Consider the following 56,843-nt stretch of genomic DNA (forward strand, 5'->3'; position numbering starts at 1 on the left):
CCATGCTGAGTGCGCGGATGGCGTTGGCAAGCTCTTTACGAGAGGACATGTTTTACTCCAGTGTGATTACAGTTCGGCGGCCAGCATGTCTTCCAGCTTCTGCTGGTCAACGGCGAACAGGCGGATACCTTCGGCCAGTTTTTCAACCGCCATGGCGTCCTGATTGTGCTGCCAACGGAACTCAGCCTCGGCCAGCGGAGCTGGTTGATGGAAACCTTCGGCGGATGGCGTCAATTTACGCTCGACCGGTTGCTCGCTTTGCTTGAGTTGTTCCAGCAGGTTTGGTGCGATGGTCAGGCGATCGCAACCGGCCAGGGCCAGAATTTGCTCTACCTTGCGGAAGCTGGCCCCCATGATCACCGTCTGATAACGGTGCTGTTTGTAGTATTCATAAATGTTGCGCACTGATTTCACGCCAGGATCCTGCTCGGCGTCGTAGTCAGCCGCAGGCTGTTTAGCCTGATACCAGTCATAGATACGGCCAACGAAAGGTGAAATCAGGAACACGCCGGCTTCGGCACAGGCGCGGGCCTGGGCGAAAGAGAACAGCAGCGTCAGGTTGGTATTGATGCCTTCATTTTCCAGCTCCTCAGCGGCTTTGATGCCTTCCCAGGTAGCAGCCAGCTTGATCAGAATACGTGACTTATCAATGCCCTGTTGCTGATACAGCGCGATCAGTTTGCGCGCCTTGGCTACGCACATACCGCGGTCGAAGGACAGGCGGGCATCCACTTCGGTGGAAATGCGACCCGGTACGCTTTTCAGGATTTCGACGCCGATGTTGACCGCCAGTTTGTCGCAGGCATTAATCAATTGGGTTTCTTTGCTGCCGCCTTGCTGGCGGGCATAGCTCAGGGCTTCGAGGATCAGTGGCTTATACTGAGGCAGTGCAGCGGCCTTCAGGATCAGTGAAGGGTTGGTGGTGGCGTCTTGCGGTTCGAACTGGCGGATCGATTCGATATCGCCGCTGTCGGCTACAACCGTGGTTAGCTGCTTGAGTGCATCGAGTTGATTCATTTATAAGCTCCTTGACCAAACGTCAATGTAGGGAAATGAGAACGTTTTCCATCGTAGGTTGCACACACTGCATCAGAAGCCTGCCGATTAAAATGCGCTTTTTCTGATTGTTGCAATGGATAAGAACGATGGATCCCCTCCAAAGCCAGGCAGACTGCGGCTTTGTGGCCGTTGTAGGGGGGTAAGAATGCGGGGCCTTGATGAGAAAAACCAGGTTTATAGAGACGACGGACAATAAAAAAGGGTTCAGCCCCGGCTGAACCCTGCGGTATTCCCCCTCCTTATTATTTAGTCAAATTAACGTCAATTGCCTGATAGAAGGCATTGGCCGTATCTGCCACATCCCACACGGCGAGGATCACGTGCGAACCACTACGATCTGCCGGTATGTTGCAGTGGTGGGTGACCTGCGCTGCCGGGATCGCACCATGGTCATCCTGTTGGCAGAACGGCGTCAGGTCAAACGACGCACGGGTCAGCGGCTGCGAGGCATCCCAGTTCGGCTTGGTAATGAAATAACGCCAGCTGGTGGTGCTATGGCGAGCAGTGAGCGTCCAGGTGAAGGAGTTGGCACCGGCGTGCAGGTTGATTTTGTTCCAGCGGGTCGGGGTTTGCTGATCCAGCTCGAAGAAGGTGGATTTGTCGGCGCTGGCGATATGCCCATCTGCCGGACCGGCCTGTGGGAAGCCTTTCAACCCTTCAACGCTTTGCGGTTCGTATTGCACGCTGCCGCACTGAGTATTGAGTTGCAGCTTGCATTGGTAGGAACGGCTGGCCGGGGTTTCGACATAGCCATGGGCGGCAGCCTGTTGCGAGACGCCGAACAGTGCAGCGCTCAGCAGACCAAGGGACATGAGGGTACGGGAAGTATTGTTCATAAGTCACTCCTGACTGAAGTTGTATTGTAAATCGGGTTTATTTCACCGGTGAAATGAGAGGTTATTAACGAAATTAAAAACATCACTCTTGGCGGCTTGTTTTATTTTTACTCTTAGTCTCGGTCGTCAGGATGGAATGTTTTATAGGCTATTAACTAAAATTATTATGATGATTGTCTTTCTTTTTTGGGTTGAATTTATTTAAACGCTGCTGTCTAAAAAACGGCGCCATGATGAATTTTATTTAAAGGATTGATGAATAGTCTTTCAGATGGCGCTCTCCGATATGGAGTATATTGCTTGTGGTTTTACTTACTCTTGTGTGACTTGAACGACTTTTACGCGCCAACCACTTGGGAATTTAGTGTCAATTTTTTCTTATTTTATTTCAAAGAGGAATTTGTATGACTAGATTATCCCTGGATGCGATTAAAATAATCAGCACCATAAAAAATACCGGCTCTTTCTCAATGGCGGCGGAGGCATTACATAAAACACCCTCGGCGATATCCTATCGGGTCTCCAATATTGAAAGTAAACTCTGCGTGAAACTTTTTCATCGTAATGGCCCGATGATTACCCTGACAGATGAAGGGGAATTCCTGCTGCAGGAAGGCGGCTGGATTTTAAATGCGGTGCAGGATCTGGAGAACAGGGTGAGAAACATCCCAAAATTCGATAATAATATTCGCATCGTTGTCGATAATTTCTTTCCACTGGAAACTATCACCCAGGATATCCGCGACTATATCCAACACAGCCCGAATGCCAACATTGCGGTACAGCGTGAAGCGCTGAATGGCACCTGGGATGCTCTGAAGAACAACCGGGCGGATTTGATTATCGCCATTGGCCAGATCCCGGACAGCGTGCAGGCCAAGACGCTGATGCTCGGCAAGCTGAATTTTGTGTTGTGCGTTTCACCTTCGCATCCCTTTGCGGCGCAGAAAAAGCCGGTGGACAAAAACCAGCGGCTGAACGATATCGTGGTGGTGATAGCCGACAGCAGCCACGAGTTGCCCAAGCGCAATCACGGTACCATGCCGTTGCAGCGCCAACTGGTGGTGTGCGACGTCGAAAGCAAGCTGGCGCTCCTCAAGCGCGGCATTGGGCATGGCTTTCTGCCACCGGCGCTGATAGAAAAAGAGTTGGCGAGTGGTGAACTGGTGACGGTACCGGTCGATATGCAAAAAGGTGACGAAATGATTTGGCTGGCCTGGCACCCGGCCAGCAAGGGCGCCGGATTTAGCTGGTGGCACGAACGGCTGACGCGCAAGAGCGACGTCTTTAGCCTGATGGGGCGTGAAGTGATACGTGATGGGGGTTACCCTTGGTGTAACAACTGAGGGAATTGACCACGAAGGGATGCGAAAATTAAACCTTTAATGCAGTAAAAACCCCGTTGCCATCGGCCCCGGGGTTTTTTAATGCGCCAACTTGCCGTTATGCCACGCGGCCCACTTTCAGCCAGGCGCTGTCCGAGCCGGGTACGGAAGTGATGAAGCCCCACTTGGTCTGCCAGACGTAGCCAAGATAAGACACCAGCGCTCCCTGGTTATAGGTGGTACCGGCGACATAGGCCGGGGCGCTCATGATTGGCAAATTACCCGGACCAACGCCGGTATAACGCAGGCCGGTGCCCATATCCAGTTGACTGTCATCGTAGTCCGCCGCGTTGAAATAGCGGTCCAGCGACGCCAGCAGATCACCGTTACGGTTATCTTGGCCCAGATGCCAGAACATCACGCCCCCCAGTTGCTGCTGCTTGATGTACTTCGCCTTGTACTTGAAGCTTTCGACGTCGTCATAGGTAACGAAAAGGCCGTTGGCCGCGTGATACAGGTACGGAGTTTTGGTCTTGTCGTTCCACAGGCGCTGATAGCCGTAGTTGCCGAGCAGCATTTGCTCCAGTTGGCGGTAGGAGGCGATACGCGGATCCTTGTCGCGGACACATTCTTCGCAACCCACCAGCCAGTAGTCGGTGCCCGGGAACGGATCTTCCCCCGGTGTGCTGTGGCTGCTGTACTGGCCGCCGTTGCTGCTGCTGACGCCCTTGAACGCACGACCATAAAACGGCACGCCCATGACGATCTTGTTGCTCGGCACACCTTCCAGCATCAGGTGCTGTTGCACCGCTGCATCTACCGTCAGGCTGAAGGGGCTTGGGAAGGCGCGGGTCAGTTCTTCCCAGCTCCAGCCCAGGTTGGCTTCACGTAGCGCGTTATAGAAGGTGGGTCCGGCGCTGTCGCCGAACAGTCCCGCCTGGTGGTTGGTGATTTTCTCCCATGGGCCGGCCAGATCGTAGGTCATCAGGTTGATGTAATCGAGTGAAGCGACGATCTGCGGCAGCTTGCTGTAGTAACGCGACAGGAAGAAAGCACCACCGGCACCGGCAATTGTCAACTGGTAAGGCAGCGCCTGGCGGCCGTCAGCCAGGGTTTGCTGGTTCAGCAGGGTGCGGATCTCCTGCAGCGCGGCGACAAAACCGTCCACTTCACTGCTCTGCGGATATTCCCAGTCAATATCCACGCCGTCAAAACCGTAGTCTTTCATCATGCGGACGCAGGATTGCGCGAATTTGGTCCGCGCTGCGGGGGTTTTCACCGCGTTGACATAGTTGGCATGGGAAACCCCCAAATCGTTGGAGTAATACCAACCGCCGATGGAGAACATGATCCGCAGGCTGGGGTTGTGTGCCTTCAGCGCGGTTAGCCGGCCGACCACGTCACGCGCCTTGGCGTCATTAGTGGCGGGATCCCAGGCGCATTCCAGATTGGCGTTAATGTCGAGGAACGAGAAATTAATGTGGGTCAACTGTTTGGCTTTGGCCGGTGTGATGTTGGACACCGGGAAGGGCACTATTGAAGTATCAGACTCGGTATAGTTATTAATTTGGTTGGTCGGAATGAAATAATAACCAATAACGGCTTTACGTTCGGACATGGTATTTCTCCAAGGTTGCGGTTTTTTGTTATTGAGAGCCATTCTCTCTCCGCTATTAATGTTTATTTTCCTGATAAATAGAAGTCGAAATAAATCACAGTAAAGATGAATTTTTTATCGTTCGGTACGTTATTTTCCAAGGCTTGTTGTGCCATGGCTGAGCATGAATCAATTTGAACTTAGAGGCTGTATTTATTCATTTGCTTTGTTATAGCATCCTTAACTAGATTCTGATGGTACCGATATTCCACCGGCCGTGATTGGCAGTTAATTAAAATAAAATAGGAGTTCAGCTATGTCCAGCTTAGAGCCAGACGCTGTTGGCTTAATTATCGAGCGAGCATGTGAGTATCTTCAGCCGGTGATGAATGCCATTTTGGCGGGCATCATGGCGTTATTGCACGGCGCTTACCGCAACGTAGGTATGCGGCGCCGGCTATTAAATGCCGGCATGTGCGCATTATTGGCCTGGACGGTACGGGATGCATTAGCGCTGACCGGACTGGAATTAAAGTGGGCGAATCTTGCCAGTGTACTGATTGGCTTTCTTGGGGCCGATTATATCAGCGCATTAATTAAAAAAATCATAGGAAAAAAAACGGGGCTTAAAAATGATAAATGAAATTGAAGATATTCGGTTTACCGCACGCAGTGAGGCGAATTTGGTGGGGGTTCATCCGGATCTGGTGCGGGTGATACGGCTGGCGTTGCAGTACTCGCTGGTGCCGTTTTCCATCACCGAAGGGCTGCGTACCATGGCGCGTCAACGCGATCTGGTTCGGGCTGGTCAAAGCCAGACGCTGAAAAGTCGCCATTTAACCGGCCACGCGGTGGACGTGGTGGCGATGCCGGCGGGCGTGGTGTCGTGGGAATGGGACTATTACGCGCAAATCGCGGTGGCGGTGCGCCGTGCGGCACGCGAATGCGCGGTTAACGTTGAGTGGGGGGGGGAATGGAAAACGCTGAAGGACGGGCCACACTTCCAACTTTCCTTCAGGGATTACCCGGCATGAGCGCCTGGATAAGCCGGTTGGCGCAGGGGGGATTGCTGCTGCTGCTGTTGGCAGCCATCTGCCTGGCCGCTTATAGCTCGCTGTTGTCGCATCGGCTGGATCTGGTGCGACAGCAGGCAAGCGAACAGCAAAAGACCCTGGCGCAGCAGGCGGGGTTGATTGCTACGTTGCAAACCCAGGATGCACAGAACCGGGTGCTGATGGCGGCCCAACAGCAGCAGGAACAGCTGTTGCGCCAGCAAAGCGACGTTTACCAGAGGAAATACCGTGATGCGATTAAAAATGATGCCTGTGCTGGGCAGCCTATGCCTGATGCTGTTATTGAGCTCCTGCGCCCAACCCTCGCAGACGACAGCGCCGGTGGTGCTGTTGCCCCCTGAATCGGTGTTTACTCCGTGCAAGCAGCCGCAGCTGCTGGGTAACACCTGGGGCGATGCGCTGAGTTATACGCTGGCACTACAAACCTCGTTACAAATTTGCGCAGGCCGGGTGGCGACGCTCAATGCCTGGCGTGCCCAACTGCCGTCGCACTGACGGCAGTGTTTTTCTTTTCCGTCCTGTGGTACTTCTTTTTTTACTTTTAAAAAACTATTTCGATCAAGGTTATGGCCCGGTTCAAAGTTTGTGACGTTTCTCTCACTATACTGGTCTAGCCTTACCTCAACATAAAAGCAAAAAACATAGGAACCTACAATGGACGAACAGCTCAAACAGAGTGCGCTTGATTTTCACCAATATCCGGTCCCAGGGAAGATCCAGGTATCTCCAACCAAACCGCTGGCCACCCAACGCGATCTGGCGCTGGCCTATTCGCCGGGTGTTGCAGCCCCTTGTCTGGAAATTGCTGCCGACCCGCTGGCGGCCTATAAATATACTGCGCGTGGCAACCTGGTGGCGGTCATTTCCAACGGCACGGCAGTGCTGGGACTGGGCAATATCGGTGCCTTGGCCGGTAAGCCGGTAATGGAAGGGAAAGGCGTGCTGTTCAAGAAGTTTTCCGGTATCGACGTTTTCGATATCGAAGTCGATGAGCTAAACCCTGACAAGCTGATCGACATCATCGCCGCGCTGGAGCCCACCTTTGGCGGCATCAATCTGGAAGACATCAAAGCGCCGGAGTGTTTCTACATCGAGCAGAAACTGCGTGAGCGTATGAAGATCCCGGTATTCCATGATGATCAGCACGGTACCGCCATTATTACCACCGCTGCAGTGCTGAACGGCCTGCGGGTAGTGAAAAAGAATATTTCCGACGTGCGACTGGTGGTTTCCGGTGCCGGCGCGGCGTCAATTGCCTGTTTGAACCTGTTGGTGGCGCTGGGGCTGCGTCAGCAGAACATTACCGTCTGCGACTCCAAAGGGGTGATCTTCAAAGGTCGCGATGCCAACATGGAACAAACCAAGGCGGCCTACGCCATTGAAGACAACGGCCAGCGTACTCTGGGGGATGCTATCCCGGATGCCGATATCTTCCTCGGCTGTTCCGGTCCGGGCGTGTTGACCCAGGATATGGTGAAAACCATGGCCAGGGATCCCTTGATCATGGCGCTGGCCAACCCGGAACCGGAGATCTTGCCGCCGCTGGCGAAAGCCGTGCGCCCGGACGCCATTATCTGTACCGGCCGTTCCGACTACCCGAACCAGGTGAACAACGTCTTGTGCTTCCCGTTCATCTTCCGCGGCGCGCTCGACGTGGGCGCCACTACCATCAACGAAGAGATGAAGCTGGCCTGCGTGCATGCGATTGCCGATCTGGCACTGGCGGAACAGAGCGACGTGGTGGCTTCGGCCTATGGTGACCAGGACCTGTCATTTGGTCCTGAATACATCATCCCAAAACCTTTCGATCCGCGCCTGATTGTTAAAATCGCTCCGGCGGTTGCCAAAGCGGCGATGGACTCGGGCGTGGCGACACGTCCAATCGAAGACTTTGACGCCTATGTCGAAAAACTGTCCGAGTTTGTCTACAAAACCAACCTGTTCATGAAACCTATCTTCTCCCAGGCGAAAAAAGAGATGAAGCGCGTGGTGATGGCGGAAGGGGAAGAGGAAAGAGTACTGCATGCAACTCAGGAACTGGTGTCGCAGGGGCTGGCCTATCCCATTCTGGTCGGTCGTCCGAGCGTGATTGAAATGCGGCTGAAAAAACTCGGCCTGCAACTGACACCGGGTAAAGACTTTGAAGTGGTGAACAACGAGTCCGATCCACGCTTTAACGAATACTGGGGCGAGTATTACCAGATCATGAAGCGTCGTGGCGTATCGCAGGAACAGGCTCGTCGTGCGGTGATTGGTAACCCAACGCTGATTGCGGCGATCATGCTGCATCGCGGCGAGGCGGATGCGATGATCTGCGGCACCATCGGCAGCTATCACGAGCATTACGACGTGGTCGAGAAAGTGTTTGGCTTCCGCGAAGGAGCACACGTCGCCGGGGCGATGAATGCGCTGCTGCTGCCAAGCGGCAACACCTTTATTGCCGACACCTATGTCAATGACGATCCAACCCCTGAGCAACTAGCAGAAATCACCCTGATGGCGGCGGAAACCGTGCGCCGTTTCGGGATTGAACCTAAGGTGGCGCTGCTGTCTCATTCCAGCTTTGGCTCTTCCGATAACCCGGCGGCCTGCAAGATGCGCAAAACGCTGGAACTGGTGAACAAGATGGCACCGGAACTGGTGATTGACGGTGAGATGCACGGTGATGCCGCGCTGGTGGAAAGCATCCGTAATGATCTGATGCCGGACAGCCCGCTGAAAGGGGCGGCCAACGTGCTGATCATGCCAAATATGGAAGCGGCGCGGATCAGCTACAACCTGTTGCGCGTATCTTCTTCCGAAGGCGTTACCGTGGGGCCGGTGCTGATGGGGGTATCGAAACCGGTACATATCCTGACGCCAATCGCTTCGGTACGCCGCATCGTCAACATGGTGGCGCTGGCTGTGGTAGAGGCGCAAACCACACCGCTATAAGCCTTGAGTGACAACCAGCCTCCTGCGTTTCGGCGCAGGAGGCTTTTTTATGCCTTGCAGCGTGCGGCGATCTGGCGGATATCCTGCGGTGTCGTGCGGCAACAGCCGCCAATCAGCCTGGCGCCGATGCGTTGCCATTCGCCAATTTGATCAATCAGGCTGCCGTATGCACCCCCACAGGTATGCCAGGTTTTACTTACCGCGTCGTAGTGCTCACCCGAGTTTGGATAGACCAGCAGCGGCTTGTCAGTCAGTGCGACAAACTGTTGCAGTGCCGGGGCCACATTTTCCAGCGCAATGCAGTTAATGCCTATCGCCAGCACCTGTGGATTGGCGTGCAGCAGAGCCATGACCTCGGTCAGCGGCGTCCCATCGCTGAGGTGTTGACTGTCGCGCAAGGTGAAAGCGAACCAGGCACCCAAGGTGGGGAACTCTTCCAACAACGTCAGCAACGCCTGCAGTTCACTGAAGGATGGCAGAGTTTCACAGGCCAGTAAATCCACCCCAGCTTCAGCCAACGCCTGGATACGCGGGCGGTGGAAGGCGATCATCTCCTCTTGCGGCAGTGAGTAATCACCGCGATATTCAGACCCGTCGGCCAGATAAGCACCATACGGCCCTACCGAACCGGCAACCAATAAGGGGGAAGCCTGCGGGTGCTGCGCCAGATAGTCGCGGCGTGCCTGCTGCGCCAGTTGCACGCTTTTGGCAATCAACGCCAGTGACTGCGCTTGATCCAGCCCCCGGCGTAAAAAGCCTTGTGGCGTGGCCTGATAGCTGGCGGTGATGGCGCACTGCGCCCCGGCGTTGAAATAGTCGAGGTGTACCTGATAAATCAGCTCAGGGTTTTCAATCAGCACTTTTGCCGACCACAGCGGGTCGCCCAAATCACAGCCGCGGGCTTCCAGTTCGGTAGCCAACGCACCGTCTAAAATCAGCGTAGGGTGGGCACCCAAGAGTGTGGCGACAGGATTGTTAACCGACATGATTCTCTCCCAGAGACGTTTTTTGCCCGGCACGGCGGGTCAGATAATAGGTGATGTAACACAGGGCGACAAAGGGCAACCCGCAGTAAAGCGCAATGCGCTGCTCCGGATCGAACGCCAGCCCGACACAGGCCAGCAGGCACAGGGTGAAACCGACGATCGGTGTTAACGGGTAACCCGGCGCGCGGTATTTCAGACCGGAAATGGGTTGGCCGCTGCGGACATAATGACGGCGGAAAGCGAAGTGCGAGGCACAGATGCTCAACCAGACCACCACCACCGCAAAGCCGGAAATCGCTGACAGCGCCACGAACACCGTGTCCGGGGCGATCACGCTGGTCAGCAATGCCAGTACGCCGCCGAGCATGCTGAAGGTCAGTGCGTTAATCGGGATGCCGCGTTTATTCACGCGGGAGAAATAGGCTGGCAGGGTGCGCTGGTTGGCCAGCGACCACAGCATGCGCCCCGAAGCGTACAGGCCCGAGTTGGCAGCCGACAAAATGGCGGTCAGGATCACGAAATTAAAGATATCGGCGGCATAGGGCACCCCGATACGTTCAAACACCAATACAAACGGGCTTTTGACAATCCCGGCCTGATCCATTGGGATCAACGCGGCCAGAATAAATACCGTACCGATAAAGAACAGCATCAGGCGGATCACTGTGGTACGTATCGCCCAGGGCACCACCTTTTCCGGGTTCTCGGTTTCACCGGCGGCAATGCCGATAAGCTCAGTGCCGGAGAACGCGAAATTCACTGCCACCATGGTCATCAGGATTGGCAGTGTGCCGTTCGGCAGCCAGCCGGAAGCAGTCAGGTTATGCAGGAAGGGCGCTGGCGTGCCGTCTTTCATCGGCAGCAGGCCGAACATGGCCGCACCGCCGAGGATGATAAACGCCAGAATGGTGACGACCTTGATCAGTGAGAACCAGAATTCGCTCTCGGCAAAGAAGCGGGTCGTGACCACGTTAAGCAGGAAAATCGCCGCGCAGAATATCAAACACCACAGCCACACCGGTGATTGCGGGAACCAATACTGCATGCAGAAACCGGCGGCGGTCAGGCTGGAGCCCAGTGCTACCGTCCAGGTCAGCCAGTACAGCCAGGCGACGGTGTAACCGGTGGCCGGGCCAAGATAGCGCGATGCATAGACGTGGAAGGCGCCGGTTTCCGGCATCGCCACCGACAGTTCACCCAGGCACAACATCACCAGATAGACCACCAATGCGCCGATCAGATAGGCCAGCAGGGTGCCAAGAGCACCGGTAGTGGAAATGATATAGCCGGTGTTGAAGAACAGCCCGGTACCAATCACGCCGCCCAACGACAGCATCACCAGATGTCGGGCCTTCATGGTGCGTTTGAACTGCCCATCGGCAGGAACGGCTGAGTGCATAATATTCTATCCGTGTAGACGTCTAAACAGCTAAATGGCTATCGGTTATACCCGCAATACTTCACGAAATCAATGTGTGAGCGGAAACCATAAAGCAAAAACCGTTATCAGCGTCTCAGGAAAGGGGGGTTATATATGCAAATGATAATTATTATCTATAATGTCGCCACTTTTATTACAAGGGCAGCATGATGAGATTTTTGATTTTATTGGCCGCGCTGGCACTGGGTGCCTGCAGTCAGGCCCCGGTTTCCTCGCCGAAAAATAGCCTTGATAATCTGGGGGAGATTACCGACTTGCGCAGTGGCGAAAGTTTGTCACCAGAGCAATTGCTGAGCCGATTGGCCGCTCAGCCACGGGTTATCGTCGGGGAAAAACATGACAACCCGTACCACCACCGGATAGAACTGTGGCTGGTGGAAAACTTACCGCAACAGCGGCCGCAGGGCAGCGTACTGATGGAGATGATTAACCCGAGTCAACAGGCCAAGGTGAGTCAGGTGAAGCAGTGGCTACAGGGTAATCCGGCGGTGCGTGACAGTCGGGTGGCGGAGTTGATTGACTGGCAACCCGGCTGGAAATGGTCGCTGTATGGCGATTTGACGATGGCGGCGATGCGCGCGCCGTACCCACTCTGGGCGGCCAACCTTGATCGTGATGAAATCATAGCGTTTTATCAGCAGCCGGTTTTTCCAGATGGCCAACTGTCGGTGCGCCCAGCGGTGCAGAAGGCGCTGGAGGAAACGATTCGCACGTCGCACGGTGGGAAAATTGAACCTCAACAGCTGCACGCCATGCTGGCGATCCAACAGCAACGCGATCGGCGTATGGCTGAACGTCTGCTGGCCGCGCCGATGCCGACGCTACTGATTGCCGGCGGCTATCATGCTTCAAAATCGGTGGGGGTGCCGTTGCACGTGCAGGATCTGCAGCCGACCGCCTTGCCGGCGGTGTTGATGCTGGTTGAGCCCGGTGTACAGGTCGATAAGCAGGTAGCGGATTACCTGTGGGTTACCCCAGCGGTTAAATGATTAGGTTAATAGGGTGAAAAGAACTGTTAATACAAATTATAAATGATTATCATTAGCAAATGAGATCTAAAATCATTCGTAATTAAGTAATCTAATATCCCTATGTTAAGTCAGTCTTTATCTTATCCGGTCGCCTCAATGCCACAGCCGCGCTGGGCGCGCGGATTTTTATGTGCCCTAGCGGCACATCTGGCGCTGGTGCTGCTGTTTTATTGGCCGTCCACATCGTTGCCGCCGATGCAGTTACCACCACCGGCGGTGATGATGAGTTGGGCGGCGCAGATTGAAGCACCGGAAAGCCCCAAGCCGCTGCCGTTGGGCGTGCAACAGGCCGAGTCTGCTGCGGCGCAACCTGCCGAACAGCAGGATCAACCTGATTTGCCTAAGCTGGCGCGGGCCGAAAAGACCAAGATTAGCGTGGCTGAGAAAAAGCGGACCGAACACCGACCCCCGCAAAAAGCCCAGCCAAAACCGGAACAGCAGGTGAAAGAGGTTAAGCGTGCCGCTGCCTCTAGCGCTGCTGCACCGAAAGCCTTGAACATCGCCCGGCAGACGGCCGCACCGCTGAACAGCGATTCCGCAAGCAACGAACAGGTCAAGCTATCATGGGAAAGCAGGGTCAAGGGAATGCTAAACCGCATCAAACGCTATCCGCCGGACGCCCAGCGCCGCCGCCGCAGTGGCATGCCGCAGGTGTCTTTTTCTGTGGATGCACAGGGGCGGGTTTTCGATCTGACCTTGCATGCCCCGTCGGGCACTGCCTCGCTGGATCGTGAGGCGTTGGCCGTGGTCATGCGGGCGCAGCCATTGCCGCCACCGCCGGTCGAAATGTTGCGGCAGGGCAAGGTACAGGTGAGGATGCCCATCGATTTCAATCTGGCGGCACTGAACGCAGGCCAATAATTTATTCTATGAGCAGCGGCTTTTTATTTACCTAACCAAAGGGCGGGGCTGCTGATGCCAAACCATCGTGAGGGATTATGAAACATCCACTTCTGTCGGGCCGAACGGCCATCTATGCCATGATTTCATTGAGCTTATTGGGCCAGACCGCCAGGGCGGAGCCGCTGGCACCCAGCGCCGAGATTATCCCGCATCAATTAACTGCCCAGGGCGAAACCCGGGTGGATGATTATTATTGGCTGCGAGATGACAGCCGGCAGAATAAAAAGGTGCTGAATTACCTGACGGCGGAAAACCGTTATACCGAGCAGATGATGCAGCCGTATAAAAAACTGCGCGATACGCTGTATCAGGAAATGCTGGGCCGCATCAATCCGGAAGATCGCTCGGTGCCCTACCAACTGAATGGGTATCGCTATCAGGAAAGCTATGCGGCAGGTAAAGACTTTGCCCTGTATCAGCGCCAGGCCCTGACGGCTGATGCACCGTGGCAAACCTTGCTGGACGCCAATCAGCGTGCGGCGGGGCAGGATTATTATCGTCTGGGTGGGATGGAGATAAGCCAGGATAACCAGCAGATGGCGATCGCTGAAGATCTGCAGGGGCGCAGGCAGTACCGTATTTCGCTGCGTGAGATAGATAGCGGAAAATGGGCGCCGGAAGTGATTGAAAACACCTCCGGTGACATGGCGTGGGCCAATGACGGCAAGACGCTATTTTATATTCGCAACCACCCGCAAACCCTGTTGCCCTATCAGGTTTATCGCCACCAGTCCGGCACGCCGGTAGCGGACGACAAGCTGGTATATCAGGAAAATGATGGCGGGTTCTATTTGAGCCTGGGTCGCTCTTCTTCGCGCGACTACGTCATTATTACCGTCAGCGGCAATACCACTTCCGAGGCGCGGCTGATTGACGCCAATCAACCCCTGAGCACTCCGGTGCTGTTCGCCGCACGTAAGAACGGCCTCGAGTATTATTTAGATCACTATCGTGGTGAGTTTTATCTACGTTCCAACTACCAAAGCCCGCATTTTGGCCTGTACCAGACCGCGACAGTCGGCAAGCCATGGCAGACGCTGATAGCACCGCAGGAAAAACGCGAGGTGGAAGGTTTCACGGTGTTTCGCGACTGGCTGGTAGTGAAGGAGCGTGCTGATGGTCTGGTGCAACTACGGCAAATCAGTTGGGACGGTAAAACCCAGCGCAGTATTCCGTTCGATGACGCCAGTTATATGGCCTGGCTGGGCTATAACCCGGATCCGGACAACCAGCAGCTACGCTATGGCTATTCGGCGATGACGACGCCAACCCGCACCTACCAATGGGAGCTCAACAAAGGCGAGCGCACCCTGCTGAAACAGCAGGAAGTGAAGGGGGTGGATCCCAGTCAGTACTACAGCGAGCGGGTGTGGATTAACGCGCGTGACGGTGTGAAGGTGCCGGTCTCGCTGGTCTACAACAAAGCCATGTTCAAACCGGGACACAGCCCGCTGCTGGTGTACGGTTATGGTGCCTATGGCATGAGTATGGATCCGGCCTTTAGCGCCAACCGCATTAGTTTGCTGGATCGCGGTTTCGTTTATGCGCTGATCCACGTGCGCGGTGGCGGCGAGTTGGGGCAGAACTGGTATCAGCAGGGCAAGTTGACTCATAAGCCAAACACCTTTAGTGACTTTATCGACGCTACCCAGGTACTAATCCAACAGGGTTATGGCCAGCCGGGTCGCATTTATGCCATGGGCGGCAGTGCTGGCGGGCTGCTGATGGGGGCGGTGATCAATCAGGCACCGCAGTTGTATAACGCGGTGGTGGCACAGGTGCCTTTCGTGGATGTGCTGACTACCATGCTGGACGACAGCATTCCGCTAACGGTCGGTGAATACGAAGAGTGGGGCAATCCCAATCAGCCGCAGGCTTATGAGTTGATCAAGTCCTATAGCCCGTATGACAACGTAGATAAACACGCCTATCCGAACCTGCTGGTCACCAGCGGCCTGTATGACTCGCAGGTGCAATATTGGGAACCGGCCAAATGGGTCGCCAAACTGCGTCGTTTTAAACAGGGCGATTCAGTGTTGCTGCTGGCGACCGATATGACGGCCGGCCATGGCGGAAAATCGGGCCGCCTGACGCGGCTGGAAAATAGCGCGCTGGAATACAGCTTTATTATGGCGATGGATCAGAAAACACAGAAATAACCACTATCACCGTCGGGTAATAAACTCGACGGTTTATTAAAACTATAAAAAATCAATTTACCGTCTATTTCGGCGGCTTTTTGCTGGGCATTGTCGGCCACCAAATCTTTTTGGCAATTTCTGGGGATATATGAAAATCAAATTAATAGTAAGCCTGATCGGCGCGGGAATAGCACTGAGCGGGGTGGCGACGGCAGCGCAGAACGGGGTTGAAGAGGGAAAGGGCAAGGTCGTTTTCAGCCCATTGAATGTTTCGGCGGCAGAGAGCAGTAACAGTAGCAGTGAAAAAGAAGCGCTGGAAAAGCCCGGTGCTTTCAGCTCACGCGGGGAAAATAAAAATCTGGAGTCGGTGGACAGCATTCTGCGCAGCATGCCGGGTACCTATACCCAGATAGACCCAGGCCAGGGGGCGGTCAGCGTTAATATCCGTGGCATGAGCGGCTTTGGCCGCGTTAATACCATGATCGATGGCATCACTCAGAACTACTATGGCAGTTCACCCAGCGACGCGGCGCATGGCGGTTTGCCCACGAGCCAGTTTGGTGCGCTGATCGATCCTAACTTTATCGTCGGCGTTGATGTGGCACGCGGTAATGCGACAGGGGCCGCCGGTGTCAATGCACTGGCGGGCAGTGCCAACTTCCGCACGATTGGCGTTGATGACGTGGTGTTTTCGGATAACCCCTTTGGCGTGCGCACCAAGTTTTCTGTAGGCAATAACGGTATTGGCCGCAGCGGTATGATCGCTGTGGGTGGAAAAACCGACGCATTCGGCGACGGCGGTAGTCTGGGAGTCATGGCGGCTATCAGCGGCAGTTCGATCACCTCTAATTATAAGAACGGTTCAGGGTTTGACAGTGAAGAGTTTAATGTCGATAAAACTTATCGTCAGAATCCCAAATCTCAGTTATTTAAAGTGGATATTAAACCCGACGCTTTCAATAGCATTGAACTGTCGGCCCGAACTTACCAGAACAAGATCACCCGCCGCCATATCGACAGCAATGACTTTTATATTAAATATCATTACGCCCCGTTTTCAGAGCTGATTGATTTTAATCTGACCGCCAGTACCAGCCGGGGCGAACAGCAGTTTATGTCCGATAATATGGCGGGATTCAGCGACAGCACCGCAAGGAATATCTCTGACGCACTGGACGTAAATAATACCAGTCGTTTCAGCCTGCAGAAGGTCGATTTTGCCTTCAGTTACGGCGGCAAGCTGATCCGCAATGAATACAAGAAGCGCGCCTCCGGGCTGGTGACAGACGAGAGTCAGGCGGAAAGCTCGCCGGTGGGCATTGCAGGCAAACAAAATATAGCCAGCCTTTACAGTGGACTGCAGCTTAATTACGGCATCTGGCAGGGTAACTTTGACCTGAGCTACAGCGCCTATGATATCTCCGGCTATAAACCGGCCTGTGATGATCGGGTGCAATGTTTCCCGCAGGGGGCCAGCAACATCAATTTGAAAGAGCACGGCTTTAACCCGGCGGTGATGTTGTCCGCACAGGTAACACCGTGGCTGCAGCCGTTCATCAGTTACAACAAATCGATGCGTGGGCCGAATATTCAGGAAGTGTTCTTCGCCAACAGCGGCGGGCAGTCGATGAACCCTTTCCTTAAGGGGGAAACGGCAGAAACCTATCAGGCGGGTTTTAACGCCAATGCTCATGACCTGCTGTTTAAACAGGACAGTTTCCAGCTCAAGGCAGTGTATTTTGAGTCGAAAATCAAAAATTACATTTCCAGCCAGAGCTACATGGTGTGTAGCAATCGCCAAAAATGTCATCGTGCTCAGACCAGCCAAGAGGAATGGGATAACGCCGATGTGAATGTCGCCATGACCATGTACAGCAACTCTTACGAGCCAGTCAGGTCGCGTGGGGTGGAAATAGAGGCGATGTACGACGCCGGTTTCGCCTACACCAAACTGTCTTTGAGCAAGGAGCACACCAGTCAGCCGACAAATCAGGCCAGCAATGTGTTCGGTGCCGGTGACATTAGCGAGTTACCGGAGTTGTACTTCACGCTGGATACGGGGGTGCGTTTGCTGGATGAGAAATTGACGCTGGGCGGGCTGGTGAAATACACCGGCAAGGCTGTGCGCCTTTCTCCCGATTATAACGTTGATGAGAATGAGCAGTTGTTGAAAGAGCCTGTGCCGCATATCCCGACCGTTATCGATCTGTACAGTACCTATCAATTCAACCGCAATCTGCTGTTGAAATTCAGCGTGCAGAACCTGATGGACAAAGACTATTCCGATGCATTGAACAAGATGAACGCGATGCCATCACAGTCACGGGATTTCTCACCGACCAACACTGCTCGTGGCCGAACCTATATCTTTGGCGGCGAGGTGCGATTCTAAACGGGATGCGGGCGCAATTACTGCGCCCGTTTTGCCTGCTGCAGCCACTTGTCCAGCTCGTTGGCGAACTGCTGACGGTCACGCTGGTTCAACGTATTCGGGCCGCCGGTCTGGATACCGCTGGAGCGCAGGGTGTCCATAAAGTCACGCATGTTAAGGCGCTCACGAATGGTGTCTGGGGTGTAACGTTCACCACGTGGGTTCAGTGCCACCGCTCCTTTCTCTATCACTTCCGCTGCCAGCGGGATATCGGCGGTGATCACCAGATCGCCTTTCTCGCAGCGTCGCACGATTTCGTTATCCGCCACGTCAAATCCGGCCGCCACCTGCAGGGTGTGGATGTGCCTTGACGGCGGCGTTCTCAATGGCTGGTTCGCTACCAGCGTCACCGACATCGCGGTGCGCTCTGCCGCCCGAAACAGCACTTCTTTGATTACGTTGGGACAGGCGTCCGCATCAACCCAAATCTGCATCATTTCGGCTCCTTCAGCCAATCGCGCACCGGCAGGAAATCACGGTACAGCGCCGCTTCCGGGCTGTCTTCCGCCGGTTGATAGTTGTATTCCCAGCGCACCAGCGGCGGCATCGACATCAGGATGGATTCGGTACGGCCACCGGTTTGCAGGCCGAACAGCGTGCCCCGATCCCAGACCAAATTGAATTCCACGTAACGGCCGCGACGATACAGTTGGAACTGGCGCTCGTGATCGCCCCAGCTTAGCGTTTTGCGTTTCTCTACGATTGGCAGATAGGCCTCGAGGAAGCCTTCGCCCACCGCCTGGGTAAAGGCGAAGCAGGTGGCGAAGTCCGGGGTGTTCAGGTCATCAAAGAACAGGCCACCGATGCCGCGTGCTTCGTTACGGTGTTTGATAAAGAAATAGTCGTCGCACCACTTTTTGTATTTGGGATAGACCTGTTCACCGAAGGGCGCGCACAGCTGCTCGGCGGTGCGGTGCCAGTGAACGGCGTCTTCTTCAAAGCCATAAAACGGCGTCAGATCAAAGCCACCGCCAAACCACCACACCGGTTCTTCACCCGGTTTTTCCGCAATGAAAAAGCGCACGTTGGCGTGGCTGGTAGGAATGTAGGGGCTGCGCGGATGGATCACCAGCGAGACGCCCATCGCCTGGAAGCTGCGCCCGGCCAGTTCGGGGCGATGCGCGGTAGCGGAAGCGGGCAGGGTAGCGCCGGAGACATGTGAAAAGTTGACGCCCGCCTGTTCGAACACCGCGCCGTCGGTCAACACCCGACTGCGGCCACCGCCGCCTTCTTCACGCGTCCAGCGGTCTTCGTTGAAAACGGCGCTGCCGTCGGCCTGGGCCAACTGGCTGCAGATGCGGTCCTGCAGCGCCAGCAGGAAGGATTTTACTTCTGCGATGGTCGATAAACTCATACGTGATAATTCACAGCGTCTGACTGAACAAGGCGCAGAGTATACCCTTATTCACCGCGGCTGGCAGTATCAGCCGGGTTTTCGTTGGTGCGTATCGTAATAGCTGAAGAAACTGAGCACCCCATCGGCAATGGCGCGGGCGATTTTCTCGCGGAAGGCGGTTGTACCAAGTAGGCGCTCTTCTGCCGGATTGGTAATGAATGAAGTTTCTACCAGCACTGACGGAATCGACGGGGATTTCAGCACCGCAAAGGCCGCCTGTTCTGTACTGTTGCTGTGCAGATGGTGTACCGGACGGATCTGGCCGAGCACGTGGCGACCGAGCGTCAGACTGTTGTTGATGGTATCGGTCTGCACCAGATCAAACAGTACCTGTTGCAGATAGTTGTCCTGGTTTTGGTACTTGCCACCGGCCACGTCATCGGCGGCGTTTTCACGGTTGGACAGGTAACGCGCCATGGCGCTGCTGGCACCGCGATTGGACAGGGCAAACACCGAAGCGCCTGAGGCTTCCGGGCTGGTAAAACCGTCGGCGTGAATCGAGATAAACAGGTCGGCCTGATGCTGGTGGGCAATCTCCACCCGTTGGAACAGCGGGATAAATTCGTCTTCTTCCCGCGTCAGACGAACTTCGACATGTTCCTGTTCATGCAGGATGCGGCGCACGTGGTTGGCAATTTCCAACACGACGTGCTTTTCCTGTGAGCCTTCGCTGCCGACCGCGCCGGAGTCGATACCGCCGTGACCTGGGTCGATCATCACCAGTCTTTTACTGCCGGACGGTTTAGTTGCCGGTTTGCTTGCCGGTTTGCTTGCCGGTTTGCTTGCCGGTTTGGGATGTTGGTTGCGCAGCATGCCACCGGATTCGGCTTTGGCGCTTTGGCTTTTGCTGCCAAGCAGTACCAACGCCAGGCCGGAGAGCAGTAATTGACGTCGTGTGGGGGAAACGGAGAGCGGCTTAAAATTGAGGAATTGTTTAACCTGCTTTTTCATAATGCTACGCTCCATCGACAAATTCTATTTTGCGACGTTATATCGTATTGATAATCATTAATCGACCTGATAACTATGTCCATTTATTACGCGGATGACCGGTGATTTCGGCATAATTGCTGGGGTAAATCGCAGTTTGATATTGCTTAAGTGAATAATCCCGCGATATACCCTGCGTACTTGAAGCTGCATCTGTGTTAGCTGCGCTTGCTCACCCGAATCACTGACTTAAGTCAGTGATTCGGGCTTCATTCGCTTGCTGCCTTGATGCAACTCCAATAACTTTGGGTATAATCAGATAAACATCTTAATTAACAGCGGCGAACATCGATGGAAATTCGCGTATTTCGACAAGACGACTTTGAAGAAGTCATTACCCTGTGGGAGCGATGTGATCTGCTGCGCCCGTGGAACGATCCTGAGATGGATATCGAGCGTAAACTCAATCACGATCCGGACCTGTTTCTGGTTGCCGAAGTGGGCGGCGAAGTCGTGGGCTCGGTGATGGGCGGTTACGATGGCCATCGCGGTTCGGCGTATTATCTGGGGGTGCATCCGGATTATCGCGGGCGCGGTATTGCCAATGCGTTAATTAACCGTCTGGAGAAGAAGCTGATCGCGCGCGGGTGCCCGAAGATCCAGCTGGTGGTGCGTGAAGACAACGACACGGTGATCGAGATGTACGAAAAACTCGGTTACGAGATCCAGAACGTTACCAACCTGGGTAAACGACTGATCGAAGATCAGGAATATTGAGTGGTCATTCGGGCGGTGAAACCTCACCGCCCGTTGCTGCGTGTTAAGGCAGTTTTTTGATGTTCTTCACATCTACTTCCACAGTGCTCCAGTCTTTATCCACTTTCCCTTCCAACTGCACTTTATCTTTCGGGGTGATGGTCTGGCCGTTCCAGCGTTTTCTGTCGATCTCCACCGTCAGGGTGCCGCTGGCGTCACGGAAGGTATAGGTGTCGTCACCAACGCGCTGCTCGATATTGCCCTGCAGCATCACCCAGGTGTCATCGCTCATCGACTTCACCTTGTCTACTGTGGTCAGTGCCGCGCTTGGGCCGGAGAAGCCGCCCTGCTGGATATTTTGCGTTGATGTTTGCGGTGCCGCAGGATCAAGGAACCCGCCTTGTTGGGCCAGAACCGGTGCACTGCACAGAGCGATTAATGCGGCCAGGGTATATTTTTTCATCTTAAGCTTCCTTATCTCAATCGAGAATTAAAGCCCTGCCAATCAGGACTGCTGGTTTGATGGGGTTAAGTAAAACATGAAAATCTTAAGGGGTTCTTAAGCGCGCGCATTGAAAACAATAAATCTGGCTCCCATTTGAAGGAATAATAATAATGCAATTGGCAAGGAACCGACGTTGAAGCCACTCCCACCCCGTTTTTCCCCCGACGATTACGATCATCATGGCGCGCTGCGTTTGCCGCTGTGGTTTTGGGGCGTGCTGGTTTTACAGGCCCGGACCTGGATTTTGTTCGTGATGGCCGGCGCTTCGCGCCAGCAGGGAGAAGGGCTGTTGCAGTTGTTTTACCCTGACACCCAAAGGTTCTGGTACGGCATCCTGCTGGGGCTGCCGGCGGCGCTGGCATTTCTGTTGGCTCCACGGCGTCACCAATGGCCACGATTATGGCGTGCCTGGCGTTGGGGGCTCTGTCTCTCGCTGCTGGCGGCGCTGGGCGGTTCGGTGTTCAACCTGTGGCAACAGGCCGACAATCAGCCACCGCTGGATGCTGTCCTGATACTGCTTGATGCGCTGGCACTGGCTTACCTGCTGCTGGATCAGCGCCTGAAAGCCTGCTTTACCGTGCATGACGAAGCGGGGTAATTGCCACCTGCGGCGGCACTTTTCTTATTTTCTGCACTCCAAGCTCGCAACCGATGGCGAAGCGTGGACAGTTGTGAGAGGCTGGCACGCAGCAAAATGCCGGGCCCATGCCTTTGATGTTAAGGAGCTAGAGATGAATATTCGCCCACTATTGTTAGGGCTCCCGCTGTTACTGACCGGCTGTTCGACGATGTCGAACTTCTCCTGGTCGAGCCTGTCGCCGCTTAACTGGTTTGGCAGCAGCCTTGAGGTCAGCGCCAAGGGCGTTGGCGATTTGAACGCCGGCACCCCGATGTCGGAAAGCGCCATCAACGACGGGTTGAAAGGTGATTACCGCCTGCGTGGCGGTATGGCCACCAGCCAGGGCCAGATAATTTCTTACTATCAGGCGATGGACGGTAATGATGTGAAACTGGTGATCACCGGTGAACCCAAGGGCCACGTGCAGCGTGTGGACGTGATGGACAGCAAGGTGGCGACCGAGTGGGGCAGCAAACTCGGCACACCGTTCAGTGACCTGTACAGCAAGGCGTTCGGTGCCTGTAAACCGGCCACCGGTGACGATGCCGGCAAGGTGGAGTGTGTGGCGGAGCAGAGCAAGTACGTGACCTACATTTTCAACGGCAAGTGGGCCGGCCCGCAGGACATCATCCCACCGGATGACACGCTGAAAAGCTGGACGGTCAGCAAGATCATCTGGCACGCCAAGCCTCAGTAAACCTTTCTTTTTGGGCGTCCGATCTGCGGCGCCCCAGCTTCCTTCATTTTGGCGGGTATCCTTATTTTCTTTGCGTTCGGGCAAGGCAATTATCCCTGCTTGCGGTATGATACTGCGCATTCGTAACAGGCTACTGTTACCCGATTCTGCTATTGAGGATAACGACAATGACACAGGTTCAGAGCGGCATTTTGCTGGAACACTGCCGTTTCGCCATTTTTATGGAAGCCACGGTACAGGGCGAATTTGCCGAACTCCGCCAGGGCTGCAAGCAGTTTTGCCAGACGTTGACCGAGCTGCAACAGCAGTTCCCCGATGCGCATTTGGGCGCGGTGGTTGCCTTTGGCTATGACGTTTGGCATGACCTGTCCAGCGGCCAGGGCGCCAAAGAGCTGAAGCCATTCACCCCGCTCGGCAAAGGGCTGGCACCGGCCACCCAGCGCGATCTGCTGATCCATATTCAATCCCTGCGTCATGATGTTAACTTCACGCTGGCCCAGGCTGCGCTGACCGCGTTCGGCAATGCCATCAAAATTGAAGAAGAAACCCACGGTTTCCGCTGGGTGGAAGAGCGTGACCTGAGCGGCTTTATCGACGGCACGGAAAACCCGCAGGGCGACAAGCGACCGGAAGTGGCGGTGATTGCCAAAGGCGAAGAAGACGCAGGCGGCAGCTACGTGCTGGTGCAGCGTTATGAACACAACCTGCGTCAGTGGCAGCGTTTCACCACCGAACAGCAGGAGCAGATTATCGGCCGTACCAAACATGACAGCGAAGAACTGCCGCCGGAGCAACGCCCGGACACCTCACACGTCAGCCGTGTTGATCTGAAAGAAGAGGGCAAGGGCCTGAAGATCCTGCGCCAAAGCTTGCCTTATGGCACTGCCAGCGGCAAGCACGGGCTGTATTTCATCGCCTACTGCGCACGCCTGCATAACATCGAAAAGCAGCTGCTGAGCATGTTCGGCGACCTGGATGGCAAACGCGACGCGATGCTTCGTTTCAGCCGTGCGGTGACCGGCAGTTATTACTTTGCGCCATCACTGACGCGCCTGCTGTCGTTGTAACACCTCTGCCGGGGCTGGCTATGCCTGCTCCGGTTTTACTTCCCCCCTCTGCCATGCCGCTCCGTTCCTGCCTTATAGCGTTTGATGCTTGAAAATCACTAAACGGTATATAAAAGCGTTACAGCTCCGCACCTAGTTATAAATACACTGGTCAACATCAGGGCGGAAGCCCGACGGAATGACTCAGTAATAAGGTGCACAATGAAACAAACGCGGGTTAAAAATATCGTACTGAAAGGATGGTTGGCGGCGGCGCTGTTAGCCAGCGGTCCGCTGTCGGCAACTGAATTGCTGAACAGCTCCTATGACGTTTCCCGTGAATTGTTTGCCGCGCTGAATCCAGGTTTTGAGCAGCAATGGAACCAACAGCATCCTGGCGACAAACTGGCTATCAAGCAATCCCACGCCGGCTCTTCCAAGCAGGCGTTGGCGATCCTGCAGGGCTTGCGCGCCGACGTAGTGACCTACAATCAGGTGACCGACGTGCAGATCCTGCACGATCGCGGCCAACTGCTCCCGGCTGACTGGCAGACCCGTTTACCGAACAACAGCTCACCTTTCTATTCCACCATGGCTTTCCTGGTGCGTAAGGACAATCCCAAAGGCATTCATAACTGGAATGATTTGGTGCGTGACGACGTGAAGCTGGTGTTCCCGAACCCGAAAACCTCCGGTAACGGCCGTTACACCTATCTGGCCGCCTGGGGCGCTGCCAGTCAGGCGGATGGCAATGATCAGGCCAAAACCCGCGCCTTTATGACTCGTTTCCTGAAAAACGTGCTGGTGTTTGACACCGGCGGTCGCGGCGCAACCACCACCTTCGTCGAACGTGGCCTGGGCGATGTGCTGATCAGCTTTGAGTCGGAAGTGAACAATATTCGCAAGCAGTATGGCGAAGACAAATACGAGGTGATCGTGCCGCCGGTCGATATTCTGGCGGAGTTCCCGGTGGCCTGGGTCGATAAAAACGTGGCAAGAAACGGCACCGAACAGGCGGCCAAGGACTATCTGAATTATCTCTACAGCCCGGCAGCGCAGCAGGTGATCACCAGCTACTACTACCGTGTTTACGACAAGCAGGCGATGGCCGCGGCCAAAGGCCAGTTCCCGGAGACCAAGCTGTTCCGGGTGGAAGATCAGTTTGGTGGCTGGCCGCAGGTGATGAAAACGCATTTCTCCACCGGTGGCGAGTTGGATCAGCTGTTAGCCGCAGGGCATAAGTAATGTTGTCGTTGACCAGCAAGCGGGTTCTGCCTGGGTTCGGCCTCAGTTTGGGGAGCAGCCTGTTTTACACCTGTCTGATCCTGCTGTTGCCGCTTAGCGCGTTGGTAATGCAGTTGGCGCAGATGAGCCTGGCGCAGTATTGGGAAGTGATTTCCAACCCGCAGGTGGTGGCGGCTTATAAAGTCACACTGCTGGCGGCGGGCGTTGCCAGCCTGTTTAACGCGGTGTTTGGCATGCTGATGGCCTGGATCCTGACCCGCTATCGTTTTCCCGGTCGCACGCTGCTGGACGGTCTGATCGATCTGCCGTTTGCATTGCCGACGGCGGTAGCCGGCCTGACACTGGCGGGGCTGTTTTCCACCACTGGCTGGTATGGCCAATGGTTGGCGCATTTTGACATTAAGGTGACGTTTACCTGGCTTGGCATTGCCGTGGCGATGGCCTTTACCAGCTTGCCATTCGTGGTGCGCACCGTTCAGCCGGTACTGGAGGAACTGGGGCCGGAATACGAGGAGGCAGCAGAAACCCTGGGCGCGACTCGCTGGCAGAGCTTTCGCCGCGTGGTGATACCTGAGCTGGCACCGGCGCTGTTGGCCGGTACGGCGATCTCCTTTACCCGCAGCCTGGGCGAGTTTGGTGCGGTGATCTTTATTGCCGGCAACATCGCCTGGAAGACCGAAGTAACCTCGCTGATGATTTTTGTTCGTTTGCAGGAATTTGATTATCCAGCGGCCAGTGCGATTGCTTCGGTGATCCTGGCGGCCTCGCTGCTGTTGCTGTTCAGCATTAACGTTCTGCAGAGCCGCTTTGGCCGACGTATCGGGGGGCACTGATGGCTGATATCTCTGAGTTTAACGGTGTCGAACGCCCGCGCGTCAACTGGGGCAAGTGGACGCTGATCGGTATCGGCGTGCTGTTTTCGGTATTGCTGCTGGTGGTGCCGATCATTTCGATTTTTGCCGAGGCCTTTTCCAAAGGGATTGGTGTGATGTGGGGCAACCTGGTCGATCACGACATGTTGCACGCTATCTGGCTGACGGTGCTGATTGCTTTGATTACCGTGCCGTTCAATCTGATTTTCGGCACCTTGCTGGCTTGGCTGGTGACGCGTTTCACCTTCCCTGGGCGTCAGCTGTTGCTGACGCTGATAGACATCCCGTTCGCCGTTTCGCCGGTGGTCGCGGGGCTGATTTACCTGTTGTTCTACGGCAGCAATGGGCTGCTGGGCGGTTGGCTGGATGCGCATAATATCCAGCTGATGTTCTCCTGGCCGGGCATGGTGCTGGTGACCATTTTCGTGACCTGTCCGTTCGTGGTACGTGAGCTGGTGCCGATGATGCTCAGCCAGGGCAGTCAGGAAGACGAGGCCGCCATTTTGCTGGGGGCTTCCGGTTGGCAGATGTTCCGCCGGGTGACGCTGCCCAACATTCGCTGGGCGCTGTTGTACGGCGTGGTATTGACCAACGCACGTGCCATAGGTGAGTTCGGCGCGGTATCGGTAGTGTCCGGTTCTATTCGCGGTGAGACTTTCAGCCTGCCGCTGCAGGTTGAGTTGTTGCAACAGGATTACAACACGGTAGGTTCCTTTACCGCCGCCGGTTTGCTGACCCTGATGGCGATAGTGACCCTATTTTTGAAGAGTGGCCTGCAATGGCGTCTGGAACGTCAGAATGCACGTCTCGAGCGGGAGGAAAATCATGAGCATTGAGATTAACGGTATCAATAAGTTTTTCGGTCGTACCAAGGTATTGAACGATATCTCGCTCGACATTGCCTCCGGTGAGATGGTGGCGCTGCTAGGGCCGTCCGGCTCCGGGAAAACCACGCTGCTGCGTATTATCGCCGGGCTGGAAAACCAGAGCGGCGGCAAGCTGGGCTTCCACGGCACCGACGTCAGCCATGTGCATGCCCGCGATCGTCGAGTGGGCTTCGTGTTCCAGCATTACGCGCTGTTCCGCCACATGACGGTGTTCGATAACATCGCCTTTGGCCTGACCGTGCTGCCGCGCCGCGAACGCCCAAATGCCGCGGCGATCAAACAAAAAGTGACCCAGCTGCTGGAAATGGTGCAGTTGGCCCATTTGGCCAACCGTTATCCGTCACAGCTTTCCGGTGGTCAGAAGCAGCGCGTGGCCCTGGCGCGTGCACTGGCGGTTGAACCGCAAATTCTATTGCTGGACGAACCTTTCGGCGCACTGGATGCGCAGGTGCGTAAAGAGCTGCGCCGTTGGCTGCGTCAGCTGCATGAAGAGCTGAAATTCACCAGCGTATTCGTCACCCACGATCAGGAAGAGGCAATGGAAGTCGCCGATCGTATCGTGGTGATGAGCCAGGGCAATATTGAGCAGGTCGGTTCGCCGGAAGAGATAGTGCGTGAACCGGCCAGCCGCTTCGTGCTGGAATTTATGGGCGAAGTGAACCGTCTGAGCGGCGAGATACGCGGTTCGCAGCTGTTCGTCGGTGCGCACCAGTGGCCGCTGTCGTTCCAGCCAATGCATCAGGGCCGTGTGGACTTATTCCTGCGCCCGTGGGAAATGGAAGTCGGCACCGAGAGCAGCGACCGCTGCCCACTGCCGGTGCAGGTGCTGGAAGTCAGCCCACGCGGCCATTTCTGGCAGATGACCGTACAGCCGATCGGCTGGCATCAGGAACCGATCAGCGTGGTGTTGCCGGATGGCAACGAACCGCCGGTACGCGGCGGCCGTTACTACGTTGGCAGCCTGAATGCGCGCCTGTACGCCGGTGATCAACTGCTACAACCTGTTGCGTTAGCTAAAAGCGCCTGATATACCCTTTATCTTTCAAGTTGCAGGTGTGTTGGCTGCCTTTACTCGCCCCAGTCACTTACTGATGTAAGCTCCTGGGGACTTGTGCTGTTGCCACCTTTCTGCACCTCGAAATATTTTGGGTATAGGTTTTAACTGACGTTAAAGGCGACCTTGCGGTTGCCTTGTTATTTTATGTCCAACACACAGGCAAAGATCGTGACAACGCTTGAACAATGCATCGGAAATACCCCGCTGGTAAAATTACAACGTCTGGCTACAGGTCTGGGCAGCGAGGTCTGGCTCAAACTGGAAGGCAATAACCCGGCCGGTTCGGTGAAAGATCGCGCCGCGCTGGCGATGATCCAGCAAGCGGAGCTGCGCGGTGAGATAAAGCCCGGCGATCGGTTAATCGAGGCCACCAGTGGTAACACTGGTATTGCGCTGGCGATGATAGCGGCACTGAAAGGCTATTCGATGACCTTGCTGATGCCGGAAAACATGAGCCAGGAACGTCAGGCGGCGATGCGTGCCTATGGTGCAGAGTTGATCTTGGTCAGCCGCGAACTGGGGATGGAAGGTGCACGCGATCTGGCGCTGGAAATGCAGAGTCAGGGGCAGGGCAAGGTGCTGGATCAGTTCAATAATCTGGACAACCCTTACGCCCACTTCACCACCACCGGCCCGGAAATCTGGCAGCAGAGCCATCAGCGGGTGACCCATTTTGTTTCCAGCATGGGCACCACCGGCACCATTACCGGTGTGGGCGGCTATCTGAAGAGCCAAAATCCGCAGGTGCAGATTATCGGCCTGCAACCGGCGGAAGGCAGCAGTATTCCCGGCATTCGCCGCTGGGCACCGGCTTATATGCCGGGCATATTCCGGCCGGATCTGGTGGATCAGGTATTGGACATTGAGCAAACCGACGCAGAACAGACTATGCGTCAGTTGGCGCAGCGCGAAGGCATATTTTGCGGCGTCAGTTCCGGCGGGGCAGTAGCCGGTGCGCTACGGATTGCAGCGACCAATCCGGGAAGCGTGATTGTGGCTATCATCTGCGATCGCGGCGATCGCTATCTCTCCACCGGTGTTTTTGCCTAACCGTTATTTCCTTTCCAACGCCTGTATCGAGCCTATCCCGGTGGATTATTTCGCCGGGGTGAAATTAAAACTCCCCCAATACCCTTTCTGCGTCTCTCAGAGCGTTCTGGCGGGTTAAGTCGTTATACCCGCTGCCTTTATGCTGTAAGTCGCCCAGCGCTACCTACAGGGCCTTTATCTGGCCCAATGTTGGACCACCAGGTGATATAACGATAATTCTTCGCCGCCTTGTCACCTGAAGTAGAGAAATAAGGCGATAGCGACCACAATAACCTTGGGCTTTCCTGGCATAAAAGCGTGGCAAAAATCTGTTGGCGCTAATTTAACGCGCCGTCGGCCGGGCTGCGATTAAGTGGCGTTCAGGAATATGTAAGGATTGAGTAAAACCGGCTGCGAAGCAGACAAATAGGCGTGAAAATGACGAAAATCCGCGAAGGAGCAAGGCATGAAAATTTTATTGGTCGATGATGACCTTGAACTCGGCACCATGCTGAGCGAATACCTGACCGGCGAAGGTTTTAACGCCACGCTGGTGCTGACCGGCAAGGCCGGAGTGGAAGGCGCGCTGTCGGGTGATTACACCGCGATGATCCTCGACATCATGCTGCCGGACATGAGCGGCATCGACGTGCTGCGCGACGTCCGTAAAAAGAGCCGCATGCCGATCATCATGCTGACGGCCAAGGGCGATAACATCGATCGGGTTATCGGCCTGGAAATGGGCGCCGACGACTATATGCCCAAGCCGTGCTATCCCCGCGAACTGGTGGCGCGCCTGCGTGCGGTACTGCGTCGTTTCGACGAGCGCCCGGATGAAGTTGACGACGAGATTGCGATTAATTTCGGCGAGCTGACCCTTAACCCATCAACCCGCAGCAGCGAATGGCGTGGCAAGGCGTTTGATCTGACCGCTTCCGAATTCAATCTGTTGGAGCTGCTGTTACGCGCGCCGGAGCGTGTGGTATCAAAAGACGAGCTGTCAGAAAAAGGTTTAGGCCGCCCACGGGAAGCCTATGACCGCAGCGTTGACGTGCATATCAGCAATATCCGCCAGAAGCTGGGGGCGTTGACGGACAACGCGCTCAGCATTGAGACGGTGCGTAGCATCGGCTACCGCATCCGATAATGCCTATGCGTGGAAGACTGTTCTGGAAAATCCTGCTTGGCTTCTGGTTGACCTTTATCATCATGACTCAGGCGTTGTGGGTCGCTTTTTCCTTATATGGCGATCGTTACGAACCGCCGGAAAACGCCATGGCCCGGCGGGTGATTGCGTTGCAATTGACCTCTGTCGCCACGCAATTGCGCAGCGGTGGAATGCCGTCGCTGGATGCCATGCTGAAAGACTGGTCGGATGATGACCGGCGTCTGTTGACCGTGACTCCATTGGACAAGCCGCCTGCACCGGTCGCTGAGGAACCGGTGTTTGAGAGCCGCCGGATGCCGAAAGCAGTTACCGCCTGGGTAGAGGGCGAGGGCGGTAAGGGCTATTGGCTGAGTTACGATATGCGTGGCCTGCGGGAAGAGTATTGGCCAAGAAAGCGTTCACATTTCTTCAATATTCCTGCGCCGATGCTTTGGGTGGGTGGGCTGGCAGGGCTGTTGTTCAGCGCGGTGCTGGCCTGGAACCTCACCCGACCGATGCGCAAGCTGCGTGACGGTTTTGATCGCGTGGCGCAGGGCGACCTGTCAGTGCGTCTGTTCCCGGCAATGCGCCGACGGCATGACGAGCTTTCTGAGGTGGCGCGTGACTTTGACAGCATGGCCGAACGGTTGGAGCTGCTGGTCAGCGCCCGTGAGCAGTTGCTGCATGATGTTTCGCACGAACTGCGTTCGCCGCTGGCCCGCTTGCAATTAGCCATCGGCTTGGCGCGGCAGAATGCGGGTAACGTGGAGAACTCGCTGCAGCGCATTGAGCAGGAAGCGGGGCGGCTGGATAAAATGATCGGCGAACTGTTGGCGCTGTCGCGTACCGAGAGCAGCAACCTGCCGGATGAAGAGTATTTTGACCTGTACGGGCTGGTGGATGCGGTGGTGAGTGATGCGCGTTACGAAGCGCAGCTCCCTGGCGTAGATATCGTGTTGCAGGCCTGTTCGGACATGGATTACACCGTCAAGGGCAATGCTGAACTGATGCGGCGTGCGGTGGATAATATCGTGCGTAATGCGTTGCGTTTCTCCAGCCACGGGCAACGGGTGACGGTGGTGCTGAGGCGTATCGAGCAGCTGTTCCAGATTGAGGTCAGCGATCAGGGGCCGGGTGTGGAAGAGTCGAAACTTTCCAGCATTTTTGATCCGTTTGTCAGAGTGAAATCGGCGATGTCAGGTAAGGGCTACGGGCTGGGGCTGGCGATCACTCGCAAGGTGGTATTGGCGCACGGTGGTCAGGTTGAGGCGCGTAACGGCGAACGGGAAGGGCTGGTGATTACCCTGCGAATTCCTCGCTGGAGTTAATTGCTGTTGCGACTGGCTTGAATGGCAGACATAAAAAAACGGCGCCTAGGGCGCCGTTCTTGCGTTCATTCGCTATTACTTCTTGATGCGAATGATCGGGGTCTCACCAACGGTGACGTTACCGGTCAGTTTGATCAGTTCTTTGATCTCGTCCATGTTGGAGATAACCACCGGCGTCAGGATAGACTTGGCTTTGTCTTCCAGCAGGGCCAGATTGAACTCGATTACCACATCACCTTTCTTGACGCGTTGGCCTTCTTCAGCGATGCGTTTGAAGCCTTCGCCTTTCAGTTCAACGGTGTCGATACCGAAGTGGACAAACAGCTCGATGCCGCTGTCGGATTCGATAGAGAAAGCATGGTTGGTTTCGAAAATTTTACCGATGGTGCCGTCAACCGGAGCAACCATTTTGTTGCCCGTTGGTTTGATGGCAATACCGTCGCCAACGATTTTTTCAGCGAATACTACGTCAGGTACATCTTCGATATTAACGATTTCGCCAGAAAGTGGAGCTACGATCTCGATAGTGCCCGTGTCTTTCTTGTCATCAGAAACCAGAGATTTCAATTTATCGAACAAACCCATGATCTTCTCCTAAGCATTAAATTGGGCGGCGTTCCAGTGTCGTGGAAGTTTAGCAGAGCGTCTTTTCTTCGATGAATTTATTCACGCAATTCATCAGATCTTGCGCCGTTGGCTGTGCCAAGGCTTGCGCTGCCAACGCCTTCACATCTTCGAAATTAGTATTACGTATAATTTTCTTGATGCGCGGGATTGAAATCGCACTCATGCTGAACTCATCCAGCCCCATGCCCAATAACAACAGTGTAGCACGCTCATCGCCAGCCAGTTCACCGCACATGCCGGTCCACTTGCCTTCTGCGTGAGATGCATCAATAACCTGTTTGATCAGGCCAAGCACTGATGGGGACATCGGGTTATAGAGATGAGAAATCAGCTCATTGCCGCGATCTACCGCCAGAGTATACTGGGTTAGATCGTTTGTCCCAATACTAAAGAAGTCGACTTCTTTCGCCAGGTGATGAGCAATCACCGCCGCGGCCGGTGTTTCCACCATCACGCCCACTTCAATTGTTTCATCAAACGCCTTGGCTTCTTCACGCAATTGCGCTTTCAGCGTCTCGATTTCGCCTTTCAGATCGCGAACTTCTTCTACCGAAATGATCATCGGGAACATGATGCGCAATTTGCCGAACGCGGAGGCGCGCAGGATAGCACGCAGCTGGGCGTGCAGGATTTCTCTGCGATCCATGGCGATACGGATGGCGCGCCAGCCGAGGAACGGGTTCTCTTCTTTCGGCAGGTTCATGTACGGCAGGTCTTTGTCGCCGCCGATGTCCATGGTGCGTACGATGACTGCCTGTGAGCCCACGGCTTCCGCAACGGCTTTATAGGCCTGGAACTGCTCGTCTTCGGTTGGCAGTGAGTCGCGGTCCATGAACAGGAATTCGGTACGATACAGGCCGACACCTTCAGCGCCGTTGCGCTCTGCACCTGCGACGTCGCGCACGGTGCCGATGTTGGCACAGACTTCAACCTGATGACCGTCCAGCGTAATCGCCGGCAGGTCTTTCAGCTTGGCCAGATCGTTTTTCTCGGTCACGTACTGGTTCTGTTCGGCTTTCAGCTGATCGATAACGTCAGCGGTTGGGTTAACGTAAATTTTATTGTTAACCGCGTCCAGAATCAGGTAGTCATCGTTCTTCACCTGCTTGGTGACGTCGCTGGTGCCTACGATTGCCGGCAATTCCAGGGAGCGCGCCATGATGGAGGTGTGTGAAGTACGGCCGCCGAGATCGGTGATGAAGCCCAGAACCTTGTCCAGGTTCAACTGCGCGGTCTCAGACGGGGTCAAATCGGTAGCAACCAGGATCACTTCGTCCTGAATTGAGCTCAGATCGACGATAGCCAGGCCAAGAATGTTCTGCAGCAGGCGTTTACCGATGTCACGTACGTCGGCCGCACGCTCTTTCAGGTACTCATCGTCGAGTTCTTCCAGCGCTTTCGCCTGGCCTTCGATGATGGTGTAGGCAGCCGCGTCAGCAGAAGCCAGATCGTCTTTGATTAGGGCTATGATTTCCTGCTCAAGCTCTTCGTCTTCCAACAGCATGATATGGCCTTCGAAGATAGCTTCTTTCTCTTCGCCGAAGGTTTCGCCAGCTTTGGTCTTGATCGCTTCCAACTGCACGGATGCCTTGGCGCGGCCATCAAGAAAACGTTGGACTTCCTGCTCTACAGCGTCTGCAGAGATTTTCTTCCGGTTGATGACAATTTCATCTTCTTTCAGTAGGAGAGCCTTACCAAAAGCGATACCCGGTGATACTAAAATGCCTGAAATCATAACCCTACCTTACTCTTGACTGGTGTTAACTAAGAAGACGGGCCGATTACTCAAGCTCTGCCATCAGTTTTACCAAGTGTTCAACGGCTTTCTGCTCGTCTTCACCTTCAGCGGAGATGGTCACTACGGTCCCTTGAGTCAGCCCCAGAGTTTGCAGTTTGAACAGGCTTTTGGCGCTGGCGCTTTTACCGTTAGAGGTCACGGTGATGTCAGACGTGAAACCTTTGGCTTCTTTCACGAACTGAGCGGCAGGGCGAGTGTGCAGACCATTCGGAGCGGTAATAGTAACTTCTTGCTGGAACATTGATGTTTCCCCAACTTATTGGTGTGTTGTGGAGCTAAAGGTTAACCCAAGGGTATGACTTTAGCTTGTCTGGTTAGCGCCTGACTATGGTACAGGGGCGAGCATTGATGCAACAGAAAACGACGAGTTTGGCACTTCAGATCAAAAAAAACTGGCTTCTGCCGTCGTTTAAATCCGCTCTCCATTATGCCGTGTTTACCGCATCCGCGACAAACGAGTAAATCGATTCAGCCTAAACAACGAATTGAGAGTGATTAATTTCGCGCATCGAAATAATGCACCGTTAAATACTAAAGCTGGCGGGTAAAATCAATCTTCGACTGCTATAAACTTTGATCCAGTCCACAAAAAAGCACCCCGTAGGGTGCTTTTTTAGCGATTAGTGCGCGGTTGGCACTACTGTTGCAATTCTTGTTCGGTGAACAAATCGGCGAACAGGGCGGTGCTCAAATAGCGCTCGCCGGAGGAAGGTAATATCACCACGATGGTTTTGTCGGCGAACTCTGGTTCTTCAGCCAGTTTCACCGCTGCGGCCACGGCGGCACCGGAGGAAATGCCGGCCAGAATGCCTTCTTCGTCCATCAGACGGCGCGCCATGCTGATGGCTTCGTCGTTGGTGATTTGTTCGACGCGATCAACCAGGTCGAGATCCAGGTTGCCGGGGATAAAACCTGCGCCAATGCCCTGAATTTTGTGTGGGCCCGGTTTGATTTCTTCACCAGCCAGCGCTTGGGTGATCACCGGTGAGTCGGTAGGTTCCACCGCCACGGTGGTAATCGCCTTGCCTTTGGTGTTCTTGATATAGCGGCTGACACCGGTCAGCGTACCGCCGGTACCGACGCCAGAGATGAAAACGTCAACTTCGCCATCGGTATCTTCCCAGATTTCCGGGCCGGTGGTTTGTTCGTGGATCGCCGGGTTGGCCGGGTTGCTGAACTGCTGCAGGATAAGGTAGCGGTTGGGATCGGTGGCGACAATTTCTTCTGCCTTGGCGATCGCGCCTTTCATGCCTTTAGCGCCTTCGGTCAGCACCAGGTTGGCCCCCAGCGCCTTGAGCAGTTTGCGGCGTTCGATGCTCATGGTTTCCGGCATGGTCAGCGTCAGCTTATAGCCGCGTGCGGCTGCGACGAACGCCAGTGCGATACCGGTGTTGCCGCTGGTTGGCTCCACCAGTTCTTTGCCGGCGACCAGGACACCGCGTTTTTCTGCGTCCCAAATCATATTGGCACCGATGCGGCATTTGACGCTAAAGCTCGGGTTGCGTGATTCAACCTTGGCCAGAATGCGTCCGTTGCCGATACGGTTCAGACGAACCAGCGGCGTATGGCCGATCGTTAATGAGTTGTCTTCATATATCTTGCTCATAGCCCGTCCTTTAACTCTATGAAAAATGTGGGGAACGTCGAAAGCATACGCTAACAGTACCGGCAGGGAAGTAAAGAATTGGTATATCTATATGTTATTAGGAAATAAGTTTTAAGCACAAGGAGAAGGGCGCAAATTGCGCGCCCTGTCGAAGAATTAATCGTAATGTGGCCGATAAAACGGCTCAGGAACGAACGAATTGTGGGCGGTAACGATCAACCCACATCGCCGTGGCACCGCAAACCGCGACTGGCAGGATCACCAGATTGAGAATGGGGATCATGGTGAACAGGCTGACCATGGCGCCAAACTGCAGATTGTCGGTCTTATGCTGGCGCAGTGCGCGGCGCATATCGGCGAAGCTCACCTTGTGGTTATCGAACGGGTAATCGCAATACTGGATTGCCAACATCCAGGCGCTGAACAGGAACCACAGCACCGGCGCCACCGTCTGGCCAATGCCTGGAATGAAATAGAGTATCAGCAACAACAACGCGCGTGGCAGGTAGTAGGCCAGCTTGCGCCATTCACGCGTCATAATGCGCGGCAAATCTTTCACTATGCCAAAGATACCGGTGTCGGGCAGCGGTTTGCCGGTCAGGCTGCCTTCCAACTGCTCGGCCAGCAGGCCGCAGAAGGGGGCGGCAATCAGGTTGGTGATGGTACTGAACAGATAGCTGAACACCAGCAGTACGGAAATGACCGCCAGCGGCCACAGTAAATAGCTAAGCCACTGCAGCCAGGTGGGAACATGGCTCATCATGCTGGGGATCCAGTCGCCGAGCTGACTGAACAGCCACCAGAAGGCGGACCCCATCAGCAATACGTTGACCAGCAATGGCAATACTACATAGCGTTTAATCCCCGGGCGTGAAATCAGGCGCCAGCCTTCGGCAAAATAATGCAGGCCGCTGGCGGAGTGAGAAGGTGACTGCGTATAGGACATATCTTAAGTTATCTCTTTGTCTGAACAGGCTTAGCTATCATATCGGGATGATTTTCTACTGGCTAGGGTGACATTGGCTGAAAAAACAGCAAAAAAAGGCAGTATAATCATCTTTATTGGCATAAAGTTCAGCACGGACTTGCACTTGTGTGCTCGGGCAAATAGAGTTAAAGAGTGAATGTTTGCCGCGGTGGCAATGTATTGGAACAACAGAGATAGCAATGATGCAGGATTTGCGTCTGATATTAATCGTTGTTGGCGCGATCGCCATAATAGCGTTGTTATTGCACGGTCTTTGGACCAGTCGTAAGGAACGCTCATCGCTTTTTCGCGATCGCCCAGCCAAACGTTCCAAAAAGGAACGTGAACAATCCCCGATCGACGAGCTCGATGAAGGTGTGGGGGAGGTGCGTGTACGCTCCGCTCACCCGGAAGACGAGCCGTCCTTTGGTCATTTTGATGCCGCTCGCGAAGAACCCGTGGTTGCGCCCAAGCCTGCTCCGGCGGCTGAGCCAGCACCGCGTGCCGTTCAACCGGCTGCCCATCAGACTCCACCACCGCTGTCTCAGCGGCCGGATTATGATGACATCCTGTTGGACAACTACGCGCAGGACGAAGACGATGAGCCGCAGCAGCCTGCGCCGCGCCGTGAACCGCGCGTTGACGATCTCCCGCCTGTGGCACCTGCAGCAGAGCCGGCGTTCCATGCCGAACCTGCTCATCAGCCGCAGCCGGAAGTGAAACCAGCGGTGGCGCACGAGCCTCAGCCTGCTCCAGCTGCCATCAAACCGGCAAAACTGAAAGAAACCGTACTGGTGCTGCACGTTACCGCACATCAGGGTGGCGTGATCGGCGGCGAAATTCTGCTGCAGAGCGTGCTGCAGGCGGGCTTCCAGTTTGGTGAAATGGGCATCTTCCATCGCCATATCAGCCCAGCGGGCAGCGGTCCTGTGCTGTTCAGCCTGGCGAATATGGTTAAGCCAGGGTCCTTTGATCCTGAGATGATGTCGGATTTCTCTACGCCGGGCGTGTCGATGTTCATGATGGTGCCGTCTTATGGCGACGCTAATCAGAACTTCAAGCTGATGCTGCAGTCGGCACAGCGGATCGCCGACGATGTGGGCGGTGTGGTGCTGGACGATGAGCGCCGCATGATGACCCCGCAGAAGCTGGAAACCTACAAAGCGCGCCTTCGTGAAGTGTTGGAAAACAACGCCTGATCGACGGCCACGCGCACTGAACATCCGTAACAACAAAGCCCCCGCTTGCCGGGGGTTTTTTATCTTTGATGGTGAGCTATGGAATCGATAATCCAACAAATCAATCAACTACGAACCTCACTGCGCCATCACGAATATCAATACCATGTGCTGGACGCGCCGGAAGTGCCGGATGCGGAATACGATCGCCTGATGGGTGAACTGCGTGCTCTGGAAAGCGCACATCCGGAGTTGATCACCGCAGATTCACCGACCCAACGCGTGGGTGCAGCCCCGCTGGCGGCGTTCGATCAGGTACGTCATGAAGTGCCGATGTTGTCACTGGACAACGTCTTCGACGAAGAAAGCTTCCTGGCATTTTACAAACGAGTGCAGGATCGCCTGAAGAGCAGCGATCCGCTGACCTTCTGCTGCGAGCTGAAGCTGGACGGTCTGGCGGTCAGCCTGCTGTACGAAGATGGCGAACTGGTTCGCGCGGCAACGCGCGGCGACGGCACAACCGGTGAAAACATTACTTCTAACGTGCGCACCATCCGCGCCATTCCACTGCGACTGACAGGTGACAATATCCCGCGCCGGCTGGAAGTGCGTGGTGAAGTGTTTATGCCGCAGGCCGGTTTCGAGCAGATGAACGAAGAGGCACGTCGTAAGGACGGCAAGATCTTCGCCAATCCGCGTAATGCCGCCGCCGGTTCGATTCGTCAGCTCGACCCGCGTATCACCGCCAAGCGCCCACTGACCTTTTTCTGTTATGGCGTAGGCCTGCTGGAAGGCGGCGAATTGCCTCGCAGCCACTGGCAGCGCCTGATGCAGTTCAAAGACTGGGGCTTACCGGTCAGCAATCGCGCCAAATGCTGTACCGGCAGCGACGAAGTGCTGGCGTTCTACCGTCAGGTGGAGCTGGAGCGCACGCAACTAGGGTTTGATATCGACGGTGTGGTCGTAAAAATTGACGATATCGACCTGCAGGAAACGCTGGGATTTGTGGCGCGTGCGCCGCGCTGGGCGACAGCATTCAAATTCCCGGCGCAGGAACAGATTACCCAGGTGCGCGAGGTGGAGTTCCAGGTTGGCCGTACCGGCGCGATCACGCCGGTGGCAAGACTGGAGCCAGTGCTGGTTGCCGGGGTGATCGTCAGCAATGCCACGTTGCATAATGCCGACGAAATTGAACGTTTGGGCCTGCGCATCGGCGATACGGTGATTGTGCGCCGTGCCGGCGACGTGATCCCGCAGGTGGTGGGAGTGATAGCTGATCGCCGTCCAGCGGACGCGCGTGAAATTGTATTCCCGCAGCATTGTCCGGTATGCGGTTCCGACGTTGAGAGAGTGGAAGGCGAAGCGGTAGCACGTTGTACCGGCGGGCTGATCTGCGCGGCACAACGCAAAGAAGCGCTGAAGCACTTTGTTTCCCGTCGGGCGTTGGATGTCGATGGCATGGGCGACAAAATCATCGAGCAGTTGGTGGAAAAAGAGTACGTGAAGAATCCGGCCGATTTATTCCGTCTGTCCGCCGGGATCCTGACCGGGCTGGATCGCATGGGGCCGAAATCGGCGCAGAATCTGGTCAATGCGCTGGAAAAATCTAAGCAGACCACCTTCGCCCGTTTCCTGTATGCGCTTGGCATCCGTGAAGTAGGCGAAGCCACAGCGGCCAATCTGGCTGCACACTTCGGTACGCTTGAAAAGCTGCTCGTTGCCGATATCGAAGCGTTGAAAGAAGTGCCGGAGGTCGGTGAAATCGTGGCGAAGCACACGCGGCATTTCCTTGACGAAGAGCTCAACCAACAGGTTATCCAGGAACTGGTCAGCGACGAAATCGGCATTAACTGGCCGGCACCGGTGGTGATAGTGGCGGAAGAGATAGACAGCCCGTTTGCCGGTAAAACCGTGGTGCTGACCGGCTCGTTGAGCCAGCTTTCACGCGACGAGGCCAAAGATCGTCTGACGGCGCTGGGTGCCAAGGTCAGCGGCAGCGTATCGAAGAAAACCGATCTGGTGATTGCGGGTGTTGCCGCTGGTTCCAAACTGGTGAAGGCGCAGGAACTGGGCATTGAGGTTATCGACGAAGCGGAAATGATCCGCCTGCTGGGTGCCTGATGGAAAAAGAGAATCTGTTGGAGATTGCTAATACGGTAATGCCATTCGGCAAGTATCAGGGGCGGGTGCTGATTGACCTGCCCGAAGAATACCTGTTGTGGTTTGCCCGAAAGGGAGAGTTTCCCCAGGGCAAGCTCGGCATGCTGATGGAAATGACGTTGGCGATTAAAATTGAAGGGCTCGACCACCTGGTCAAGCCACTGAAGAAAAATTGAGCTGCCGGGTGCGGTATCCGCCGCACCCATTTATTTATTCCCGCACGGCTTGCCCGTTGGGCGTTGGCTGTTGTTCCTGCTGTTTTTTCTGATAACGTCGTGCCAATACCGCACAGGTCATCAATTGTACCTGATGGAACACCATCAACGGCAGCACCATAATGCCCACGGTCGAGGCTGGAAACAGGATATTGGCCATCGGGATACCGTTCGCCAGGCTTTTCTTCGAGCCGCAGAACACGATGGTGATTTCGTCGGCTTTGATAAAGCCCAGCCAGCGCGCCATATAAGTGTTTACCACCAGCACAATCGTCAGCAGCACCAGGCTGCCCACCACAATAAATACCAGTGAACCGATGCCGACCTGATGCCAGATGCCATGTGTCACCGCCTCGCTAAAGGCGGCATACACCACCAGCAGAATTGAGGTCTGGTCGGTCTTGCCAATCAGTTTGCGGTTGCGTTCAATCCATTTGCCGATCAGCGGCCGTGACAGATGTCCGGCAACAAACGGTACCAGCAATTGCAGCACGATGGAGCCAACCTGTTGCAGACTGCCGGTTTCCCCGTGCACATTCATCAACAGCCCGACCAGCAGTGGCGAGACGAAAATCCCCAGCAGGCTTGAAGCCGATGCGCTGCACACCGCAGCGGCTACGTTACCGCCCGCCAGAGAGGTAAAGGCGATGGCCGATTGTACGGTTGCGGGCAGAATGCACAGGTAGATAAAACCGGAATAGAGTTCGGGGCTGACGTTGACCGGAGACCACCATTTAAATAGTACGCCGAGGGTCGGGAAAATAATAAAGGTGCTGAACATCACCCACAGGTGCAGCCGCCAGTTATTGCTGCCGGCCAGAATGGCTTCGCGCGACAGCTTGGCACCGTGCATAAAGAACAGCAGGGCGATAGCGGCGATGGTCAGCGCGTTCAGCCAGCCGACGAACTCGCCGCGCGCCGGTAGGAACGAAGCCAGCAGCACGGTGGCGATCAGCGTCAGGGTAAAGCGATCGGGCAAAAATCTCATGGCGGCGTACTCGAAGAAAAATCAATGCGCCCATTGTCGCGCGACCGGATATAATAATTAAATTAATTTATTTAATTCATATATGAATAAAAAACATGAATTACTCGATTAAACAACTCAAAGTCTTTGTCGCCATTGCCCGGCACCGCAGTTTCAGCCGGGCCGGTGAGGCCATTGGCCTGACACAGTCGGCGGTCAGCCACAGTGTGAAAGAGCTGGAGGCAGAGATCGGCGTTCGTCTGCTCGATCGTACCACCCGTGAAGTGCTGCTGACCGACGCCGGGCAACGGCTGGCCAACCGGGTTGAACGTTTGCTGGATGAGTTGCAGTCGTCATTGTTGGATGCGCGCAGCTTTGGTGTACAACGCAGCGGTACGGTGCGGGTGGCGTCGAGCCAGACCATCTCCGCGCACCTGATGCCGCAGTGCATTGCCGCCGGGGAAAAGCAGTATCCGGATATCCACATCATGTTGCGTGATCAGGCGCAGCAGCAGGTGTTGCACAGCATTCGCAATGCAGAGGTCGATTTTGGTATCGTGGTCGATCCGGTTCAGGCATTGGATCTGGACTGCGAACCGATTCTGCATGAGCCTTTCCTGCTGTTGTGTCGTAACGATCATCCGTTTGCCGAATTGCCCGAGGTGCACTGGTCGGCATTGAACGGCAGCCGTTTGGTGTTGCAGGATTATGCTTCGGGTAGCCGACCGTTGATTGACAGCGCTCTGCGCCAACAAGGGGTGGAAGCGACGGTGGTACAGGAGATCGGCCACCCGGCTACGCTGTTTCCTATGGTGGCCGCGGGTATCGGCATCAGTATTTTCCCGGCGCTGGCATTACCCTTGCCGGAAGGCGGCCAGCTGAAGGTTCGCCGTCTGGTGCCGGAAATCAACCGTGCGCTGATGTTGGTACGGCGTAAAAACCGCTCGCTGACCCCAGCGGCAGAGGTCATTTGGCAGGTGGTGGGGCAGCAGGCGGCTTTGCTGCAACAACAGCGTCAGCTGCAGGCGGATTACTGAGTCAAATATACACATCCACGGCATTCAGTGCGGTTGGGTTGCCCTGTTTTAATATGGGTAAGCCTGTTTTCTGAACAACATTGACGGTCGGGTTAATCGGTGTACCATAACGAATATAAGTGATATCACGATATTCAGGCGGTAATATGGTCATTAAACAGCGGACACGTCACGAAGTACAAACGTCGTTGAACATTCAGACGATTAGCGGGGCTGAGCTTCGCAAGCTTGAAACCAAATCTAATGCTGAGTATTTGGTGGTAGAGCTTGGCGATTTAACAGGACATATTCCGCATTTTACTGACGCCATCAAAGCGGCGATGAAAGCGGCTATTACTTCCCTGGCGACGGCATTCTCTGGTTGTGCAGATGATACATCATCTTCTCTGACGCCCCGAAAAGCGGAGAATAGCACCGATAAAACAGCCAAATTAACAGCAGTGGCGAAAGATAAAACGCCGACTGTTCAAGCAAGAACCCGCCAAGATGAAAAAACTGAACGTCAACGTCGTCATACAGAACGCTTGGCGAAGCACAATGCCGCCATCATAGAAGATTCAGTGTGGTTAACAGCGCATGATTTGTCGCAAAAAACGGGTTTTACATCAGCAAATCCTAGCGCTGGCCCGCATCGTTGGAAATCATCAGGTAAAATTTTTGCCATTCAGTTGCAAGGGAAGGATTTTTATCCGGAATATGCTTTGGATGAAGGGTATCGCCCGCTGCCGATAATTAAAAAAATAATCCTGATGTTTGGTGAAAGGAAAACATCATGGGGGCTGGCCACCTGGTTTGGGACTGACAATAGCTGGTTGGGGGGCCATAAGCCCAAAGACATGTTGATCAGCGCGCCGGAACAGGTGTTGTTTGCGGCCAGAGAGGAAACGTTGAGGGGAACTCATGGATGACAGTAAGGGCGAAAATGACGTTGAACGTCGGATCCGGCCGCCAATTAGCGATCTGCAGGTAAACTTTTTCACCTGGCCGGCAGGACAACATATTTATCGCGTACATTCTATCTGCTATACCGCCATACAGTTCAATCCTGGAACGCGGGGAAGTGCCAGATTTAGCCCTGTGTACGACAGCCTGAGGCGACGAGTTCCCACGATTTATGGTGGTGTCAGTACCGGGGTTGCGGTGATGGAGACCCTATTTCATGACCTTCCGGAATATACTGACGGGGTGGCTTATGATATGGGCAATCTTCAAGGATTGGCACATTCGGTTATTGCGCCAAAAGTTGATTTAAATCTGGTCGATCTCAATCCTAAGACCATGAAAAAAATGGGCATCAATAGAGCTCAGCTCTTGGACTCGACAGCCGATCAGTATATTTATACTCAGGAATATGCCTCTGCAATTCATGCGGCTCATCCCGCAGCACATGGGTTGAAATGGTCATCCAAACAGCATGGCGACAGTGCCTTAATGCTGTTTGGCGATCGGGTTAAGGGGGAGCAGTTGGATGTCATCGTCGAATCTGAAGTGATTATTGATTCGGACACCGTGCTGGAAGTGATTGACGAGGAGGCGGATCAACTCGGTATTGTACTTATGGGTGACGGTGAAGAGCCTGATATCTCAGGCCCAATTCAATGATTCATCTGTTCAAAGAACATTTCAAATATACACATCCACGGCATTCAGTGCGGTTGGACGGTTGATGCCGTCGCCTTTGGTCGGCGCGATACGCTCGGCAACTTTAGCCATTTGCTCTGCCTGCTGTTTTTCCATCTCTTCTTTCTGAATGCGGGCGATCTCGGCCTGCAGCATTTTGATCTGCGCCTGAATCAGCTGTTTCTGTTTTTCAATATCCTTGGGATCGGCATCCGAGTCTTTCAGATCTACCAGCTTTTGTTGCAGCCCCTGGATTTGCTTGTTCAGCGACTTAATCCGTGCCGAGGCGCTGCTGTCGGCCACTTTCACCGGATCGTTACCGTCAGTTTCCCTGGCTTCTTTCATCTTGCCGCGTTCCGGCTGCTGGTTGACCGGCTTGGCCATCAGTAACTGGCCTTGATTACCGGGGGCGCTAAAAACGTTGCTGATGCCGGGGAGGGGGTTTTTCACCGGGACAATCATGGTAATGCTGGTCGACATAATACTCTCCCTGAATTTTGATTCCGCTGCTCGGGTTATCGGCAGAATGGGGTAAAACTTTACCCGCGGATTTGCCGCAGGCGCGGCCAGCGTTGCAACCAGCCTTTGTCGATAACCCGCTGTTCATAAGCGTCGAGGTCGCCGTTTTTGACATTGAAGGTGATGGTGTCATCGAACAGTCCGTCCAGGCCAAAGGGAGCCACCAGCTGTAGGCTGTCATCTGCATTTAGTCGCACGCCTACCGCCGTTTCCAGCTCGGTCCAATAGCTGATGGCGTCTTCGCTGTTAAGGTAGGGCGCTCGACCGCTGCGCAGGTGCATACGCGCCTGATTTTTCACTGACCAGGGCTGCGGCAACCATTCTTGTAACCGTGCTTCCAGCATCTGGTCACGCTCTGCTTCCGGGCGCTGTGCGTCAAAATGGATCACGTCGATGTCGTTGAGCGGTGTTGGCATGGCGTAATCGTGCAGCCGATCCCATACCAGATTACGCACAAAGCCGGCACCCAGGCACCAGTCATTCAGACCGAGCCGGCGGGTGGTACGCAATATCGTCATTCTTTCATTATCTTGCTGTAACCATTGGATAATTTCTTGTTGCCGGGTCATTACCTCTCCTTTGTTGCGGCTACTGTAACCTGAAGTGGCCGTGGGCGAAACCGCAGGAGAATATATTCGCCGGTCGACTGACTACACTTGGTACAGGGTTTGCAACTTCAGGTAAGCATTCAGGCAGAACAGGGGACGCTATGTATCAGGCAACGCTTAGCCGGCGCAGCTATCGTTTCAGTGATTTACGCCAATTGATGGCCAAGGCATCACCGGCGCGTTCCGGCGACTATCTGGCGGAAGTGGCGGCGGACAGTGCAGAGGAGCGTATGGCTGCACGGATAGCGCTGGCGGAGGTGCCGCTTAAAACGTTTCTCCAGCAGTTGCTGGTGCCCTATGAACAAGACGAAGTCACCCGGCTGATTATCGACAGCCACGACGCGTTGGCCTTTGCGCCAATTTCGCACCTGACGGTGGGCGACTTCCGCGACTGGCTGCTGAGTGAGCAGGCAGACAGCGCGATGCTGGCGCAGGTGGCCGCCGGCATTACGCCGGAAATGGCGGCGGCTGTGAGTAAGTTGATGCGTAATCAGGATCTGATCCTGGTGGCCAGGAAGTGCCGGGTGATCACGCGTTTTCGCAACACTATTGGCCTGCCGGGCCACCTCAGCGTGCGGCTGCAGCCGAACCATCCGACCGACAGCTTGCAGGGCATCGCGGCCAGCATGCTCGACGGCCTGCTGTATGGCAGCGGTGATGCGGTAGTAGGTATCAACCCGGCCAGCGACAGCCTGCCGCTGCTGGAAAAACTCAATCACATGCTAGACGACGTGATCCAGCGTTTCGCTATTCCTACCCAATCCTGCGTGCTGACACACGTCACCAATACGCTACGGCTGATCGAGCGCGGTGCACCGGTGGATTTGGTGTTCCAGTCGATAGCCGGAACGGAGGCGGCCAACGCCGGTTTTGGCATTAATCTGGCGCTGCTGGCGGAGGCACAGCAGGCGGCGCTGAGCCTCAATCGCGGTACTCTGGGCAATAACGTCATGTACTTTGAAACCGGGCAGGGCAGCTGCTTATCGTCCAATGCGCACCATGGCGTCGATCAGCAAACCTGCGAAGCACGTGCTTACGCGGTAGCGCGACATTTCTCCCCGTTGCTGATCAACACCGTGGTCGGATTTATCGGCCCTGAATATTTGTACGACGGTAAGCAGATTATCCGTGCCGGGTTGGAGGATCACTTCTGCGGTAAGCTGCTCGGCTTGCCGCTGGGTTGCGACGTGTGTTACACCAATCACGCAGAGGCGGATCAGGACGATATGGACACCTTGTTGACGCTGCTGGCTACCGCCGGGCTGACCTTCCTGATAGGTGTACCGGGAGCGGATGACATCATGCTCAATTATCAAAGCACTTCATTCCACGACGCGCTGTACATCCGCGAACTGTTGGGGCTCAAGCACGCGCCAGAGTTCGCTAACTGGCTGACGAAAATGCATATCACCGACGATCTGGGCCGACTGCGCGACACCGCGGCCAATCACCCGTTGCTGCTGGCGTTACAGGGAGAGCAACCATGAGCAAGCCAGTTCACGTTAACAGTTGGGATGCGCTGCGAGCTTTTACCGATGCGCGCATTGCGCTGGGGCGTACGGGATCCAGTTTACCGACCCAGGAATTGCTTAAATTTGGCCTGGCGCATGCGCAGGCGCGTGATGCGGTGCATCAGCCCTTTGACAGCGATACGTTGGGCGGGGCATTGCAGGCTCAGGGCTGGCAAACCTTGACGGTGCGCAGCCAGGCCGTCGACCGTACCGCTTATCTCAGCCGGCCGGATCTGGGGCGCCGGTTGGCCGCGGACAGCCGTAGCCTGCTGTTGGGCTTGCCTGACAAGCCGGTGGATTTATTGCTGGTGGTGGCAGACGGATTGTCCTCGAAGGCGGTACATCGGCAGGTACTGCCGTTGTTGCAGGCACTGCGGCCTTATCTCGAATTATTGGGGCTTTCTCTGGCACCGCTGGTGTTAGCGCATCAGTCGCGGGTGGCGCTGGGGGATGATATCGGTGAATGTTTAGGGGCCAGAGCTGTGGCGATGCTGATTGGTGAGCGGCCGGGCCTGTCATCACCGGACAGCCTGGGGATCTACCTCACCTGGGGGCCGAATACCCAGCGGCGTGAGTCGGAACGCAATTGCATTTCCAACGTCCGTCCGGAGGGGCTGGACTACCCGCAGGCTGCGTTCAAACTGGCGTGGCTGCTGGAGCAGGCTTTTCAGCGCCGCCTGACCGGCATAGAATTGAAGGACGAAAGCGATAACCCGGCGTTGCAGGGGCGAATAACACCGCTTCATTCCCAGCTCGGTGGCTGACCGATACTTTGTTTGAGTAAGTTGATGAACAGATTCAAGCGGGTTGAAACCTTGGCTACCGGCCGCAGCAGATAAATACCCTGTTGATCCTGGCGCGGATCCTCCAGTACCGGCAGCAACCGACCGGCCTGAATATCTGGCCCGACCACCCAGTTGGGCAAAAAGGTGATCCCCATCCCCAGCAGTGCGGCTTCGCGCTGAGCGGTAAAGTCATCGCAGCGCAGTACCAGGCTACAGCGCTCAATCAAAGAGGCATTGAGGATCTGCGCCCAGCAGGCCGGTTGTTGCTTATGGTAGCGGGCAATCAGCCGATGCTGCGGCAAAGCGTTCAGGTCGGAAGGCCTGCCGTAGCGAGCGAGATAATCAGGGCTGGCACACATCACCCAGCGCTGGGTGGCTATCCGACTGGCGTACAGGCTACTGTCTTTCTGCTCGCCGATGCGAATGGTGGCATCCAACAGTTCCTGGGTTGGATCGGTCTGACGTTCGGTCAAATCCAGTTCAACAAACAGTTGGGGATAGCGCTCGGCAAGCAGAGGCAACAGCGGCAGGATATAGGTTTTGCCAAAGGTCGGCAGGCAACTGATACGCAAGGTACCTTGCGGTTTGTCGTTCAACGAAGTCAGTTCTGCACGGATATCGCTGATGTCTGTCAGCAAGGTGGTGGCGCGCGCCTGCAACATATCCCCGGCATCTGTCAGCATCAGGCCGCGCGTTGAGCGGATAAACAGCGTGGTGCCCAAGGCATTTTCCAGCGTATCGACGTGGCGTACCAGGGACGAAGGCACCATTCCCAGCTTGCGGGCAGCGGCGGAGAAGCTGCCCAACAGGGCGACCTCAAGAAATATCGGCAGATGTTCAACATAGCGGGCGTCATTCATCTTTGCATTATATGCAAAAGCGTTTCTTATGAATACCAGGTTCTCCGTCTGGCGCATTACGGCTACTCTTTTTTGGTGCTTGCGGCGGATAAGAACGTGCCGTGACCTCACCGCGTAGAGCAAGAATGCATAAAGCACGCGGTTTTTAGAACTTTAGAATACTTGTTTTCCTCAGGCCTTGCTGTGCGCCTGCGGTATTGATAGCTGCTTCAACACCAGATTAACCGTTCAATTTGACGTCCTGCCTGGCAAAAATGGTTAGTGAAACTAAACCGTTGTTGACATTGGGCGTCGCCGGCCTGCCGTGCCGGTTTTTTTGTCGCCGATGGCTGAATCGTTCCAACAGGGCGGATTGCCGACGACATCTTTGCTCACTTTCTGGTGAGCATTTTGAACGCACGGGGCATTTCACTCCGTGCTGGTGGAGGAGTAGGTTATGAACGAAGATCACGGGTGTGCCTGTGCGCAGCATTTGGCGCAGGGCTTTGCCAGGCAGTCGCTGAGCGTTGGGGAGGGCGAGCTCTACCAAATCTCGCTGATGAGCGCGTTAATCAGCGGTGTTTACGAAGGGGAGGTCACCATCGCCGAGTTGCTCAGGCACGGTAATTTTGGCCTGGGGACTTTCAACCACCTGGACGGCGAACTGATCGCCTTCGACAAGGAAATTCACCAGTTGCGTGCCGACGGTAGCGCGCGGCCGGCCAGTCTACAGCAGAAAACCCCGTTTGCCGTCGTCACCTTTTTCCAACCCAGCGTCACCCAACACTTTGATCGTCCGATCACCAAGGCGCAGCTGCATCAGTGCATTGATGAACAGGTGGCTTCGCCGAATCTGTTCTGCGCGGTGCGTGTCGACGGTGAGTTCAGCCACGTGGAAACCCGGACTGTGCCACGCCAGGAGCGTCCCTATCGCCCAATGCTGGAAGCGATTGAAGAGCAGCCCACCTTTGCCTTTCATCACTGCCAGGGCACGCTGGTCGGTTTTCGCTCGCCTGACTATATGCAAGGCGTTGGCGTGGCCGGTTATCACGAGCATTTTGTCACCGAAGATCGCAACGGAGGTGGGCACGTGCTGGATTACCAGCTCGACCATGGCCGTCTGCAATTTGGTGTGATCACCCGTCTCAATCTTCAGTTGCCGCATGACGCGGATTTTCTGCGCGCCGACCTCTGTCCAGAGGATTTGGATCGTGCAATTCGTTCTGCCGAGGGTTAATTCCGCGACAGTCTTGGGTTAGTTTTCAGGAGGTATTCCATGAACAAAGCAAAAACAGACAATAACTGGGCATGCGGCGCAGATTTGGTGGTGAAAAATCTGGAGGCGCAGGGCGTCAAACACGTATTCGGTATTCCGGGAGCCAAGATAGACCGGGTATTTGATTCGTTGGAGGATGCGCCGTCGATAGAAACGGTAGTGGTGCGTCACGAAGCCAACGCGGCATTTATGGCAGCGGCGGTCGGGCGCTTGACCGGTAAGGCCGGGGTGGCGCTGGTGACCTCCGGGCCGGGCAGTTCCAACCTGATCACCGGGCTGGCGACCGCGACCTCGGAAGGGGATGCGGTAGTGGCTTTTGGCGGCGCGGTGAAACGTGCCGATAACCTGAAGCAGACCCACCAGAGCATGGACACCGTCAGCATGTTCCGACCGGTGACCAAGTACTGTGCCGAGGTGCATGCCGGTTCGGCGATTTCAGAGGTGATTGCCAACGCCTTCCGCCACGCCGAGTTCGGCCGTCCGGGGGCCTCTTTCATCAGTCTGCCAATGGATATCGTCAATGAGCCGGTCAGTGCACCGGTGCTGGCGGGTTGCCGACTGCCACGCATGGGGGCGGCGGCTAGTGAGGATATTCGCGCCGCGGTCAAATTGATCCAGCAGGCAAAATGCCCGGTGCTGCTGTTGGGCTTGCAGGCCAGCCGCCCGGAAAACAGCGAGTCGGTGCGCCAGTTGCTGCATCGCACCCAAATGCCGGTGGTGGGTACCTATCAGGCGGCGGGGGTGATCGACGTTAACCACTTTGCGCGCTTTGCCGGGCGCGTTGGGTTATTCAATAATCAACCCGCCGACCAACTATTGCAGAAGGCCGATCTGGTGGTCAGCGTCGGTTATGGCCCAATTGAATACGATCCCTGCATGTGGAACAGCCAGGGCCGATTGAAGCTGGTGCATATCGACGTGCTGCTGGCGGATATCGACACCTGCTATCGCCCTGACATTGAGCTGGTGGGTAATATCAGCGCTACCCTCGACATGATGACCGAAGCCTTTAGCGGCGTGGTGAGCGTGCCGACGGAGGTGGAATTGATCCTCAGCGATCTGGGCCGTCAGCGCCATGAACTGGCAGAACGCGCGGCACGGCGCAGTGGCATGCCAATTCACCCGTTGCGCATCGTGAAAGAGTTGCAGGATATCGTCAGCGACGACGTGACGCTGTGCGTGGACATGGGCAGTTTCCACATCTGGATTGCACGTTATCTTTACAGCTTCCGGGCGCGCCAGTTACTGATTTCCAACGGCCAACAGACCATGGGGGTGGCGTTGCCGTGGGCGATAGGTGCCGCTTTGGTGCGGCCGGGGGACAAAGTGGTCTCTATATCCGGCGACGGCGGTTTTATGCAGTCGAGCATGGAGCTGGAAACTGCAGTACGACTGAAAAATAACATCGTGCATGTCATTTGGGTGGATAACGCCTACAACATGGTAGAAATGCAGGAAGTGAACAAATACCGGCGTAAATCCGGGGTGGAATTCGGCCCGATTGATTTTAAAGCCTATGCTGAAGCCTGCGGTGCGGTCGGGTTTGCCGTGCAGTCGGTGGAAGACTTGCGGCCGATGCTACGCAAGGCAATGGAAATTCAGGGGCCGGTGGTGGTGGCTATCCCGGTGGATTACGCCGACAACTACAAACTGATGGCGCAGATGAACTTCAGCCAGATGATTTAATTTCAGTAAGCCGGGCAACCACGGGGAATGCCGCATGCAGCACTCCCCGTTTTTTATGCTCAGAATTTGTGCTTTACATCCCTAACTGCATGATTTATTGGTATCCCTCGAGTCTGTTTTCTACTCTGGGGATGGCACGATGAATCAGAAATCAAAAGCAAAAGTGATAACAATGACGTTGGGACTCTTGGCTCTGACGGTGATGGGCGGCGCACGCGCCAGCACGCTGGTTTATTGTTCCGAAAGTTCGCCGGAAGGGTTCAATCCTCAGTTGTTTACCTCCGGTCCCACGGTTGACGCCAGTTCGGCGACGATTTACAACCGGCTGGTGGACTTCAAAGTTGGTACCGTCGAGCTGCAACGGAGCTTGGCGGAAAGCTGGCAGGTGAGTGAAGACGGCAAGAATTACACCTTTCATCTGCGCAGAGGGGTAAAATTCCAGAGCAATAAATACTTTACCCCCACCCGCGACTTCAACGCCGACGACGTTATCTTCTCCTTTATGCGGCAAAAAGACCCCACTAACCCCTATCACAAGGTCTCCAACGGTGCTTACACCAATTTTGAGTCGATGGAGTTTGGCACGCTGATCAACAACATTGTCAAAGTGGACGACAACACCGTGCGTTTTGAACTTTCGCGTGCCGAAGCGCCGTTTGTGGCAGATCTCGGCATGTATTTCGCCACTATTCTCTCGGCCGAATATGCCGATGCGATGCTGAAGGCCGGCACGCCACAGCGAGTGGATAACGATCCGGTCGGCACCGGGCCGTTCCAACTGGTGCAGTACCAGAAGGATGCGAAGATCCTCTACAAGGCATTCGACCAGTATTGGGAGGGCAAACCGAAGATAGACCGCCTGGTGTTCTCGATCACCCCGGATGCGGCGGTGCGCTTTGCCAAACTGCAAAAGAATGAATGCCAAGTGATGCCGTTCCCTAACCCGGCGGATCTCAAGCGCATGCGCGAGGACAAAAATATCCAGGTGATGGAGAAGTCAGGGCTGAACATCGGTTTCCTGGCGTTCAATACCCAGAAAAAACCGCTGGATAACCTCAAGGTGCGGCAGGCGCTGGCGCTGGCGGTGAACAAGCCGGCGATCCTCGAGGCGGTATTCCACGGCGCAGGTCAGCCGGCAAAGAACCTGCTGCCGCCGAGCCAGTGGGGGAGCAATGACCAGATTGGGGACTATCCGTACTCTCCGGAAAAAGCCAAACAGTTGTTGCAGGAGGCCGGGCTGGGGCAGGGGTTCGCCATCGATCTGTGGGCGATGCCGGTACAGCGGCCATACAACCCGAATGCCAAACGCATGGCGGAGATGATTCAGGCCGATTGGGCGAAAATCGGCGTGAAGGCCAAGATTGTCACCTTTGAGTGGGGTGAATATTTGCAGCGGATAAAGAACGGAGAACATCAGGCTGCGTTGATGGGCTGGACCACCGCCAACGGCGATCCGGATAATTTCTTCGGCCCGCTGTTTACCTGCGTTTCGGCCAACGGGGGTTCAAACTCGGCCAAATGGTGCTATCCGCCGTTCGACAAGCTGATCCAGCAGGCGCGTGAAGAGAATGATCACGCCAAACGGGTGGCGATGTATCAGCAGGCGCAGGTGATGATGCATGACCAAATGCCGGCGATGATGATTGCCCACTCAACCATTTTTGAGCCGGTACGCAAGGAAGTGAAAGGCTACGAGATTGACCCGTTCGGCAAGCACATCTTCAAACAGGTTTCGCTTGAGAAATAATTAAAAAGGGGCTGCATGGCAGCCCCCCAGACTGATGACAAACCTCATACCTGCCCAGAGCGAGTAGAGGCTGATAAACAAAAATCAGGAAAATCAATTTATTGATTTTCGGCTGCTCACCACAAAGCAGGAAAAACCACGCTTTTTCCTGCTTTGTCAGCAATATAAGGGGCTGCATGGCAGCCCCCGTTTCATTACCGGTTTATCCCACCATTAGAAATGGGTATTCACGCTCATATAGTAAGTCCGGCCCGGTTCGTTGTAGGTGGCAGCGCCCGCACCGGCAATGTTAATCGCGCCGGTGGTCGGGTCACCCACGTTCTGCGAGTTCCCTTCACGGAACTGACGTTTGTCGAACAGGTTGTCGATACCGGCCGTCAGGCTGACGTTCTTGGTCACCTCATAGGTGGCGCTGGCGCCCACTACGGCGTAAGGGCTGACTTCCTTGGTTTCGGTTCCGCTAACCGGTTTGCCCTGATAGTTGTACTTCTTCGGCTTCTGACGGCCGTACCAGGTCAGGGTCGACTGCATCGACAGCTCCTCTGTGGCCTGCCAGCTCAGGGTCGAGTTGATGGTGAACTCAGGAATAATCGACAGGTAATCACCGGTAGTCTTATTCTTGTTTTCAATCATATAGGTGGCGTTGTTGGTCCAGGAAACGGTCTCGCTGACCGGCACGTTCAACGTGCCTTCCAATCCCTGCACCACCGCTTTAGGCACGTTTTCCCACTGGTAGATAGCGGTACCCTTGCTGCTGGTGCCGATGCGAGAGTTACCTGCTTCGATTTTGTTGTGGTAGTCATTGCGGAAATAGGTCACGCCGGCCAGCCAGCCGTCGTTATGGAACTCTAGCCCCACCTCTTTGTTGACGCTGGTTTCTGCCTTCAGATCGTCGTTACCCAGCAGGTAACAGCCATTTTTGACGTCGCTGGACGAACAACCTTGCCCTTTGCTGTAGAGCAAATAGTTTGGGTTGGTCTGATACAGATTCGGTGCTTTGTAGGCCCGCGCGATCCCCATCTTCAGCGTGAAGAAGTCGCCCAGTTCCTGCGACAGATTCAGCGACGGGCTCCAGTTGTTTCCGGCCTCGGAGTGCAGGTCATAACGCAGGCCTGGCGTCAGCATGGTGCTGTCGGTCAGCTCCATGTTGTCTTCGGCAAACAGCGAGAAGATATGCGCGGAGGCATAAGGGCTGCGGGTGCCGGCTGCCTGGCCAGGAATGGTGCCGCCCATCAGGGTTTGGCTGGTGGAGGAGCCGTCCTTCATTTTCTGCTGGTTCCATTCGGTGCCCAGCGTCGCGGTTTGCGTTACGCCCAGTTCAAAGGGTACGCTGATTTCGCTGTGCGCCAGGAAATCGTCCAGTTTGGTGGTACCAAAGCCTTCGTTTTTGGTATCGAAGATGCCTTCGGTTCCACCGGCCAGACCTTCGTTCAGACGGGTATTACGGGTGCGTTCGAACTGGATATAGTTGTTGGTACTGACGCCACTATCCCAGGCCCCCCGGTGGTTTAGACCGAAAGTTTCACGATAAATACGGTTGGTTTCTTTACCGTAGTTACTTTGCACCAGCGCGTTGGAGTTGGTGTTTTGAGTATCCCCGGCATACAGGTTGCCCTGACGACCGTAGGAATACTCAAACTCCAGTGACTGCAGGTGGGCAAAATCCCAATGCAGCATGGCATCGATGTTTTTGTCTTCCACGCCTTCACGCCCGGAAGGGGTACTGTTGGCATAAATGCCTACGCGCTCGGATTTATGCGATTCATTGATATCCCAGGCATCGGCCTGGGTTTTGCTGTAACCACCGAACAGGCGGAAGCTTAATTCGTCAGTCAGCGGGCCAGACAGGCTGAAGTCGGTGCGCTTGGTAGAACCTTCCTGCTTGTGCTGCGGTACGTTGAAGTAGGCATTTAACGAGCCGTGCAGCTCTTTGGTATTCTTTTTGGTGATGATATTGACTACGCCGCCGGCGGCACCGTTGCCGTAGCGTGCCGCTGCCGGGCCGCGCAGCACTTCGATGCGTTCAATCATCTCCGGGGGGACCCAGGCGGTATCGCCACGGGTATCACGTTCGCCACGCCAACCCTGACGTACTGAATTACGGCTGGTGGCCGGCTTGCCATCGATCAGGATCAGGGTATTTTCCGGGCCCATGCCGCGAATATCGATCTGGCGGTTGTTGCCGCGCTGGCCGCTGGTAGAGTTGCCGGTCAGGTTAACGCCTGGCATGGTGCGGATCAGTTCGCTAATATCGCGCGCCGGCGGGCGTTTTTTGATTTCGTCGGCGGTAATGGTAGAAACCCCGGGCGCCTGCAGGTTCTGCTTGGCGGCGGTGACAACAATGGTGTCCTCGGCAGTTTCTTTATTATTCTTGGCGACGTTGTCGGTTTCTGCGGGGGTATCAGTTTGCTGTGCGGCGTGCACAAAGGCGGACGCGCCTAACCCTAACCCGATGAGTGTGGCTAAGGAATAACGAGATAATTTGCGGTTCATGTGAGAGTTCCTACCTTGCTGACTTCCCCGGGGCACCGAAAGCAGGCCTCCGGCAGTAGAGAAGGGCGGTTGTAGTTTTTGTGTTTTCGGAAATTAAAATCCAACCCTGTTGAACATACCTGCCCGATTTGCGAGCCTGTACACACTATTGCAAACGCAAATAATTATCAATAGTATTCGGTTTACGATTTTATTGGGCAGCGCCTCGCGCCGCGAATTTACCGGCTTTCCTGAAGCTGCCAGCTAAATAGTGAATAGGCGTTTTGAAAACAAAATCCGAGTCAGAAAGCAGCAGATTATTATCGAGCAAGCACGCCGGGCGCCATGGATGGTGGCTGAATATCGCCAAACGCGGTACGCCGCTGGTGGAGTTGCTGGGGGATGGGCGAGGGAAGGTCACATTTTTATGGCGCGATCCGCAGGGATGTGAACTCACTTCAGCCTATCAACGTGTCTGGATCCACATCAATTGTCTGACCGACCACCACCAGTCATCGCCGCCACAGAGCCTGCAACGGCTGGAAGGGACCGACGTCTGGTACTGGCAAACCGAGCTGAGCGCCGACTGGCGCGGCAGCTACTGCTTTATCCCCTGTATGGACGACCGACCGCTGGAACACAGTGGTGAGGATGCGCACGCCAATATGCATTCGATCCGTCACTGGTGGCATCAGGTGTTTGCCGGTGCCACCCAGGACCTGCTTAATCCCCATCGTTCCTGGGCCGGTGTCTCCGGCAACGTGTTGTCCGGACTGCATATGCCGGAGGCACCCGCGCAACCGGCTTGGCAGGATTTTGATCGCTACGCCGTGGCCAGTGGACGTTGTACGCCAGCACCGCCTGCGCGGCTGCAGCGCCATAGTTGGCACAGCGAGCGGTTGGGTAATACGCGTGACGTCTGGGTTTACACCACTGGCGACAGCAACCCGGCGCAGCGACCCCTGGCGGTATTGCTGGACGGCCAGTTCTGGTCGAGCAACATGCCGGTCTGGGAGCCGCTGATGCAGTTGACCCGTGAAGGCCAATTGCCGGAGGCGGTATATCTGCTGATCGACATTATCAGTCTCAAGCACCGCACTCAGGAACTGGCCTGCAACGAAGATTTCTGGCTGGCGGTGCAAGAAGAGCTGCTGCCGCAGGTGGCTGAGTGGGCACCTCACAGCCGTGATCCGGCCACGACTTTGGTATGCGGCCAGAGTTTTGGTGGCCTGTCGTCGCTGTATGCCGGGTTGCACTGGCCACAGTGCTTTGGCGGGGTGCTCAGCCAGTCCGGTTCATTCTGGTGGCCGCGTCGCGATATGTATCAGCGTGAAGCCATACCGGCCGATGCCGGCTGGCTGCTGCATCAGGTTGAGCAGGGCGTCGGCCAAGGGCAACTGAAAGTGTTTATGGAAGCCGGGGTGCACGAAAAAGTGGCGCATCGGGTCAATGACCGGATGGCGGATTTGCTGCGTGATGCCGGTCATCGGGTGCAATACCGGGTCGTGGCGGGCGGACATGACTATCTGTGCTGGCGTGGCGGTCTGATCGACGGGCTGCAAGCGCTGTGGGCGGATAGCCTTCCTGTCTCTGCAGCCAAACTCACCTTCACTGTCCAGGGAGTCCTTGATGGAAAATCAGAACCCGTTCGATGACGAACAACAAATTTGCCTGATTGTGTGCAATGACCAACTGCAGTACAGCCTGTGGCCTGAATTTAGCGCAGTACCGGCGGGGTGGACGCCGGTATTCGGCCCGGCGGCGCGGCCGCTGTGCGTGCTGTGGCTGGAGCAACACTGGCAGGATATGCGGCCCGCATCACAGCGTAAGGCGTGATGGTAATAATACCGAGAACAGGAGTCAGTCCCTTGTCAGACAGCACTTTATTATCAATCGAACAGCCACTCGCCACTGAGTTGCCGTTGGTCGCCGCGCAACCCGGGATCTGGGTTGC

General features: G+C 55.3%; 54 protein-coding genes (1 of these 54 running past the window's edge). 35 read left to right on the plus strand and 19 right to left on the minus strand.

Translation table 11 applies throughout. The annotated features are described in order from the left end of the window. Positions 1 to 66: 66 nt before the first annotated feature. A complete protein-coding gene (gene tal, locus ACUTSU_RS08445) occupies positions 67 to 1,017 on the minus strand; it encodes a transaldolase (RefSeq protein WP_445652473.1) in 951 nt (316 codons plus the stop codon). Positions 1,018 to 1,301: 284 nt separating this feature from the next. Continuing rightward, positions 1,302 to 1,895: a lytic polysaccharide monooxygenase gene (locus tag ACUTSU_RS08450; protein ID WP_445652472.1), complete on the minus strand. Its 594-nt coding sequence runs from the start codon at positions 1,893 to 1,895 to the stop codon at positions 1,302 to 1,304. 404 nt (positions 1,896 to 2,299) lie between these two features. Between ACUTSU_RS08450 and ACUTSU_RS08455 the strand changes: the two genes are divergently transcribed. After that, positions 2,300 to 3,241, plus strand: coding sequence for a LysR family transcriptional regulator (locus tag ACUTSU_RS08455; protein WP_445652471.1), 942 nt, complete (start codon positions 2,300 to 2,302; stop codon positions 3,239 to 3,241). A 97-nt stretch (positions 3,242 to 3,338) separates the two neighbouring features. On the opposite strand, the gene ACUTSU_RS08460 is transcribed toward ACUTSU_RS08455, so the two are convergent. After that, positions 3,339 to 4,838 (minus strand): glycosyl hydrolase family 18 protein, encoded by a 1,500-nt coding sequence (locus tag ACUTSU_RS08460; protein WP_445652470.1) that lies wholly within the window; start codon positions 4,836 to 4,838, stop codon positions 3,339 to 3,341. Positions 4,839 to 5,133: 295 nt separating this feature from the next. On the opposite strand from ACUTSU_RS08460, the gene ACUTSU_RS08465 reads away from it, so the two are divergent. From ACUTSU_RS08465 to maeB, 5 genes are all read left to right on the plus strand, one after another. Continuing rightward, positions 5,134 to 5,460: a phage holin, lambda family gene (locus tag ACUTSU_RS08465; protein WP_445652469.1), complete on the plus strand. Its 327-nt coding sequence runs from the start codon at positions 5,134 to 5,136 to the stop codon at positions 5,458 to 5,460. Then, complete coding sequence (locus ACUTSU_RS08470) at positions 5,450 to 5,851, plus strand: M15 family metallopeptidase (RefSeq protein WP_445652468.1); 402 nt, start codon at positions 5,450 to 5,452, stop codon at positions 5,849 to 5,851. Before ACUTSU_RS08465 ends, ACUTSU_RS08470 begins: the two co-directional genes overlap by 11 nt. Continuing rightward, on the plus strand, positions 5,848 to 6,231 hold the full coding sequence (locus ACUTSU_RS08475) for a hypothetical protein (RefSeq protein WP_445652467.1): 384 nt from the start codon (positions 5,848 to 5,850) through the stop codon (positions 6,229 to 6,231). The genes ACUTSU_RS08470 and ACUTSU_RS08475 overlap by 4 nt, the downstream gene beginning before the upstream one ends. Further along, positions 6,221 to 6,385, plus strand: a complete 165-nt coding sequence (lysC, locus tag ACUTSU_RS08480) for an Rz1-like lysis system protein LysC (RefSeq protein ID WP_445654021.1) — start codon at positions 6,221 to 6,223, stop codon at positions 6,383 to 6,385. Before ACUTSU_RS08475 ends, lysC begins: the two co-directional genes overlap by 11 nt. A gap of 159 nt (positions 6,386 to 6,544) precedes the next feature. Further along, positions 6,545 to 8,824: an NADP-dependent oxaloacetate-decarboxylating malate dehydrogenase gene (gene maeB / locus ACUTSU_RS08485; protein WP_445652466.1), complete on the plus strand. Its 2,280-nt coding sequence runs from the start codon at positions 6,545 to 6,547 to the stop codon at positions 8,822 to 8,824. Between the two features lie 47 nt (positions 8,825 to 8,871). Here maeB and mmuM read toward each other — a convergent pair whose 3' ends face one another. Together mmuM and mmuP are read right to left on the minus strand one after the other, a co-directional pair. After that, a complete protein-coding gene (gene mmuM / locus ACUTSU_RS08490; RefSeq protein WP_445652465.1) occupies positions 8,872 to 9,810 on the minus strand; it encodes a homocysteine S-methyltransferase in 939 nt (312 codons plus the stop codon). Beyond that, positions 9,800 to 11,209, minus strand: coding sequence for an S-methylmethionine permease (mmuP, locus tag ACUTSU_RS08495; protein WP_445652464.1), 1,410 nt, complete (start codon positions 11,207 to 11,209; stop codon positions 9,800 to 9,802). Before mmuP ends, mmuM begins: the two co-directional genes overlap by 11 nt. A 191-nt stretch (positions 11,210 to 11,400) precedes the next feature. Between mmuP and ACUTSU_RS08500 the strand changes: the two genes are divergently transcribed. The 4 genes from ACUTSU_RS08500 to ACUTSU_RS08515 all read left to right on the plus strand — a co-directional run bounded on the left by ACUTSU_RS08500 (position 11,401) and on the right by ACUTSU_RS08515 (position 17,718). Beyond that, a complete protein-coding gene (locus ACUTSU_RS08500; RefSeq protein WP_445654097.1) occupies positions 11,401 to 12,240 on the plus strand; it encodes a ChaN family lipoprotein in 840 nt (279 codons plus the stop codon). Positions 12,241 to 12,378: 138 nt separating this feature from the next. Further along, a complete protein-coding gene (locus ACUTSU_RS08505; RefSeq protein WP_445654022.1) occupies positions 12,379 to 13,143 on the plus strand; it encodes a TonB family protein in 765 nt (254 codons plus the stop codon). 77 nt (positions 13,144 to 13,220) lie between these two features. Continuing rightward, the gene (locus ACUTSU_RS08510) at positions 13,221 to 15,344 is read left to right on the plus strand and encodes a S9 family peptidase (protein WP_445654023.1); all 2,124 of its coding nucleotides are present in this window, start codon (positions 13,221 to 13,223) and stop codon (positions 15,342 to 15,344) included. 130 nt (positions 15,345 to 15,474) lie between these two features. Beyond that, the gene (locus tag ACUTSU_RS08515; RefSeq protein ID WP_445654024.1) at positions 15,475 to 17,718 is read left to right on the plus strand and encodes a TonB-dependent receptor domain-containing protein; all 2,244 of its coding nucleotides are present in this window, start codon (positions 15,475 to 15,477) and stop codon (positions 17,716 to 17,718) included. A gap of 17 nt (positions 17,719 to 17,735) precedes the next feature. Here ACUTSU_RS08515 and ACUTSU_RS08520 read toward each other — a convergent pair whose 3' ends face one another. From ACUTSU_RS08520 to amiA, 3 genes are all read right to left on the minus strand, one after another. Then, the gene (locus tag ACUTSU_RS08520) at positions 17,736 to 18,191 is read right to left on the minus strand and encodes a YaiI/YqxD family protein (protein ID WP_182824430.1); all 456 of its coding nucleotides are present in this window, start codon (positions 18,189 to 18,191) and stop codon (positions 17,736 to 17,738) included. Then, entirely contained in the window at positions 18,191 to 19,111 is a 921-nt protein-coding gene (gene hemF / locus ACUTSU_RS08525; RefSeq protein WP_445652460.1) for an oxygen-dependent coproporphyrinogen oxidase, read from the minus strand. The genes ACUTSU_RS08520 and hemF overlap by 1 nt, the downstream gene beginning before the upstream one ends. Positions 19,112 to 19,180: 69 nt before the next feature. Then, complete coding sequence (gene amiA / locus ACUTSU_RS08530; protein ID WP_445654025.1) at positions 19,181 to 20,104, minus strand: N-acetylmuramoyl-L-alanine amidase AmiA; 924 nt, start codon at positions 20,102 to 20,104, stop codon at positions 19,181 to 19,183. A gap of 330 nt (positions 20,105 to 20,434) precedes the next feature. Here amiA and ACUTSU_RS08535 point away from each other — a divergent pair, with 330 nt between their 5' ends. Beyond that, complete coding sequence (locus ACUTSU_RS08535; RefSeq protein ID WP_061808110.1) at positions 20,435 to 20,860, plus strand: GNAT family acetyltransferase; 426 nt, start codon at positions 20,435 to 20,437, stop codon at positions 20,858 to 20,860. A gap of 43 nt (positions 20,861 to 20,903) precedes the next feature. Here the strand turns inward: ACUTSU_RS08535 and ACUTSU_RS08540 are convergent, their stop codons facing one another. Beyond that, positions 20,904 to 21,302, minus strand: coding sequence for a YgiW/YdeI family stress tolerance OB fold protein (locus tag ACUTSU_RS08540; RefSeq protein ID WP_445652458.1), 399 nt, complete (start codon positions 21,300 to 21,302; stop codon positions 20,904 to 20,906). A gap of 175 nt (positions 21,303 to 21,477) precedes the next feature. Here ACUTSU_RS08540 and ACUTSU_RS08545 point away from each other — a divergent pair, with 175 nt between their 5' ends. The 10 genes from ACUTSU_RS08545 (at position 21,478) to ACUTSU_RS08590 (ending at position 31,271) form a co-directional block, all read left to right on the plus strand. Continuing rightward, the gene (locus tag ACUTSU_RS08545; protein WP_445652457.1) at positions 21,478 to 21,942 is read left to right on the plus strand and encodes a DUF2919 family protein; all 465 of its coding nucleotides are present in this window, start codon (positions 21,478 to 21,480) and stop codon (positions 21,940 to 21,942) included. 133 nt (positions 21,943 to 22,075) lie between these two features. Further along, the gene (locus ACUTSU_RS08550) at positions 22,076 to 22,660 is read left to right on the plus strand and encodes an RpoE-regulated lipoprotein (RefSeq protein WP_445652456.1); all 585 of its coding nucleotides are present in this window, start codon (positions 22,076 to 22,078) and stop codon (positions 22,658 to 22,660) included. 167 nt (positions 22,661 to 22,827) lie between these two features. Then, a complete protein-coding gene (locus ACUTSU_RS08555) occupies positions 22,828 to 23,727 on the plus strand; it encodes a Dyp-type peroxidase (protein WP_445652455.1) in 900 nt (299 codons plus the stop codon). A gap of 201 nt (positions 23,728 to 23,928) precedes the next feature. After that, positions 23,929 to 24,951, plus strand: a complete 1,023-nt coding sequence (locus ACUTSU_RS08560; RefSeq protein ID WP_445654026.1) for a sulfate ABC transporter substrate-binding protein — start codon at positions 23,929 to 23,931, stop codon at positions 24,949 to 24,951. Then, the gene (gene cysT / locus ACUTSU_RS08565) at positions 24,951 to 25,784 is read left to right on the plus strand and encodes a sulfate/thiosulfate ABC transporter permease CysT (RefSeq protein WP_012146168.1); all 834 of its coding nucleotides are present in this window, start codon (positions 24,951 to 24,953) and stop codon (positions 25,782 to 25,784) included. Before ACUTSU_RS08560 ends, cysT begins: the two co-directional genes overlap by 1 nt. Beyond that, positions 25,784 to 26,659, plus strand: coding sequence for a sulfate/thiosulfate ABC transporter permease CysW (gene cysW / locus ACUTSU_RS08570; RefSeq protein WP_017893587.1), 876 nt, complete (start codon positions 25,784 to 25,786; stop codon positions 26,657 to 26,659). The genes cysT and cysW overlap by 1 nt, the downstream gene beginning before the upstream one ends. Further along, entirely contained in the window at positions 26,649 to 27,737 is a 1,089-nt protein-coding gene (cysA, locus tag ACUTSU_RS08575; RefSeq protein ID WP_445654027.1) for a sulfate/thiosulfate ABC transporter ATP-binding protein CysA, read from the plus strand. The genes cysW and cysA overlap by 11 nt, the downstream gene beginning before the upstream one ends. 198 nt (positions 27,738 to 27,935) lie before the next feature. Further along, the gene (gene cysM / locus ACUTSU_RS08580; protein WP_261091021.1) at positions 27,936 to 28,817 is read left to right on the plus strand and encodes a cysteine synthase CysM; all 882 of its coding nucleotides are present in this window, start codon (positions 27,936 to 27,938) and stop codon (positions 28,815 to 28,817) included. A gap of 445 nt (positions 28,818 to 29,262) precedes the next feature. After that, entirely contained in the window at positions 29,263 to 29,943 is a 681-nt protein-coding gene (locus tag ACUTSU_RS08585) for a response regulator transcription factor (protein ID WP_012146164.1), read from the plus strand. A 5-nt stretch (positions 29,944 to 29,948) separates the two neighbouring features. Next, the gene (locus ACUTSU_RS08590; protein ID WP_445652451.1) at positions 29,949 to 31,271 is read left to right on the plus strand and encodes an ATP-binding protein; all 1,323 of its coding nucleotides are present in this window, start codon (positions 29,949 to 29,951) and stop codon (positions 31,269 to 31,271) included. Between the two features lie 75 nt (positions 31,272 to 31,346). On the opposite strand, the gene crr is transcribed toward ACUTSU_RS08590, so the two are convergent. From crr to cysZ, 5 genes are all read right to left on the minus strand, one after another. Continuing rightward, positions 31,347 to 31,856 (minus strand): PTS glucose transporter subunit IIA, encoded by a 510-nt coding sequence (gene crr / locus ACUTSU_RS08595; RefSeq protein WP_445652450.1) that lies wholly within the window; start codon positions 31,854 to 31,856, stop codon positions 31,347 to 31,349. A gap of 49 nt (positions 31,857 to 31,905) precedes the next feature. Further along, the gene (ptsI, locus tag ACUTSU_RS08600; protein WP_012146161.1) at positions 31,906 to 33,633 is read right to left on the minus strand and encodes a phosphoenolpyruvate-protein phosphotransferase PtsI; all 1,728 of its coding nucleotides are present in this window, start codon (positions 33,631 to 33,633) and stop codon (positions 31,906 to 31,908) included. A gap of 46 nt (positions 33,634 to 33,679) precedes the next feature. Continuing rightward, the gene (gene ptsH / locus ACUTSU_RS08605) at positions 33,680 to 33,937 is read right to left on the minus strand and encodes a phosphocarrier protein Hpr (protein ID WP_004936458.1); all 258 of its coding nucleotides are present in this window, start codon (positions 33,935 to 33,937) and stop codon (positions 33,680 to 33,682) included. A 396-nt stretch (positions 33,938 to 34,333) separates the two neighbouring features. Then, positions 34,334 to 35,302 carry a cysteine synthase A gene (gene cysK, locus ACUTSU_RS08610; protein ID WP_135317472.1) on the minus strand — a complete coding sequence of 323 codons (969 nt, stop codon included), beginning with the start codon at positions 35,300 to 35,302 and terminating at the stop codon, positions 34,334 to 34,336. A 184-nt stretch (positions 35,303 to 35,486) separates the two neighbouring features. Further along, positions 35,487 to 36,248: a sulfate transporter CysZ gene (gene cysZ / locus ACUTSU_RS08615; protein ID WP_445654028.1), complete on the minus strand. Its 762-nt coding sequence runs from the start codon at positions 36,246 to 36,248 to the stop codon at positions 35,487 to 35,489. A 221-nt stretch (positions 36,249 to 36,469) separates the two neighbouring features. On the opposite strand from cysZ, the gene zipA reads away from it, so the two are divergent. The 3 genes from zipA (at position 36,470) to ACUTSU_RS08630 (ending at position 39,783) form a co-directional block, all read left to right on the plus strand. Further along, a complete protein-coding gene (zipA, locus tag ACUTSU_RS08620) occupies positions 36,470 to 37,468 on the plus strand; it encodes a cell division protein ZipA (protein WP_135317470.1) in 999 nt (332 codons plus the stop codon). A 78-nt stretch (positions 37,469 to 37,546) separates the two neighbouring features. Further along, positions 37,547 to 39,568 (plus strand): NAD-dependent DNA ligase LigA, encoded by a 2,022-nt coding sequence (gene ligA, locus ACUTSU_RS08625; protein WP_445654029.1) that lies wholly within the window; start codon positions 37,547 to 37,549, stop codon positions 39,566 to 39,568. Then, positions 39,568 to 39,783, plus strand: coding sequence for a DUF3820 family protein (locus tag ACUTSU_RS08630; protein ID WP_261277627.1), 216 nt, complete (start codon positions 39,568 to 39,570; stop codon positions 39,781 to 39,783). Before ligA ends, ACUTSU_RS08630 begins: the two co-directional genes overlap by 1 nt. Positions 39,784 to 39,817: 34 nt before the next feature. On the opposite strand, the gene ACUTSU_RS08635 is transcribed toward ACUTSU_RS08630, so the two are convergent. Further along, positions 39,818 to 40,810 (minus strand): bile acid:sodium symporter family protein, encoded by a 993-nt coding sequence (locus tag ACUTSU_RS08635; protein WP_445652447.1) that lies wholly within the window; start codon positions 40,808 to 40,810, stop codon positions 39,818 to 39,820. Between the two features lie 95 nt (positions 40,811 to 40,905). Here ACUTSU_RS08635 and ACUTSU_RS08640 point away from each other — a divergent pair, with 95 nt between their 5' ends. The 3 genes from ACUTSU_RS08640 to ACUTSU_RS08650 all read left to right on the plus strand — a co-directional run bounded on the left by ACUTSU_RS08640 (position 40,906) and on the right by ACUTSU_RS08650 (position 43,428). Continuing rightward, complete coding sequence (locus tag ACUTSU_RS08640) at positions 40,906 to 41,826, plus strand: LysR family transcriptional regulator (RefSeq protein ID WP_445652446.1); 921 nt, start codon at positions 40,906 to 40,908, stop codon at positions 41,824 to 41,826. Positions 41,827 to 41,972: 146 nt separating this feature from the next. Beyond that, entirely contained in the window at positions 41,973 to 42,734 is a 762-nt protein-coding gene (locus ACUTSU_RS08645) for an integrase (protein ID WP_445652445.1), read from the plus strand. Beyond that, positions 42,727 to 43,428, plus strand: a complete 702-nt coding sequence (locus tag ACUTSU_RS08650) for an RES family NAD+ phosphorylase (protein WP_445652444.1) — start codon at positions 42,727 to 42,729, stop codon at positions 43,426 to 43,428. The genes ACUTSU_RS08645 and ACUTSU_RS08650 overlap by 8 nt, the downstream gene beginning before the upstream one ends. A 21-nt stretch (positions 43,429 to 43,449) precedes the next feature. Here the strand turns inward: ACUTSU_RS08650 and ACUTSU_RS08655 are convergent, their stop codons facing one another. Together ACUTSU_RS08655 and ACUTSU_RS08660 are read right to left on the minus strand one after the other, a co-directional pair. Further along, complete coding sequence (locus tag ACUTSU_RS08655; RefSeq protein ID WP_445652443.1) at positions 43,450 to 43,926, minus strand: FlxA-like family protein; 477 nt, start codon at positions 43,924 to 43,926, stop codon at positions 43,450 to 43,452. A gap of 59 nt (positions 43,927 to 43,985) precedes the next feature. Further along, complete coding sequence (locus ACUTSU_RS08660) at positions 43,986 to 44,534, minus strand: nucleotidyltransferase family protein (protein WP_445654030.1); 549 nt, start codon at positions 44,532 to 44,534, stop codon at positions 43,986 to 43,988. Positions 44,535 to 44,674: 140 nt separating this feature from the next. Between ACUTSU_RS08660 and ACUTSU_RS08665 the strand changes: the two genes are divergently transcribed. Continuing rightward, entirely contained in the window at positions 44,675 to 46,060 is a 1,386-nt protein-coding gene (locus ACUTSU_RS08665; protein ID WP_445652441.1) for an ethanolamine ammonia-lyase subunit EutB, read from the plus strand. After that, positions 46,057 to 46,848 carry an ethanolamine ammonia-lyase subunit EutC gene (gene eutC / locus ACUTSU_RS08670; protein ID WP_445654031.1) on the plus strand — a complete coding sequence of 264 codons (792 nt, stop codon included), beginning with the start codon at positions 46,057 to 46,059 and terminating at the stop codon, positions 46,846 to 46,848. Before ACUTSU_RS08665 ends, eutC begins: the two co-directional genes overlap by 4 nt. On the opposite strand, the gene ACUTSU_RS08675 is transcribed toward eutC, so the two are convergent. Next, complete coding sequence (locus ACUTSU_RS08675; protein ID WP_445654032.1) at positions 46,827 to 47,786, minus strand: LysR family transcriptional regulator; 960 nt, start codon at positions 47,784 to 47,786, stop codon at positions 46,827 to 46,829. The two genes, eutC and ACUTSU_RS08675, sit on opposite strands and share 22 nt — an antisense overlap. Positions 47,787 to 48,165: 379 nt before the next feature. Between ACUTSU_RS08675 and budA the strand changes: the two genes are divergently transcribed. From budA to ACUTSU_RS08690, 3 genes are all read left to right on the plus strand, one after another. After that, positions 48,166 to 48,945 carry an acetolactate decarboxylase gene (gene budA / locus ACUTSU_RS08680; protein ID WP_445652438.1) on the plus strand — a complete coding sequence of 260 codons (780 nt, stop codon included), beginning with the start codon at positions 48,166 to 48,168 and terminating at the stop codon, positions 48,943 to 48,945. 39 nt (positions 48,946 to 48,984) lie between these two features. Then, entirely contained in the window at positions 48,985 to 50,670 is a 1,686-nt protein-coding gene (gene alsS, locus ACUTSU_RS08685; RefSeq protein ID WP_445652437.1) for an acetolactate synthase AlsS, read from the plus strand. Between the two features lie 172 nt (positions 50,671 to 50,842). After that, positions 50,843 to 52,417, plus strand: a complete 1,575-nt coding sequence (locus tag ACUTSU_RS08690; protein ID WP_445654033.1) for an ABC transporter substrate-binding protein — start codon at positions 50,843 to 50,845, stop codon at positions 52,415 to 52,417. A gap of 213 nt (positions 52,418 to 52,630) precedes the next feature. Here ACUTSU_RS08690 and ACUTSU_RS08695 read toward each other — a convergent pair whose 3' ends face one another. After that, positions 52,631 to 54,910, minus strand: coding sequence for a TonB-dependent siderophore receptor (locus ACUTSU_RS08695; protein ID WP_445652435.1), 2,280 nt, complete (start codon positions 54,908 to 54,910; stop codon positions 52,631 to 52,633). A 263-nt stretch (positions 54,911 to 55,173) separates the two neighbouring features. Here ACUTSU_RS08695 and fes point away from each other — a divergent pair, with 263 nt between their 5' ends. The 3 genes in view from fes to ACUTSU_RS08710 are tightly spaced (at most 32 nt apart) and all read left to right on the plus strand, a layout consistent with a single transcriptional unit that may run on beyond the window. Then, a complete protein-coding gene (gene fes / locus ACUTSU_RS08700) occupies positions 55,174 to 56,544 on the plus strand; it encodes an enterochelin esterase (RefSeq protein WP_445654034.1) in 1,371 nt (456 codons plus the stop codon). Further along, the gene (locus tag ACUTSU_RS08705) at positions 56,519 to 56,725 is read left to right on the plus strand and encodes an MbtH family protein (RefSeq protein ID WP_445652433.1); all 207 of its coding nucleotides are present in this window, start codon (positions 56,519 to 56,521) and stop codon (positions 56,723 to 56,725) included. The genes fes and ACUTSU_RS08705 overlap by 26 nt, the downstream gene beginning before the upstream one ends. Positions 56,726 to 56,757: 32 nt before the next feature. Then, positions 56,758 to 56,843, plus strand: partial view of an enterobactin synthase subunit F gene (locus ACUTSU_RS08710; RefSeq protein ID WP_445654035.1) — the 5' end (the start) only. Its footprint extends 3,859 nt past the window's final position; only the first 86 of its 3,945 coding nucleotides appear in the window; it begins with the start codon at positions 56,758 to 56,760; its stop codon lies beyond the right edge, outside the window.

Source organism: Serratia sp. NA_13 (genome assembly GCF_052691735.1).

Bases quoted from the DNA above. Each gene is read 5' to 3' on its own strand.
- tal (WP_445652473.1), bottom strand. From the start codon at position 1,017: ATGAATCAACTCGATGCACTCAAGCAGCTAACCACGGTTGTAGCCGAC.
- ACUTSU_RS08450 (WP_445652472.1), bottom strand. From the start codon at position 1,895: ATGAACAATACTTCCCGTACCCTCATGTCCCTTGGTCTGCTGAGCGCT.
- ACUTSU_RS08455 (WP_445652471.1), top strand. From the start codon at position 2,300: ATGACTAGATTATCCCTGGATGCGATTAAAATAATCAGCACCATAAAA.
- ACUTSU_RS08460 (WP_445652470.1), bottom strand. From the start codon at position 4,838: ATGTCCGAACGTAAAGCCGTTATTGGTTATTATTTCATTCCGACCAAC.
- ACUTSU_RS08465 (WP_445652469.1), top strand. From the start codon at position 5,134: ATGTCCAGCTTAGAGCCAGACGCTGTTGGCTTAATTATCGAGCGAGCA.
- ACUTSU_RS08470 (WP_445652468.1), top strand. From the start codon at position 5,450: ATGATAAATGAAATTGAAGATATTCGGTTTACCGCACGCAGTGAGGCG.
- ACUTSU_RS08475 (WP_445652467.1), top strand. From the start codon at position 5,848: ATGAGCGCCTGGATAAGCCGGTTGGCGCAGGGGGGATTGCTGCTGCTG.
- maeB (WP_445652466.1), top strand. From the start codon at position 6,545: ATGGACGAACAGCTCAAACAGAGTGCGCTTGATTTTCACCAATATCCG.
- mmuM (WP_445652465.1), bottom strand. From the start codon at position 9,810: ATGTCGGTTAACAATCCTGTCGCCACACTCTTGGGTGCCCACCCTACG.
- mmuP (WP_445652464.1), bottom strand. From the start codon at position 11,209: ATGCACTCAGCCGTTCCTGCCGATGGGCAGTTCAAACGCACCATGAAG.
- ACUTSU_RS08500 (WP_445654097.1), top strand. From the start codon at position 11,401: ATGAGATTTTTGATTTTATTGGCCGCGCTGGCACTGGGTGCCTGCAGT.
- ACUTSU_RS08505 (WP_445654022.1), top strand. From the start codon at position 12,379: ATGCCACAGCCGCGCTGGGCGCGCGGATTTTTATGTGCCCTAGCGGCA.
- ACUTSU_RS08510 (WP_445654023.1), top strand. From the start codon at position 13,221: ATGAAACATCCACTTCTGTCGGGCCGAACGGCCATCTATGCCATGATT.
- ACUTSU_RS08515 (WP_445654024.1), top strand. From the start codon at position 15,475: ATGAAAATCAAATTAATAGTAAGCCTGATCGGCGCGGGAATAGCACTG.
- ACUTSU_RS08520 (WP_182824430.1), bottom strand. From the start codon at position 18,191: ATGCAGATTTGGGTTGATGCGGACGCCTGTCCCAACGTAATCAAAGAA.
- hemF (WP_445652460.1), bottom strand. From the start codon at position 19,111: ATGAGTTTATCGACCATCGCAGAAGTAAAATCCTTCCTGCTGGCGCTG.
- amiA (WP_445654025.1), bottom strand. From the start codon at position 20,104: ATGAAAAAGCAGGTTAAACAATTCCTCAATTTTAAGCCGCTCTCCGTT.
- ACUTSU_RS08535 (WP_061808110.1), top strand. From the start codon at position 20,435: ATGGAAATTCGCGTATTTCGACAAGACGACTTTGAAGAAGTCATTACC.
- ACUTSU_RS08540 (WP_445652458.1), bottom strand. From the start codon at position 21,302: ATGAAAAAATATACCCTGGCCGCATTAATCGCTCTGTGCAGTGCACCG.
- ACUTSU_RS08550 (WP_445652456.1), top strand. From the start codon at position 22,076: ATGAATATTCGCCCACTATTGTTAGGGCTCCCGCTGTTACTGACCGGC.
- ACUTSU_RS08555 (WP_445652455.1), top strand. From the start codon at position 22,828: ATGACACAGGTTCAGAGCGGCATTTTGCTGGAACACTGCCGTTTCGCC.
- ACUTSU_RS08560 (WP_445654026.1), top strand. From the start codon at position 23,929: ATGAAACAAACGCGGGTTAAAAATATCGTACTGAAAGGATGGTTGGCG.
- cysT (WP_012146168.1), top strand. From the start codon at position 24,951: ATGTTGTCGTTGACCAGCAAGCGGGTTCTGCCTGGGTTCGGCCTCAGT.
- cysW (WP_017893587.1), top strand. From the start codon at position 25,784: ATGGCTGATATCTCTGAGTTTAACGGTGTCGAACGCCCGCGCGTCAAC.
- cysA (WP_445654027.1), top strand. From the start codon at position 26,649: ATGAGCATTGAGATTAACGGTATCAATAAGTTTTTCGGTCGTACCAAG.
- ACUTSU_RS08585 (WP_012146164.1), top strand. From the start codon at position 29,263: ATGAAAATTTTATTGGTCGATGATGACCTTGAACTCGGCACCATGCTG.
- ACUTSU_RS08590 (WP_445652451.1), top strand. From the start codon at position 29,949: ATGCGTGGAAGACTGTTCTGGAAAATCCTGCTTGGCTTCTGGTTGACC.
- crr (WP_445652450.1), bottom strand. From the start codon at position 31,856: ATGGGTTTGTTCGATAAATTGAAATCTCTGGTTTCTGATGACAAGAAA.
- ptsI (WP_012146161.1), bottom strand. From the start codon at position 33,633: ATGATTTCAGGCATTTTAGTATCACCGGGTATCGCTTTTGGTAAGGCT.
- ptsH (WP_004936458.1), bottom strand. From the start codon at position 33,937: ATGTTCCAGCAAGAAGTTACTATTACCGCTCCGAATGGTCTGCACACT.
- cysK (WP_135317472.1), bottom strand. From the start codon at position 35,302: ATGAGCAAGATATATGAAGACAACTCATTAACGATCGGCCATACGCCG.
- cysZ (WP_445654028.1), bottom strand. From the start codon at position 36,248: ATGTCCTATACGCAGTCACCTTCTCACTCCGCCAGCGGCCTGCATTAT.
- zipA (WP_135317470.1), top strand. From the start codon at position 36,470: ATGATGCAGGATTTGCGTCTGATATTAATCGTTGTTGGCGCGATCGCC.
- ligA (WP_445654029.1), top strand. From the start codon at position 37,547: ATGGAATCGATAATCCAACAAATCAATCAACTACGAACCTCACTGCGC.
- ACUTSU_RS08630 (WP_261277627.1), top strand. From the start codon at position 39,568: ATGGAAAAAGAGAATCTGTTGGAGATTGCTAATACGGTAATGCCATTC.
- ACUTSU_RS08635 (WP_445652447.1), bottom strand. From the start codon at position 40,810: ATGAGATTTTTGCCCGATCGCTTTACCCTGACGCTGATCGCCACCGTG.
- ACUTSU_RS08640 (WP_445652446.1), top strand. From the start codon at position 40,906: ATGAATTACTCGATTAAACAACTCAAAGTCTTTGTCGCCATTGCCCGG.
- ACUTSU_RS08645 (WP_445652445.1), top strand. From the start codon at position 41,973: ATGGTCATTAAACAGCGGACACGTCACGAAGTACAAACGTCGTTGAAC.
- ACUTSU_RS08650 (WP_445652444.1), top strand. From the start codon at position 42,727: ATGGATGACAGTAAGGGCGAAAATGACGTTGAACGTCGGATCCGGCCG.
- ACUTSU_RS08655 (WP_445652443.1), bottom strand. From the start codon at position 43,926: ATGTCGACCAGCATTACCATGATTGTCCCGGTGAAAAACCCCCTCCCC.
- ACUTSU_RS08660 (WP_445654030.1), bottom strand. From the start codon at position 44,534: ATGACCCGGCAACAAGAAATTATCCAATGGTTACAGCAAGATAATGAA.
- ACUTSU_RS08665 (WP_445652441.1), top strand. From the start codon at position 44,675: ATGTATCAGGCAACGCTTAGCCGGCGCAGCTATCGTTTCAGTGATTTA.
- eutC (WP_445654031.1), top strand. From the start codon at position 46,057: ATGAGCAAGCCAGTTCACGTTAACAGTTGGGATGCGCTGCGAGCTTTT.
- ACUTSU_RS08675 (WP_445654032.1), bottom strand. From the start codon at position 47,786: ATGCGCCAGACGGAGAACCTGGTATTCATAAGAAACGCTTTTGCATAT.
- budA (WP_445652438.1), top strand. From the start codon at position 48,166: ATGAACGAAGATCACGGGTGTGCCTGTGCGCAGCATTTGGCGCAGGGC.
- alsS (WP_445652437.1), top strand. From the start codon at position 48,985: ATGAACAAAGCAAAAACAGACAATAACTGGGCATGCGGCGCAGATTTG.
- ACUTSU_RS08690 (WP_445654033.1), top strand. From the start codon at position 50,843: ATGACGTTGGGACTCTTGGCTCTGACGGTGATGGGCGGCGCACGCGCC.
- ACUTSU_RS08695 (WP_445652435.1), bottom strand. From the start codon at position 54,910: ATGAACCGCAAATTATCTCGTTATTCCTTAGCCACACTCATCGGGTTA.
- ACUTSU_RS08705 (WP_445652433.1), top strand. From the start codon at position 56,519: ATGGAAAATCAGAACCCGTTCGATGACGAACAACAAATTTGCCTGATT.